The 55,111-nt window shown below is 72.1% G+C and carries 52 protein-coding genes and 1 riboswitch (1 of these 53 cut by a window edge); of the genes, 18 read left to right on the top strand and 34 right to left on the bottom strand.

Translation table 11 applies throughout. The features are described from left to right. A protein-coding gene (locus G407_RS0114330) for a CoA-binding protein (RefSeq protein WP_029031353.1) crosses the window boundary here: on the bottom strand, positions 1-193 show its start. The gene continues 368 nt to the left of window position 1, outside the view; only the first 193 of its 561 coding nucleotides appear in the window; the start codon lies at positions 191-193; its stop codon lies beyond the left edge, outside the window. Next, a complete protein-coding gene (locus G407_RS0114325; protein ID WP_029031352.1) occupies positions 190-1,002 on the bottom strand; it encodes an enoyl-CoA hydratase in 813 nt (270 codons plus the stop codon). Before G407_RS0114325 ends, G407_RS0114330 begins: the two co-directional genes overlap by 4 nt. 114 nt (positions 1,003-1,116) lie before the next feature. Between G407_RS0114325 and G407_RS0114320 the strand changes: the two genes are divergently transcribed. After that, entirely contained in the window at positions 1,117-1,572 is a 456-nt protein-coding gene (locus tag G407_RS0114320) for a PaaI family thioesterase (protein ID WP_052341389.1), read from the top strand. A 52-nt stretch (positions 1,573-1,624) separates the two neighbouring features. Here G407_RS0114320 and pncA read toward each other — a convergent pair whose 3' ends face one another. The 3 genes from pncA to G407_RS0114305 form a co-directional block, all read right to left on the bottom strand. Beyond that, a complete protein-coding gene (gene pncA / locus G407_RS0114315; protein WP_029031350.1) occupies positions 1,625-2,275 on the bottom strand; it encodes a bifunctional nicotinamidase/pyrazinamidase in 651 nt (216 codons plus the stop codon). A gap of 99 nt (positions 2,276-2,374) precedes the next feature. Then, positions 2,375-3,448 (bottom strand): BMP family ABC transporter substrate-binding protein, encoded by a 1,074-nt coding sequence (locus G407_RS0114310; protein WP_029031349.1) that lies wholly within the window; start codon positions 3,446-3,448, stop codon positions 2,375-2,377. A gap of 85 nt (positions 3,449-3,533) precedes the next feature. After that, positions 3,534-4,256 carry a 3-keto-5-aminohexanoate cleavage protein gene (locus G407_RS0114305; RefSeq protein WP_029031348.1) on the bottom strand — a complete coding sequence of 241 codons (723 nt, stop codon included), beginning with the start codon at positions 4,254-4,256 and terminating at the stop codon, positions 3,534-3,536. Positions 4,257-4,469: 213 nt separating this feature from the next. Here G407_RS0114305 and G407_RS31220 point away from each other — a divergent pair, with 213 nt between their 5' ends. Next, on the top strand, positions 4,470-6,140 hold the full coding sequence (locus tag G407_RS31220) for a retron Ec67 family RNA-directed DNA polymerase/endonuclease (RefSeq protein WP_169728790.1): 1,671 nt from the start codon (positions 4,470-4,472) through the stop codon (positions 6,138-6,140). A gap of 8 nt (positions 6,141-6,148) precedes the next feature. Here G407_RS31220 and G407_RS0114300 read toward each other — a convergent pair whose 3' ends face one another. The 4 genes from G407_RS0114300 to G407_RS0114285 are packed head-to-tail and all read right to left on the bottom strand — an operon-like array spanning position 6,149 to position 10,713. Then, positions 6,149-7,066: an ABC transporter permease gene (locus tag G407_RS0114300; protein ID WP_029031347.1), complete on the bottom strand. Its 918-nt coding sequence runs from the start codon at positions 7,064-7,066 to the stop codon at positions 6,149-6,151. Then, positions 7,063-8,142, bottom strand: a complete 1,080-nt coding sequence (locus tag G407_RS0114295; protein ID WP_029031346.1) for an ABC transporter permease — start codon at positions 8,140-8,142, stop codon at positions 7,063-7,065. Before G407_RS0114295 ends, G407_RS0114300 begins: the two co-directional genes overlap by 4 nt. Continuing rightward, entirely contained in the window at positions 8,142-9,728 is a 1,587-nt protein-coding gene (locus G407_RS27835; protein ID WP_425337500.1) for an ABC transporter ATP-binding protein, read from the bottom strand. Before G407_RS27835 ends, G407_RS0114295 begins: the two co-directional genes overlap by 1 nt. A 13-nt stretch (positions 9,729-9,741) precedes the next feature. Further along, on the bottom strand, positions 9,742-10,713 hold the full coding sequence (locus G407_RS0114285; protein WP_029031345.1) for a quinone oxidoreductase family protein: 972 nt from the start codon (positions 10,711-10,713) through the stop codon (positions 9,742-9,744). Positions 10,714-10,850: 137 nt separating this feature from the next. Between G407_RS0114285 and G407_RS0114280 the strand changes: the two genes are divergently transcribed. Then, positions 10,851-12,557, top strand: a complete 1,707-nt coding sequence (locus tag G407_RS0114280) for a SulP family inorganic anion transporter (protein WP_029031344.1) — start codon at positions 10,851-10,853, stop codon at positions 12,555-12,557. Here G407_RS0114280 and G407_RS27830 read toward each other — a convergent pair. Both G407_RS27830 and G407_RS0114270 read right to left on the bottom strand, forming a co-directional pair. Beyond that, entirely contained in the window at positions 12,517-13,629 is a 1,113-nt protein-coding gene (locus G407_RS27830) for an AbrB family transcriptional regulator (protein ID WP_052341388.1), read from the bottom strand. The genes G407_RS0114280 and G407_RS27830 overlap by 41 nt on opposite strands. A gap of 124 nt (positions 13,630-13,753) precedes the next feature. Further along, positions 13,754-14,974 (bottom strand): urate hydroxylase PuuD, encoded by a 1,221-nt coding sequence (locus tag G407_RS0114270; RefSeq protein WP_043539845.1) that lies wholly within the window; start codon positions 14,972-14,974, stop codon positions 13,754-13,756. A gap of 369 nt (positions 14,975-15,343) precedes the next feature. Between G407_RS0114270 and G407_RS0114265 the strand changes: the two genes are divergently transcribed. The 3 genes from G407_RS0114265 to prfB all read left to right on the top strand — a co-directional run bounded on the left by G407_RS0114265 (position 15,344) and on the right by prfB (position 18,853). Then, positions 15,344-17,137 carry an ABC transporter ATP-binding protein gene (locus tag G407_RS0114265; protein ID WP_029031342.1) on the top strand — a complete coding sequence of 598 codons (1,794 nt, stop codon included), beginning with the start codon at positions 15,344-15,346 and terminating at the stop codon, positions 17,135-17,137. Between the two features lie 23 nt (positions 17,138-17,160). Next, positions 17,161-17,604, top strand: a complete 444-nt coding sequence (locus G407_RS0114260) for a GyrI-like domain-containing protein (protein WP_043539844.1) — start codon at positions 17,161-17,163, stop codon at positions 17,602-17,604. 120 nt (positions 17,605-17,724) lie between these two features. Then, positions 17,725-18,853, top strand: a protein-coding gene (prfB, locus tag G407_RS0114255; protein WP_156917593.1) for a peptide chain release factor 2 whose coding sequence is annotated in 2 segments (ribosomal slippage) — positions 17,725-17,793 and positions 17,795-18,853 — 1,128 coding nt in all. Because the reading frame shifts where the segments join, the coding sequence is not laid out codon by codon here. Between the two features lie 19 nt (positions 18,854-18,872). Here the strand turns inward: prfB and G407_RS30550 are convergent. Further along, positions 18,873-19,538 (bottom strand): UPF0149 family protein, encoded by a 666-nt coding sequence (locus G407_RS30550; protein ID WP_052341387.1) that lies wholly within the window; start codon positions 19,536-19,538, stop codon positions 18,873-18,875. 95 nt (positions 19,539-19,633) lie between these two features. Next, on the bottom strand, positions 19,634-20,224 hold the full coding sequence (locus G407_RS0114245; protein WP_029031339.1) for a hemerythrin domain-containing protein: 591 nt from the start codon (positions 20,222-20,224) through the stop codon (positions 19,634-19,636). A gap of 188 nt (positions 20,225-20,412) precedes the next feature. Here G407_RS0114245 and G407_RS0114240 point away from each other — a divergent pair, with 188 nt between their 5' ends. Together G407_RS0114240 and G407_RS0114235 are read left to right on the top strand one after the other, a co-directional pair. Continuing rightward, entirely contained in the window at positions 20,413-21,582 is a 1,170-nt protein-coding gene (locus tag G407_RS0114240) for a mandelate racemase/muconate lactonizing enzyme family protein (RefSeq protein WP_029031338.1), read from the top strand. A gap of 106 nt (positions 21,583-21,688) precedes the next feature. Further along, positions 21,689-22,669: an ATP-grasp domain-containing protein gene (locus G407_RS0114235; RefSeq protein ID WP_029031337.1), complete on the top strand. Its 981-nt coding sequence runs from the start codon at positions 21,689-21,691 to the stop codon at positions 22,667-22,669. Between the two features lie 16 nt (positions 22,670-22,685). On the opposite strand, the gene G407_RS0114230 is transcribed toward G407_RS0114235, so the two are convergent. Further along, positions 22,686-23,081 (bottom strand): VOC family protein, encoded by a 396-nt coding sequence (locus tag G407_RS0114230; protein ID WP_029031336.1) that lies wholly within the window; start codon positions 23,079-23,081, stop codon positions 22,686-22,688. A gap of 170 nt (positions 23,082-23,251) precedes the next feature. On the opposite strand from G407_RS0114230, the gene G407_RS27820 reads away from it, so the two are divergent. Further along, positions 23,252-25,108: a cation:proton antiporter gene (locus tag G407_RS27820; RefSeq protein WP_084327538.1), complete on the top strand. Its 1,857-nt coding sequence runs from the start codon at positions 23,252-23,254 to the stop codon at positions 25,106-25,108. Here G407_RS27820 and G407_RS0114220 read toward each other — a convergent pair. Together G407_RS0114220 and cobA are read right to left on the bottom strand one after the other, a co-directional pair. Continuing rightward, a complete protein-coding gene (locus G407_RS0114220) occupies positions 25,071-26,396 on the bottom strand; it encodes a cobyrinic acid a,c-diamide synthase CobB (protein WP_029031335.1) in 1,326 nt (441 codons plus the stop codon). The two genes, G407_RS27820 and G407_RS0114220, sit on opposite strands and share 38 nt — an antisense overlap. Then, on the bottom strand, positions 26,393-27,190 hold the full coding sequence (cobA, locus tag G407_RS0114215) for a uroporphyrinogen-III C-methyltransferase (protein ID WP_029031334.1): 798 nt from the start codon (positions 27,188-27,190) through the stop codon (positions 26,393-26,395). The genes G407_RS0114220 and cobA overlap by 4 nt, the downstream gene beginning before the upstream one ends. 74 nt (positions 27,191-27,264) lie before the next feature. Between cobA and G407_RS0114210 the strand changes: the two genes are divergently transcribed. After that, positions 27,265-28,449, top strand: a complete 1,185-nt coding sequence (locus G407_RS0114210; RefSeq protein WP_084327537.1) for a cobalt-precorrin-5B (C(1))-methyltransferase — start codon at positions 27,265-27,267, stop codon at positions 28,447-28,449. Between the two features lie 155 nt (positions 28,450-28,604). Here the strand turns inward: G407_RS0114210 and cobM are convergent, their stop codons facing one another. The 3 genes from cobM to G407_RS0114195 are packed head-to-tail and all read right to left on the bottom strand — an operon-like array spanning position 28,605 to position 30,981. Beyond that, positions 28,605-29,375 carry a precorrin-4 C(11)-methyltransferase gene (gene cobM, locus G407_RS0114205; protein WP_029031332.1) on the bottom strand — a complete coding sequence of 257 codons (771 nt, stop codon included), beginning with the start codon at positions 29,373-29,375 and terminating at the stop codon, positions 28,605-28,607. Then, a complete protein-coding gene (locus G407_RS0114200) occupies positions 29,372-29,755 on the bottom strand; it encodes a cobalamin biosynthesis protein (RefSeq protein ID WP_029031331.1) in 384 nt (127 codons plus the stop codon). Before G407_RS0114200 ends, cobM begins: the two co-directional genes overlap by 4 nt. Continuing rightward, positions 29,752-30,981, bottom strand: coding sequence for a bifunctional cobalt-precorrin-7 (C(5))-methyltransferase/cobalt-precorrin-6B (C(15))-methyltransferase (locus G407_RS0114195; RefSeq protein WP_029031330.1), 1,230 nt, complete (start codon positions 30,979-30,981; stop codon positions 29,752-29,754). The genes G407_RS0114200 and G407_RS0114195 overlap by 4 nt, the downstream gene beginning before the upstream one ends. On the opposite strand from G407_RS0114195, the gene G407_RS0114190 reads away from it, so the two are divergent. Next, positions 30,974-31,723, top strand: coding sequence for a cobalt-precorrin-6A reductase (locus G407_RS0114190; RefSeq protein WP_084327536.1), 750 nt, complete (start codon positions 30,974-30,976; stop codon positions 31,721-31,723). The two genes, G407_RS0114195 and G407_RS0114190, sit on opposite strands and share 8 nt — an antisense overlap. Here the strand turns inward: G407_RS0114190 and cobJ are convergent. From cobJ to G407_RS0114150, 8 genes are read right to left on the bottom strand one after another with little or no spacing between them, the layout of a single operon-like run. Further along, positions 31,705-32,469 carry a precorrin-3B C(17)-methyltransferase gene (gene cobJ, locus G407_RS0114185; RefSeq protein WP_029031329.1) on the bottom strand — a complete coding sequence of 255 codons (765 nt, stop codon included), beginning with the start codon at positions 32,467-32,469 and terminating at the stop codon, positions 31,705-31,707. The two genes, G407_RS0114190 and cobJ, sit on opposite strands and share 19 nt — an antisense overlap. After that, entirely contained in the window at positions 32,466-33,203 is a 738-nt protein-coding gene (locus G407_RS0114180) for a precorrin-2 C(20)-methyltransferase (RefSeq protein ID WP_029031328.1), read from the bottom strand. The genes cobJ and G407_RS0114180 overlap by 4 nt, the downstream gene beginning before the upstream one ends. After that, positions 33,200-33,829 carry a precorrin-8X methylmutase gene (locus tag G407_RS0114175; RefSeq protein WP_029031327.1) on the bottom strand — a complete coding sequence of 210 codons (630 nt, stop codon included), beginning with the start codon at positions 33,827-33,829 and terminating at the stop codon, positions 33,200-33,202. Before G407_RS0114175 ends, G407_RS0114180 begins: the two co-directional genes overlap by 4 nt. Continuing rightward, entirely contained in the window at positions 33,826-35,337 is a 1,512-nt protein-coding gene (gene cobG, locus G407_RS27815; protein ID WP_043539841.1) for a precorrin-3B synthase, read from the bottom strand. The genes G407_RS0114175 and cobG overlap by 4 nt, the downstream gene beginning before the upstream one ends. After that, complete coding sequence (gene cobN / locus G407_RS0114165) at positions 35,334-38,639, bottom strand: cobaltochelatase subunit CobN (protein ID WP_029031326.1); 3,306 nt, start codon at positions 38,637-38,639, stop codon at positions 35,334-35,336. The genes cobG and cobN overlap by 4 nt, the downstream gene beginning before the upstream one ends. An 18-nt stretch (positions 38,640-38,657) precedes the next feature. After that, positions 38,658-39,692: a cobalamin biosynthesis protein CobW gene (gene cobW / locus G407_RS0114160; RefSeq protein ID WP_029031325.1), complete on the bottom strand. Its 1,035-nt coding sequence runs from the start codon at positions 39,690-39,692 to the stop codon at positions 38,658-38,660. A gap of 9 nt (positions 39,693-39,701) precedes the next feature. Then, positions 39,702-40,118, bottom strand: a complete 417-nt coding sequence (locus G407_RS0114155) for a DUF1636 family protein (protein WP_029031324.1) — start codon at positions 40,116-40,118, stop codon at positions 39,702-39,704. 7 nt (positions 40,119-40,125) lie between these two features. Further along, complete coding sequence (locus G407_RS0114150; protein WP_052341385.1) at positions 40,126-40,755, bottom strand: HupE/UreJ family protein; 630 nt, start codon at positions 40,753-40,755, stop codon at positions 40,126-40,128. Positions 40,756-40,869: 114 nt separating this feature from the next. Continuing rightward, positions 40,870-41,058, bottom strand: a riboswitch (cobalamin riboswitch). 32 nt (positions 41,059-41,090) lie between these two features. Between G407_RS0114150 and cobU the strand changes: the two genes are divergently transcribed. After that, the gene (gene cobU, locus G407_RS0114145; RefSeq protein ID WP_052341384.1) at positions 41,091-41,627 is read left to right on the top strand and encodes a bifunctional adenosylcobinamide kinase/adenosylcobinamide-phosphate guanylyltransferase; all 537 of its coding nucleotides are present in this window, start codon (positions 41,091-41,093) and stop codon (positions 41,625-41,627) included. A gap of 452 nt (positions 41,628-42,079) precedes the next feature. Here cobU and groL read toward each other — a convergent pair whose 3' ends face one another. The 4 genes from groL to G407_RS0114125 all read right to left on the bottom strand — a co-directional run bounded on the left by groL (position 42,080) and on the right by G407_RS0114125 (position 46,127). Next, positions 42,080-43,732 (bottom strand): chaperonin GroEL, encoded by a 1,653-nt coding sequence (gene groL / locus G407_RS0114140; protein ID WP_029031321.1) that lies wholly within the window; start codon positions 43,730-43,732, stop codon positions 42,080-42,082. Positions 43,733-43,823: 91 nt separating this feature from the next. After that, positions 43,824-44,114, bottom strand: a complete 291-nt coding sequence (gene groES, locus G407_RS0114135; RefSeq protein ID WP_029031320.1) for a co-chaperone GroES — start codon at positions 44,112-44,114, stop codon at positions 43,824-43,826. Positions 44,115-44,288: 174 nt separating this feature from the next. Further along, entirely contained in the window at positions 44,289-45,197 is a 909-nt protein-coding gene (locus G407_RS0114130; protein ID WP_029031319.1) for a DMT family transporter, read from the bottom strand. A gap of 72 nt (positions 45,198-45,269) precedes the next feature. Beyond that, positions 45,270-46,127 carry an AraC family transcriptional regulator gene (locus G407_RS0114125; protein WP_029031318.1) on the bottom strand — a complete coding sequence of 286 codons (858 nt, stop codon included), beginning with the start codon at positions 46,125-46,127 and terminating at the stop codon, positions 45,270-45,272. Positions 46,128-46,220: 93 nt separating this feature from the next. Between G407_RS0114125 and G407_RS31215 the strand changes: the two genes are divergently transcribed. Beyond that, positions 46,221-47,147: a DMT family transporter gene (locus G407_RS31215; protein ID WP_029031317.1), complete on the top strand. Its 927-nt coding sequence runs from the start codon at positions 46,221-46,223 to the stop codon at positions 47,145-47,147. A gap of 16 nt (positions 47,148-47,163) precedes the next feature. Here the strand turns inward: G407_RS31215 and G407_RS0114115 are convergent, their stop codons facing one another. The 3 genes from G407_RS0114115 to G407_RS0114105 form a co-directional block, all read right to left on the bottom strand. Further along, positions 47,164-47,481 (bottom strand): hypothetical protein, encoded by a 318-nt coding sequence (locus tag G407_RS0114115; protein ID WP_029031316.1) that lies wholly within the window; start codon positions 47,479-47,481, stop codon positions 47,164-47,166. A 112-nt stretch (positions 47,482-47,593) separates the two neighbouring features. Next, positions 47,594-48,484 (bottom strand): ATP-binding protein, encoded by an 891-nt coding sequence (locus G407_RS0114110; RefSeq protein WP_029031315.1) that lies wholly within the window; start codon positions 48,482-48,484, stop codon positions 47,594-47,596. 91 nt (positions 48,485-48,575) lie between these two features. Beyond that, on the bottom strand, positions 48,576-50,279 hold the full coding sequence (locus G407_RS0114105) for a glycine/sarcosine N-methyltransferase (protein WP_245259091.1): 1,704 nt from the start codon (positions 50,277-50,279) through the stop codon (positions 48,576-48,578). Between the two features lie 738 nt (positions 50,280-51,017). Here G407_RS0114105 and yajC point away from each other — a divergent pair. The 5 genes from yajC to G407_RS27810 form a co-directional block, all read left to right on the top strand. After that, positions 51,018-51,314, top strand: a complete 297-nt coding sequence (yajC, locus tag G407_RS0114100) for a preprotein translocase subunit YajC (protein ID WP_052341383.1) — start codon at positions 51,018-51,020, stop codon at positions 51,312-51,314. A 111-nt stretch (positions 51,315-51,425) separates the two neighbouring features. After that, entirely contained in the window at positions 51,426-53,030 is a 1,605-nt protein-coding gene (gene secD / locus G407_RS0114095; protein ID WP_029031312.1) for a protein translocase subunit SecD, read from the top strand. A gap of 15 nt (positions 53,031-53,045) precedes the next feature. Next, positions 53,046-54,005: a protein translocase subunit SecF gene (gene secF / locus G407_RS0114090; RefSeq protein ID WP_029031311.1), complete on the top strand. Its 960-nt coding sequence runs from the start codon at positions 53,046-53,048 to the stop codon at positions 54,003-54,005. A gap of 13 nt (positions 54,006-54,018) precedes the next feature. Further along, positions 54,019-54,420, top strand: a complete 402-nt coding sequence (locus G407_RS0114085) for an Mth938-like domain-containing protein (RefSeq protein ID WP_029031310.1) — start codon at positions 54,019-54,021, stop codon at positions 54,418-54,420. 22 nt (positions 54,421-54,442) lie between these two features. Then, positions 54,443-55,111 (top strand): phytoene/squalene synthase family protein (locus G407_RS27810; protein ID WP_043539857.1); only part of this gene is annotated, 669 nt, incomplete at its 3' end.

Below are 55,111 nucleotides of genomic sequence, written 5' to 3'. Positions count from 1 at the left end.
CGGGGTTGATCGGGATCACCTCGAAGCCGCGGCCGAGCAGATACTTCATCACGATGAAGCTCGGCCGCGCCGGGTTGCCGGACGCGCCGACGAGGGCGATCGATTTCGTCGTGGTGAGGACGTCGCGGATCAGGGCATCGGGATAGGCGAGGGGGGTGGCTGCTGTTCCGGAGGCGGAGGCTTCGTGGCTCATCGGTCTTCCCAGGCGGGCGGGCGCTTCTCGACGAAGGCGTTGATACCTTCTTCCGCATCGCGCGCCATCATGTTCTGCGCCATCACCCGCGCGGCGTAGTCGTAGGCCTCGGAGAGGCCCATCTCCGCCTGACGGTAGAACGCGCGCTTGCCGGTGGCGACGGTGAGCGTCGAGCGCCCGGCGATCGAGCGGGCGAGGGCGTCGGCCGTCGCGAGCGCCTCGCCGGCGGGGACGACGCGGTTGACGAGGCTGAGCCGGTAGGCCTCGCGGGCGTCGACCGGCTCGGCCAGCAGGAGCATCTCCATCGCGTGCTTGGGCGCGAGGTTGCGCGAGAGCGCCACCATCGGGGTCGAGCAGAACAGCCCGATATGGACGCCGGGCGTGGCGAACCGCGCGCCCTCGCCGGCCACCGCGAGATCGCAGGTGGCGACGAGCTGGCAGCCGGCGGCGGTGGCGACGCCCTCCACCGCCGCGATCACCGGCTGGGGCAGCGCCACGATCGCCTGCATCATCGCCGAGCAGCGCCGCATCAGGTCCTCGAAATAGGCCCGCCCGCGGTCGGCGTCGGCGCGCCGGGCGGTCATCTCCTTGAGATCGTGCCCCGCGCAGAAGGCCGGACCCTCGGCCGCGAGCACGACGCAGCGCACGGAGCGGTCGGCGGCGACCGCGCCGAGCGTCTCGTGGAGCAGCGCGATCGTGGCGTCCGAGAGCGCATTGCGGGCGCGCGGGCGGTCGAGGACGAGGGTGCACACGCCGTCGGCGTCGCTGCGGCGGAGCGGGGGCGCGTCGAGGCCGGTATGGGCGTTCATGCTCTCCTCCGCTGCGGACGGTGGGAAGGCGGGCGCGCTTGATCTCGCGGGGCGCGCGGGCTTGGATGCGTCGAGCGGGCGCGAGACCCGTGTCGTGCGAGGGGAGAGTGCCCGATGAGCGAGCGTCCGGCAATGCGCGAGAGCGCGACCCGGCCGGTGATGAGCGCGCCCGAGGTCGAGGCCTTCCTCGAGCGCGAGTTCCCGGAGATCTATCTCGACGGCCGGATCTGGCACGTGGAGGCGGTGGGGCCGCTCACGGCGCGGATGCGGCTCGACTTCCACCCGCGCCATGTCCGCCCGGGCGGCACGCTGTCGGGCCCGTCGATGATGACGCTCGCCGATCTCGCGCTCTACGTCGCGGTTCTCGCCAACGTCGGACCGGTCGCGCTCGCGGTGACGACGAACCTCTCCTTCAACTTCCTGCGCAAGCCGCCCCAGGCCGCCCTCGTCGCCGACACCCGCCTCCTCAAGCTCGGCCGCCGGCTCGCGGTGGGCGAGGTTACGATCCGCTCCGAGGGCGCGGACGAGCCGGTCTGCCACGCGACGGGGACCTACGCGCTGCCGGGGTGAGGCGGGCGCCGTCGGCGCTCGGCCGCCGGGACGAGGCGATGGGCGATGCCCCTCAGGCGAGGAGGTCGCCGGTCTCGCAGATCACCACGCCGGCGCGCTCGAGGTCGGCGAGCGCCTTGGCGAGCGACCCGTCCTGGTCGATCGCCCGGCAGGCGTCGATCACGACGACCGTCTCGAAGCCTTCCGCCCGCGCGTCGAGCGCGGTCCAGGCGACGCAGAAGTCCGTCGCCAGCCCGGCGCAGAAGACGCGCTTCAGCCCGCGCTCACGCAGGTAGCCGGCGAGGCCCGTGTGGGTGTGCCGGTCCGCCTCGCGGAAGGCGGAATAGCTGTCCACGTCCTTGTGGAAGCCCTTGCGGATGACGAGCTCGGCGGCGCTCGCGCAGTCGAGCCCACGCGAGATCTCCGCGCCGCGGGAGCCCTGGACGCAATGGTCCGGCCACAGGACCTGCGGCCCGTAGGGCATCTGGATCGTCTCGAACGCCGCCTTGCCCGGATGGCTCGAGGCGAAGGAGGCGTGGTGCGGCGGGTGCCAGTCCTGCGTCAGGACGAGGTGGCCGCGATGGCTGGCGAAGCGCCGGGCGAGCGCGTCGATCGGGGCGATCACGCCGTCGCCGTCCGCCACCGCCAGCGCCCCGCCGGGCAGGAAGTCGTATTGCACGTCGATCGCGAGGAGGACGTCCTCCTCGCCGAGCGTCGGGTCCATCTGGCGCTCCCTCGGCGTTTTCGTCGGCGTAGTCGGTGCCCGGGAGCGCGCGCGGCGTCCGAACGCCGCGCGCGCCGAGGCAGGGACGCGCGAGGCGCGTCAGTTCGGCAGCTGGGCCTCGATCCCCTGGACATAGAAGTTCATGCCGAGGATCTGCGCGTCGGAGAGGGCGCCGTCGCCTTCGCAGGGCACTTCCGACCCGTCCTGCGCGAAGACCGGGCAGGTGAAGGGGTGCAGCTCGCCGGACGCGATGGCGGCCTCGGTGGCGCGGGCCATCTCGGCGACCTCCTCGGGCATGTTCTTGTACTCGGCCATCTCCACCATGCCGGAATCGATACCGCCCCAGACGTCCTGCGACTCCCAGGTGCCGTCGAGCACGGCCTGGACCCGCTCGACGTAGTAGTCGTTCCAGTTGTCGACGATGGCGGTGAGCTGCGCCTCGGGCGCGAACCGCTCCATGTCGGAAGCCTGGCCGAAGCCGAGCGCGCCGCGGTCCGCGGCGGCCTGGAGCGGGGCCGGGCTGTCGGTGTGCTGGGTGATGACGTCGACGCCCTGGTCGAGCAGCGCCGTCGCGGCGTCCGCCTCGCGGGCGGGGTCGTACCAGGAGTTCACCCACACGACGCGCAGCTCGATGTCGGGGTCGATCGACTGCGCGCCGAGCATGAAGGCGTTGATGCCGGCGATGACCTCCGGGATCGGGAAGGCGCCGACGTAGCCGATGACGCCGCTCTCGGACATGCGCGCGGCGATCTGGCCGATGATGTAGCGGCCCTCGTGGAACTTCGCCGCATAGGTGGCGAGGTTGTCCGCGCGCTTGTAGCCGGTCGCGTGCTCGAACTTCACGTCGGGATAGCGCTGCGCGACCGCGAGCGTCGGCTCCATGAAGCCGAACGAGGTCGTGAAGACGATGTCGTGGCCCGTGCGGGCGAGCTGCTCGATGGCGCGCTCGGCGTCGGACTCCGGCACGCTCTCGACGAAGGTCGTCTCGACCTTGTCGCCGAAGGCGGCCTCGACGGCCTGGCGGCCCTGGTCGTGCTGGTAGGACCAGCCGTGGTCGCCCACCGGGCCGACGTAGATGAAGCCAACCTTGGCGGTGTCCTGCTGCGCGACGGCAGCCGTCGCACCGATGGCGAGCGCCGCGACGGCGGCGATCAGCGAAGTCCCTGTCTTCATGACGACCTCTTGTTCTGGAGAACCACGACTGTGACACTCATCCCCGACCCGTGCAACGGCGCGCGCGGGGTCGGCGCGTCCGACGTCAGCGCCCGCCCGCGACCCGCGCCGCCGCGGCGGCGAGCGCCGCGTTCCCGGCCGCGGGCGACCCGTCCGGCAGGACGAGCACGTCCTCGAGCCCGATGCGAAGATCATGCCCGGCGCGCAGCGCGGCCGGCAGCACCGGCCAGAACCCCGTGTCGAGCCCGTGGCTCAGGACGGGGCCCGCCCAGCCGCCCTCGTCGAGCTCGGCCACGACGGCCTCGAAGGCGCCGAGCGCCTCGCTCTCGCCCTGCTCGACGATCTCGACGAGGACGCGCAGCACGCGATCCGCCCACGGCTCGCGCAGGAAGCGGGCGACGTCGCCGCGCGACCACAGCCCGGCCTCGACGCCGATGCCCATTTCGAGAGCAAGTGCCACGACTTCGGGCGCATCGTCCTCGCAGAGGTTGATGGAGACGTAGTCCGGCTCGACCCGCCAGCCGCGCATCGCCTCGCGCCGCGCGGCGCCCCCGGGCGCGATCCAGGCGCCGGTGGACACGCCGACGGGGATGCCGGGGCAGGCGGCGCGGATCGCGTCCAGCGCGGTGGCGACGGCGTCCGCCTCGAGCGTCTCCGCGCCGGAGGCGTCGCGCGGATGCACGTGCAGCGCCCCGACCCCCGCCGCCACGACAGCGGCGGCATCGGCGGCGAGCTCGTCCGGCGTGAGCGGAACGGCAGGGTGCTCCGCGCGGGTGCGGGCGCCGTTGAGGGCGGCCTGGAGGAGCATGGCGGTTCCTTTTCAGTTGCATCCAGCTCGGAGTTCTGCCATCCATCCGTTCAAGGGTTGGCAGGTAGTTTCGTTGCCGCGTTTCGTGGCATGAGAAAAAATGGCCAGGGTTCGTCTGCTTCCTTGGCTTCTTTATGCATCTCGGCTTACTCGATTTGAGATGCGGACTACATCGCATAAGAGTACCTGCCAACCCCCCAGGGGGGGCGCGGCGTGACATCGAAACTGACTTCACTAAGAAGCGCGAAAACCGTTTACGACCTGGCGAGCCTATTAGGGTTTAGTCCCAGTAGCATAACGTTTATACTATATAATCTTCCACCTGCAACCAAATACAAGACGTTCTCGATAGCTAAGCGTTCGGGCGGGACGAGATTGATAAGCGCGCCAGAGCCTCGTCTCAAATCGCTGCAACGCCGGTTAGCGGATCTTCTTCAAGAATGTCGCGATGAAATCAATGCTCTTCCAGAAAATAAAAAAAGCCGTTCCCACGGTTTCGAACGACAGCGTTCGATTTTAACAAATGCCAACATTCATAAACGCAAGCGATACGTCTTCAACATAGATTTGGAGAATTTCTTCCCCTCGTTCAATTTCGGACGAGTGAGGGGGTTTTTTATTAAGAACAAGAAATTTCAGCTGGAGCCGAAGATCGCCACTTTAATTGCGCAGATTGCCATTCACAATAATGAGCTTCCGCAGGGATCCCCATGTTCCCCTGTGATTTCCAACTTGGTGGCGGATGCGCTCGATCGACGGCTTGATAGATTGGCAAGGCAGAATAGATGCAGGTACTCTCGCTATGCAGACGATATTACTTTCTCAGCTCGTGTGAGGGACTTTCCGGCTGATATTGCAGTTCCAACTGGGGCAAACTTCGATCCGTCGGCTGTCTTGCAGTCCATCATCGCGTCTTCTGGCTTTGCTATCAACCCGAATAAAACGCGTATGCAGTATAGTATGAGCAGGCAGATCGTTACCGGTCTGGTAGTCAACGAGAAGCCAAACATAAGAAAAGAGTATAGGCGAACTCTGCGTGCGCAGGTCGATTCATACGCAAAAACCGGCTCGTTTACCTATGTTGATAGTAGTGGAACTCCAATTCCTGGCCGCGCACGACAGCTCGAAGGAAAAATCTCTCATGCTTGTGCGGTGAAAATGCACAATGCCGGTCCTCTCAACGACAGCATGCGGGTAGGGGAGATTTTCAAGATTGCAAGAAAATTTTGGCTCTCTCACTTGTTTGCTAGGCGGCTCAAACCCGTCATTCTTTGTGAGGGCAAGACGGATAATGCTTATTTGCGTGCCGCCTTAAAGAGCTTGGCATTACAGTACCCATCTATGGTTGATTCGTCGGCGAGAAATGCTACCTTTAAAGTCGAATTCGTCAACTTGAATTCTCTGGCAGCTGAAGTAATCGGTCTTGGAGGTACTGCAAATTTGTGTAAACTAATTCATAATTATGACAAAGAAGTATTAAAATTTTCCCGGTCACGGCCGCTTCATCCGCTCATCATTGTTGTTGATAATGACTCTGGTGCGAAAGGAGTTTTTGGTAAAATCAAAGAGGCCACTGGGAAAACTGTCGATATAAACACAAAAGAGCACTTCTACCGCATCAAAGACAATATGTACGTGGTGAAAGTTCCTGAAGGACGCCTTAACGAAGAGAGGGCGATTGAGCACTTGTTCGATCCGCCCGTTCTCAACACACCACTGCACGGCAAGATATTCCATCCAGGAGATAAAAATTTCGATCCGACAAAACACTATGGGAAAGAGGCTTTCGCCCAAAATGTGGTAAGACCGCAGGCAAACACGCTGAATTTTCGTGGTTTCGTGCCTCTCCTGGACAGGATTGAAGAAGTACTCAAAGATTACTGATCCGGCTTCTACCGATCCGGCACGAACGGCGTCCCCAGCGACCCCGGCGCCCCCACGGCCCTCCCGCGGCGGATCGACAGCAGGACCAGCGCGAGGATCGTCGCGATGTAGGGCGCGGCCGCCAGAAGCTGGGACGGCAGCGGCACCTGCGCCGCCTGGGCGTGGAGCTGGAGCACCGTCGCCGTGCCGAAGACGAGCGCGCCGACGAGCGCCCACATCGGCCGCCAGGCGGCGAAGACGACGAGCGCGACCGCGATCCAGCCGCGCCCCGCCGTCATGTTCGGCGACCAGAAGCGGGTGTAGACGAGGGAGAGGTAGGCGCCCGCGAGGCCGGCGCAGAGGCCGCCGAAGATCACCGCATAGACGCGCATCTTCAGGACCGGCAGGCCGAGCGCGTGCGCGGAGACGTGGTTCTCGCCGATCGAGCGCAGCCGCAGGCCCGTGCGGGTGCGCGCGAGGAAGAAGGCGACCCCCGCGACGAGGCCGAAGGCGACGTAGACGAGCGGGTCCTGCGAGAACAGCGCGTGGCCGACGAGCGGGATCTCCGACAGGATCGGGATCGGCCATTCCTCGACGCGCGGGCGCGTCTGCCCGACGAAGGGTGCGCCGATCAGGCCCGACAGGCCGAGCCCGAAGATCGTCAGCGCGAGCCCCGCGCCGACCTGGTTCGCCGCGAAGCCGAGCACGGCGAGCGCGAAGAGGGCGGCCATCAGCCCGCCGGCCGTCATGCCCAGCAGGATGCCGGCGAGGGTCGAATCGAAGGTGAAGGCGGCGGCGAAGGCGCAGACCGCGCCCATCGACATCATGCCCTCGACGCCGAGGTTGAGCACGCCCGCGCGCTCGGCCACGAGCTCGCCGATGGCGGCGATCAGGAGCGGCGTCGAGGCTGCGACGATGGTGAAGAGGATGGCTTCGAACGTCGTCATGCGCGCGCCCCCGCTCGAGTCACGAGTCTCGGCCGATAGCTCACGAGCGCGTCCGCCGTGAGCACGCACAGCAGGACGAGGCCCTGGAAGGCGACCGTGAGGTCGAAGGGCAGGCGCAGAAGGATCTGCGCGTTCTCGCCGCCGATGAAGGTGAGCGCCAGCACGAGCCCCGCGGCGAGGATCCCCCAGGGGTTCAGCCGGCCGAGGAAGGCGACCGTGATCGCCGTGAAGCCGTAGCCCGGCGAGATGTCCGGCAGCACGCGCGCGATCTGGCCCGACACCTCGGCGATGCCCGCGAGACCGGCGAGGCCTCCCGAGATCAGGAAGACGATCAGCGTCGTGCGCTTGGCGTCGAAGCCCGCGAAGCGCGCGGCGCGCGGCGCGTCGCCGGTGAGCTTGAGGCGGTAGCCGAAGAGCGTCCGGCCCAGCACCACGGCCGTGACCAGGACCGCGATCACGGCGAAGACGACGCCGACATGCACCCGGTCGAGCCCGGGGATCTCGGGCAGGCGTGCGGCGCTTTCGAAGACGACTGACTGTGGGAAGTTGAAGCCGGCGGGGTCGCGCCAGGGGCCGCGGGCGAGCCAGTCGAGGAAGAGCTCGGCGACGTAGACGAGGAAGAGTGAGGTGAGGATCTCGCTCACGCCGAAGCGCACCTTCAGGAAGGCGGGGATCGCCCCCCAGGCCGCGCCGCCGAGCATGCCGGCGAGCATCATCGCCGGCAGGAGCCAGGGGCCGGGATCGCTGCCGTGCGTGGCGAGCGCCAGCGCCGAGCCGGCGATGCCGCCCATGACGAATTGCCCCTCCGCGCCGATGTTCCACAGCCCGGCGCGGAAGCAGTAGGACAGGCCGATCGCGATCAGGATCAGCGGCGTCGCCTTCACCAGCATGGCGCGCAGGGACCACGGGTCGGTCAGCGGCTGGAGGATGTAGACCTCGAAGGCCGAGACTGGCGACTTGCCCAGCAGCGCGACGACGAGCCCCGCCACCAGGAAGGCGACGACGAGGGCCGCCAGCGGCGCCAGCGCCCGGGCGACGGGCGAGGGATCGGGGCGGGGGATCAGCTCGATGCGCATCAGGCGGGCTCCCGCGCCAGCGCCGCGCCGGCTTCGTCGTGCGCGCCGATCATCTCGAGGCCGATCGCCTCGCGCGTCCAGGCGGAGGCGGGGCGCAGCGGCGAGAGCCGGCCGTCGGAGATCACGGCCATGCGGTCGGCGATCTCGAAGAGCTCGTCGAGGTCCTGGCTGATCACGAGCACGGCGGCGCCCTTCGCGGCGAGGTCGACCAGCGCCTGACGGATCAGGCGCGCGGCACCCGCGTCCACGCCCCAGGTGGGCTGGTCGACGACGAGGAGCTTTGGCCCGCGCAGGATCTCGCGGCCGACGACGAACTTCTGCAGGTTCCCGCCCGACAGCTTGCGCGCCGCGGGATCGTCCGAGGGCGTGCGCACGTCGAAATGCCCGACCACGGAGCGCGCGATCCGCGCCGCCTCCGCGAAGGCGACGAAGCCGGCCTTGACGAGCCCGCTCGTCGCGTGATGCGAGAGCACCGTGTTGTCGGACAGGCCGTGGCTCGGTGCGGCGGCGTGGCCGAGCCGCTCCTCGGGCACGAAGGCCGCGCCCAGCCGCCTGCGCGCGTCGATCCCGAGCCGCCCCGCGCCCGTGCCCGCGACGACGACATCCCCCGCGTACGATGCGAGCCGCTCGCCGGAGAGCGCCGCGAACAGCTCGCTCTGGCCGTTGCCGGCGACGCCGGCGATGCCGACGACCTCACCCGCGCGGACCGACAGCGCGACGTCGACGAGCGGCTTGCCGTGCAGCGCCTCGGGCGGGAGCGACAGGCCCTCGACCCGCAGCACCTCCTCGCCCGTCCCCTTGGAGAGGTGGGCGCGCACCTCGCCGACCTCGCTGCCGACCATCAGCGCGGCGATCTCGCGGGCGCTGCTCGCCCGCGGGTCGAGCGTGGCGACCACCTTGCCGCCGCGCAGGATCGTCGCCGCACGGCACAGCCGGCGCACCTCCTCGAGCTTGTGGGAGATGTAGAGGATCGCCGTGCCCGCCTCCGACAGGCGGGTCAGCGTCTCGAACAGCCGCTCGCTTTCCTGGGGGGTGAGCACCGAGGTCGGCTCGTCGAGCACGATCAGGCGCGGCTTCTGCATCAGGCAGCGCACGATCTCGATGCGCTGGCGCTCGCCCGCCGACAAGGTCCACACCGCCCGGTCCGGCTCCAGCGCGAGGCCCCAGCCGCGGGAGATCTCCGCCAGCTCGGTGCGTACCGCGTCGAAGGCGCGCTCGGGGAGCGCGACGGCGACGTTCTCGGCCACCGTCATCTCCTCGAACAGCGAGAAGTGCTGGAACACCATGCCGATGCCCAGCCCCCGCGCCGCGACCGGGGAGGGGATCGAGACGGGGCGTCCCTCCCACAGGATCTCGCCCGCGGTCGGCTCGATCACCCCGTAGAGGATCTTCACGAGCGTCGACTTGCCGGCGCCGTTCTCGCCGAGCAGCGCGTGGATCTCGCCCGGCGCGAGCGCGAGGTCGACGCCGTCGTTGGCGAGGAGGTCGCCGTAGCGCTTCGAGACCCCGCGCAGGGAGACCAGCGCCGGCGTGCCGTCGGCGGTCGGGACGGAGGCGGCGGGGGAGGCGGGAGCGACGTCGGCCAAGGTCGTGGCGATCTCAGGGCGTGAGCACGGTGGCGCCGGTGGTCCGGCGACCCTCGAGCGCGCGATGCACGTCGCCGACGTCGGCGAGCGCCGCGCGCGCGTGGACCGGGATCTCGACGGCGCCACTCGCGACGACGGCGAACAGGTCCTGCGCGCTCGCGACGAGGTCCTCGCGCTTGGCGACGTAGGTGAACAGCGTCGGGCGCGTGGCGAAGAGCGAGCCCTTCTGCGCGAGGAGCCCGATGTCGAAGGCCTCGATCTTTCCCGAGGCCGAGCCGTAGCTCGCGAACATGCCCAGCGGTGCCAGGCAGTCGAGCGAGCCGGGGAAGGTCGCCTTGCCCACGCCGTCGTAGACGACCTGGCACTTGGCGCCCTTGGTGATCTCGGCGACGCGCTCGGGGAAGCTCTCCCTGGAGTAGTCGATGACGTGGTCGCAGCCCTTCGAGCGGGCGAGCTCGCCCTTCTCGGGCGACCCGACCGTGCCGATCACGGTGGCGCCGAGGTGCTTGGCCCATTGCACCAGGATCAGCCCGACGCCGCCGGCGGCGGCGTGGACGAGGACCGTGTCGCCGGCCTTCACGCGGTAGGTGCGCCGCAGCAGGTATTGCGCCGTCATGCCCTTGAGCATCATCGCGGCGGCCTGCTCGTCCGAGATCCCGTCGGGGATCTTCACGAGCCGGTCGGCGTCGATGAGCCGCGCCTGCGCGTAGGCGCCGAGCCCGGCGGCGTAGGCCACGCGGTCGCCGGGCGCGAGGTCGCTCACGCCCGCGCCGACGGCGTCGACCACGCCCGCGCCCTCGTTGCCGGGCGTGAAGGGAAGGGGAGCGGGGTAGGCGCCGGTGCGGAAGTAGACGTCGATGAAGTTGACGCCGATCGCCGTGTGCCGCACGCGCACCTGGCCCGGGCCGGGGGCGCCGATCTCGACGTCCTCGAGCGCCATCACCTCCGGCCCGCCCACGGCATGGATCCGAATCGCCTTTACCATCGCACAAGCCTCCTCGTTCGCCCGCGATCATAGGGAGGGGGCGGGCCGCGCGGCAATGCCGAAGCGGACGTGCCGCACGACGCACCTGCGAAAAGGCGAATCCCGTGCCATGATGCCCGCACGGGGGAGCTTGGCCGATGCGCACGAGCGGGCCGGAGAACACGGGTCCTCGATCCTGGCCGCGGGATTTCACGCCCAAGCTCGTGACGGTGCTGCGCGAGGGCTACGGGCGCGCTGCGCTCGGGCGCGACGCGCTGGCCGGGCTGACGGTGGCGATCGTCGCGCTGCCGCTGTCGATGGCGATCGCCATCGCGTCCGGCGCGAGCCCGGAGAGCGGGCTCTACGCCGCGATCGTCGGGGGCGCGATCGTCTCGCTGCTGGGCGGCTCGCGCTACCAGATCGGCGGGCCGGCGGGCGCCTTCATCGTGCTCGTCGCGGCCATCATCGCCCGCCACGGCTTCGACGGCTTCCTGCTGGCGACGATGATCGCGGGGGCGATCCTCGTCGCGCTCGGCGCGCTCAGGCTCGGCACCTACATCCGCTACATCCCCCATCCGGTGATCGTCGGCTTCACCGCCGGAATCGCGGCGATCATCGTCGTGAGCCAGCTGAAGGATCTCCTCGGCATCACCCTCGCGGGACCGGAGCCCGGGCCGGTGCTCGACAAGCTCGCCGCGCTCGCGGCGGCGGCGGGGAGCGCGAGCCCGCTCGCGATCGCGCTCTCGGCGGCGACGATCGCGGTCGTCGTCGGCGTGAAGCGCCTGGCGCCCACCGCGCCGGGCATGCTGATCGCGGTGGCGCTCGCTGCGGCGGCGACGGCGGCGCTCGACCTGCCGGTCGTGACGATCGGCACGCGCTTCGGCGGCATCCCGGGCGGCCTGCCGGCGCCTTCGCTGCCGGCGATCTCGTGGGAGCGGGTGATCGAGGTCCTGCCCGACGCCTTCGCCATCGCGCTGCTCGGCGGCATCGAATCGCTGCTCTCGGCGGTGGTGGCCGACGGGATGAGCGGGCGGCGCCATCGCTCGAACATGGAGCTCGTGGCGCAGGGCGTGGCCAATATCGGCTCGGCGCTGTTCGGGGGGCTGTGCGTCACGGGCACGATCGCGCGCACGGCGACGAACGTGCGCTCCGGCGCGGTCGGCCCGGTGGCGGGCATCCTGCACGCGGCTTTCCTGCTCGGCTTCATGCTGGTCGCGGCGCCGCTCGCGTCGTGGGTGCCGCTCGCCGCGCTCGCGGGCGTGCTCGTCCTCGTCGCCTGGAACATGGCGGAGAAGCACGAGTTCGCGGCGATCCTGCGCCGCTCGCGCTCGGAGGCCGTGGTGCTGCTCGCGACCTTCCTGATCGTCGTGTTGCGGGACCTCACCGAGGGCATCCTCGTCGGCGTCGTGCTCGGCGCCTTCGTGTTCATGCATCGCATGGCGACGATGGTCGGCGTCGAGGGCGGCGAGCCGGGACCGGTGCCCGACGAGAGCGAGACCGCGAGCGGGCGCGACGTGATGGTCTACCGCTTCACCGGGCCACTCTTCTTCGCGGCCTCCTCGACGGTCGCCGCCGCGCTCGAGCGGATCGGGCGGGTGCCGCCGGCCGTGGTGCTCGATCTCTCCGCGGTCTCGCTCGTCGATTCGTCCGCGGCGCACGAGCTCGAGAGCTTCGTCGCGCGGGTGCGCGGGCGCGGCGCGCTCGTGATCGTCGCCGGCGCGCGCCCGGAGCTGCGGCGCTTCCTCGCCCGCGCCGGGCTCAAGCCGCCGGTCGTGCGCTACGCCGCGAGCGTCGCGGCTGCGCGGGCGGACGCGGAGCGCGCGCTCAAGGCTTCGTCGGCGTCCCCGGCGGCTTCCGGTTCATGAGCGCGAAGACCGGTGCCGCGCCGGCCATGACGAGGACGATGCGGATGATGTGATGCGCCGCGACGAACGCCACCTCCGTCTGCACGGCAATGGCGACGAGGCTCATCTCGGCCAGCCCGCCCGGCGAGTAGGCGAGGATCAGCGGCACGGTCCCGAGCCCCATGATTCGGCCCACCACGCTCGCGAAGGCCAGCGTCAGCGAAAGCAGGATGATCGTGGAGCCGACCGAGAGGAGGAGGATGCGCAGGATCTCGCGCGGCGGCGTGCCGAGGAAGCGCGCCCCGATCGTCACGCCGAGCACGACCTGCGCCCCGGCGACGATCTCCACCGGCGGCTGGAAGTCGCTCACGCCCGTCACGTGCACGGCGGCGCTGACCAGCATCGGCCCGAGCAGCACCTTCGCCGGCAGGCGCAGGACGTGCCCGAGGAAGGTTCCGACGATGCCGCAGACGAGGATCCACGCCTCCGCCGAGAGCGGCGCGTCGAGGATCGAGGGACCTGCGGCGGGCCGCGCGCCGAGCGCCACGCCCTCGACCCACTGCACCATGAAGGGCAGCGTCATGACGACGAGCAGGATGCGCGCGGAATGGATCAGCGCGATGGTGCGCCCGTCCCCGCCCTTCGCCTCGCCGACGATGACCATCTCGACGAGGCCGCCGGGCATGCCGGAGAAGTAGGCCGTCACCGGGTCGAAGCGCGCGACCTTGCGGAAGTAGACCACCACGACGAAGCCCGAGACGGCGACGAAGCCGGCGAGCCCGATCGTGGAGATCACCCACTCGTCGAGCCGCCCGATCACGTCGGGCGTGAAGGCGGCGCCGAGCAGGACGCCGATGACCGCGCTCATCGGCGGGCGCACCACCGACGGCGCGGCGATCGGCGCGCGGACGAGGGCCGCGAGCGTGCACACCGTCATCGGCCCCAGCATCCAGGGCAGCGGCAGGCCGGCGCGCCAGAACAGCCAGCCGCCGATCAGGCCGAGCACGAGGGCCGCGAGGAAGCGCAGGTAGGGGAAGCGGGAGGGCGCCATCTCCGCGAGCCCGCCGCGAAGCTCGGCTATGAAGCTGCCCACCCGTCGGTCCTCCTCGTGCGTTCGAACGTGCCATCCTGTAGCGGAGCCGGCAGGGAAACGCACGCACGGGACTACGGAGTCGGCTTTGGTATGCGCTCCGTGCAGGGCTTGCGGCCGCCCGCGCTCAGCGTGCGTCGCGCTCGGCGAGCCAGGTGGCGACGATGCGGCGTTCGTCGGGCGTCATCTCGGTGATGTTGTTGGGCGGCATCGCGTCGGTGAGGACCGATTGCGCGCGGATCGCGCCCGCATGGCGGATGACGTCGTCGGGGCTCTCGAAGCGCACGCCCTTGGGCGCCGAGGCGAGGCCCGGCCAGCCGGGCTCGGTGGCGTGGCACATGGCGCAGCGTCCCTGGACGACGAGCATCGCCTCCTGGAAGGCCGCCGTTTGCGCCTCCGGACGATCGGCGCCGGCGTTCCAGTCGACGGTCTCGAAGCTCGGCCGCCCGGCGACCGAGAGGAAGGCCGCCAGCGCGAGGGCCGCCGCCGCGCCGCCCCAGGTCCACCAGACGTAGCCCTTGCCGGCATGCATCGTGTTGAAGAAATGGCGCACCAGCGCACCCGCCACGATCACCATGGCGACGATCGCCGGCGCGTAGGCGCTCGTCCAGGCCAGCGGGTAGTGCGTGCCGAGCATCAGGAACAGCACGGGAAGCGTGAGGTAGTTGTTGTGCAGCGAGCGCTGCTTGGCCTGCCTGCCGAGCTTCGGATCCGGCTCACGGCCCGCCTTCAGGTCGGCGACGACGATCTTCTGGTTGGGGATGATGACGAGGAAGACCGAGGCCGACATCCAGGTCGCGATCATCGCGCCCGTGTGCAGGAAGGCGGCCCGGTCCGAGAACACCTGCAGGAAGGCGACGTTCATTGCGATGATGAACCCGAACAGCACCGCGCCGAGCGCGACGTCGTTCTTCCCCAGCGGCGACTTGCACAGCCCGTCGTAGACGAGCCACGAGAGCGCCAGCGCGCCGATGCCGACGAGCGCCGCCTGCCAGGGTGCGAGCGCGAGCTTCGCCGGGTCGACGGTGTAGAGGTCCGCCTGGACGTAGTAGATCCACACGATCAGGAAGAAGCCCGTCAGCCAGGTGGCGTAGCTCTCCCACCTGAACCAGGTCAGCTCGCTCGGCAGCTCCGGCGGCGCGACGAGGTACTTCTGCATGCGGTAGAAACCGCCGCCGTGCACCTGCCAAGTCTCGCCGCCGACACCCTTCGGCAGCCCCTCGCGCTTCCTCAGCGAGAGGTCGAGCGCGATGAAGTAGAAGGACGATCCGATCCAGGCCACGGCGGCGATGACGTGGATCCAGCGGCCGAGCTGGCTCGCCCATTCGGTGGTGACGGCGTCGATCATGGTGCGTGCTGCGCTGCGGTCGGGAGACGGGAGCCTAGAGAAGCGGCGCGCGCGGGGGAAGTGGGCGTTTTCGCGCGCGAGTGTCGTTCTGCAGCAACATAGGTGTCTTGACCCTCGCCCCCGGCGTCGTGTACGACCGCCTCCATTGAAACCTGACGGATCGGGAGGTGCGCATGGACATGTGCAAGATCATCCTCCCGGCGCTGCCCGCGACGGACCGGCTCTTCCGAGACCGAATCCCCCGCTGAGCCCGCGCCGGACCGCGGACCACGCGTCCGGCCAAACCCTCGCAGCACGAATCCCATTCCGGGCGGCGCGCCTCGCGCCCGCCTCGTCCGTCAGGAGCCGGCCCCGCGGCCGGATGCATCGATGTCCCTCTTCACCCAACGTCGCGGCGACCCGCTGCGCGACATCGTCCGTTTCGTCGTCTCCCATTGGCGCCGGCGCCTCGGCGCCACGCTGGTCATCGTCGTCGGCATGATCCTCTCGACGCTCGCCGAGATCGCCGTGCCGTACTTCGCCGGACGGATGATCGAGGCCGTGTCGCTCGGGCCGCAGGCGCCGGGCGCCGGGCGTGCGGCGCTCCTGGCGCTGGTGGCGACCGTCGCGCTCGGCATCGTCTCCGTCGCCTTCCGGCACAAGGCCTTCCGCGGGCTCGAGAAGCTGACGATCTTCGTGATGAGCGACGTGGCGCGCGAGAGCTTCGCGCGCGTCCAGCGCTTCTCGTCGGACTGGCACGCGAGCAACTTCGCGGGCTCGACCGTGCGCAAGATCACCCGCGGCATCTGGGCGATCGACACGTTCAGCGACACGGTGCTCGTGGCGCTGCTGCCGTCGGCGGTCGTTCTGGTGGGCACGATCCTCCTCATGAGCGTGCAGTGGCCGATCATGGGCGCGGTCGTGCTCGTGGGCGCGATCGCCTACGTCACGGCCGTCGCGCTCCTGTCGAGCCGCTGGGTCGCCCCGCGCGCGCGCCTCGCCAACGCCCAGGACACCCGCATGGGCGGGCTCTTGGCCGACGCGATCGGCTGCAACGCCGTGGTCAAGGCCTTCGGCGCCGAGGCGCGCGAGGACGTGCGGCTCGAGCGGCTCCTCGACAAGTGGCGGGAGCGCACCCGCGGCGCCTGGATGCGCTACTCGAGCACCTGGAGCGCGCAGCTCGTGATCCTCGTCGTGCTGCGCGCGGCGGTGCTCGGTATCGCGCTATGGCTGTGGTGGCGCGGGCAGGCGAGCGCAGGCGACATCGCCTACGTGCTCACCGCCTTCCTGGTCGTGAACGGGTACCTGCGCGAGGTCGGCATGCACCTCAACAACCTGCGCCAGTCCGTGAACGAGATGGAGGAGCTCGTCGCGATCATGGAGGCGCCGCTGGGCGTCGTCGACCGGCCGGACGCCAGGCCGATCGCGATCACGCGCGGCGAGATCGCCTTCGAGCGCGTCACCTTCCACTACAAGGGCCACGACACGCCGCTGTTCCGGGACCTCGACGTGCGCATCGCGCCCGGCGAGCGGGTGGGCCTCGTCGGGCGCTCGGGCTCGGGCAAGTCGACCTTCGTCAAGCTGATCCAGCGCCTGCACGACATCGAGTCCGGGCGGGTCGCCATCGACGGGCAGGACGTGGCGGCGGCGACGCAGGCGTCGCTGCGCGGGCAGATCGCCATCGTCCCGCAGGAGCCGATCCTGTTCCACCGCTCGCTCGCCGAGAACATCGCCTACGCCCGCCCCGGCGCGCGGCCGGACGAGATCGTGGCGGCGGCGCGGCTCGCCAACGCCCACGACTTCATCGCCCGCCTGCCCAAGGGCTACGAGACCCATGTGGGCGAGCGCGGCGTGAAGCTCTCGGGCGGCGAGCGCCAGCGCGTGGCGCTCGCCCGCGCCTTCCTGGCGGACGCGCCGATCCTGATCCTCGACGAGGCCACGTCGAGCCTCGATTCGGAATCGGAGCGGCTGATCCAGGAGGCGATGGAGCGGCTGATGGCCGGGCGCACGGCGATCGTCATCGCCCACCGGCTCTCGACCGTGCGCACCCTCGACCGGATCCTCGTGTTCGATCGCGGGTGCATCGTCGAGGAGGGGCCGCACGCGGCGCTCCTCGCCGTGCCGGACGGGGCGTATCGCCGGCTCTTCGAGGCGCAGGCCGAGGACATGACGCGGGCGGCCTGAGCGGCGCAGAAAGGACACGAAGGATGCGAGTCGAGGTCAAGGAAATCGAGGCGTTGCCCGTGCTGATTCGGCGCCGGCGCCTGACGCTGCCCGAGGTCGGGGCGGCGGCCGCGGAGGAATGCCCGCGGCTCGAGGACGAGGCCGCCGCCCGCGGCCTCGCGGTCTCGGGGCGGTTCGTCTTCTCGGCGGCCGGGCTGCCGATGGACGCGGCGACGCCGTTCGATCTCGCCTTCTGCCTTCCGGTCGCGGCCGGTGCGGATTGCGAGCGCCTTCCCCCGTTCCGCTGCGCCGCGATCGACTATCGCGGGCCGCTCGCGGATCTGTTCGCGCAGGGCTACCGGCCGCTGCTGGAGGCGATCGCGGCGGCGGGTCACGTCCCGTCGGGTTCGAGCCGTGAGGTCTATCACCGCTGGGCCGGGCCCGGGGACACGCACAACCACGTCGAGATCCAGATCGGCCTCCGCTGAGCGGCGGCGCGGGTTTACACCCCGGGGCCGATCCTTATATCACCGTGCGGCGCGGCCCCCGCGGGCCGCGCCGCAGCGACACGTTCCATTCACCCCGCCACAGTCGAGTTTCGAGAGCCCATGCGCGCCGAGATCGAACAGCTGGTCGAGACCGCCAAGCAGTCCATAGGGCTGCTGAGGAGGCATCTTTGACTGGGATACCGCACAACGCCGTCTCGCCGAGCTGAACGCGGCCTCGGAGAACCCCGAGCTCTGGAACGACCCCGACGCCGCGCAGAAGCTGATGCGCGAGCGCACGTCGCTCGAGGACTCGATCGCCGCCATTACCCGCCTCGAGCAGGAGCTCGACGACGCGGTCACGCTCATCGAGCTCGGTGACGCCGAGGACGACGAGGCGACGATCCAGGAGGGCGAGGCCGCCATCCGCGGCATCGAGGCCGAGGCGCAGCGCCGGCAGGTCGAGAGCCTGCTCTCGGGCGAGGCGGATTCGAACGACACCTACCTCGAGGTCCATTCCGGCGCCGGCGGCACCGAGAGCCAGGACTGGGCGCAGATGCTCCAGCGCATGTACATGCGCTGGGCCGACAAGCACGGCTTCAAGGTCGAGGTGATGGAGATCGCCGACGGGGAGGAGGCCGGCATCAAGGGCGCCACCGTCATGATCAAGGGCCACAACGCCTACGGCTGGCTCAAGACCGAGTCGGGCGTGCACCGGCTGGTGCGCATCTCGCCCTACGATTCCGCCGCGCGGCGGCACACGTCCTTCGCCTCGGTCTGGGTCTACCCGGTCGTCGACGACAAGATCGACATCCAGGTGAACGAGAGCGACTGCCGCATCGACACGTACCGCGCCTCGGGCGCCGGCGGGCAGCACGTCAACACGACCGATTCGGCCGTGCGCATCACGCACCTCCCCACCGGCATCGTGGTGGCCTGCCAGCAGGAGCGCTCGCAGCACAAGAACCGGGCCAAGGCCTGGGACATGCTGCGCGCACGCCTCTACGAGGCCGAGCTGAAGAAGCGCGAGGAGAAGGCCAACGCCGAGACCGCGTCCAAGTCGGACATCGGCTGGGGCCACCAGATCCGCTCCTACGTGCTCCAGCCCTACCAGCTGGTGAAGGACCTGCGCACCGGCACCCAGTCGACGAGCCCGAGCGACGTGCTCGACGGTGATCTCGACCCGTTCATGGAGGCGGCGCTGGCGCAGCGGGTGTACGGCACGACGGCGGACGTCGAGGACGTGGATTGAGGAGAGCGAGCGCGGCCGCTCAGGCTGCTCCGCAGCACTTCTTGTACTTCTTGCCCGAGCCGCAGGGACACGGATCGTTGCGGCCGGGCGGTCCCTTGGACGCTGCGCGCTGGGCGATCGCAGCGGCGAGGGTGCGGACGCTCGCGGTGATCATGTCTGGCGCCTGCCCGTCGAGTTCGGCTCCCATCCGGAGGTCGAGGTCGCCCGCAGATTCGCTCGCTCTGCGCTCACGTTCCTCGGCGATCGAGGCGAGTCCCGCCAGCGTCTTCAACGCGGAGAGCGCTTCGGGACCGTAGCCGCCGACGGCGTCCCAAGCGTCGGGTCGCAGCTTCAGGGCCGTCGCGAAGCCGTTCGCCCAGACCTCCCAGATTATCTCGTCGGTGTCGTCGGTGCGCGGGAGCAGCGGCTCGTGGCGCCCTGGGCGCGACAGGAGCGACCTGCCGGTGCGCTTGAAGAACCAGAGGACGTCGGCAATCAGGATCTCCGGGACGTTCTCCGCGAAGGAAATCGGATCGGCGCCATCGTGATCGAGGACGTGGGGCAGCCATTCGGCCACGGGAATGTCGACGCCGCACAGGTGGAGCCCGGTTGCGAAGCCGTCCAACGTTTCCAGGAGCATCGTGGATTCGGAGAACCGTGCGAGCCCGGATGCGAGCCAAGCCTCGCGGGTGGATTCGTGTCTCATGTCGTGCCCAGCTCGACCGCATCGTTCAGATCGGCGCAGGAAAGCGACATGCGTCACTCGAGGCAAGCGGCGAGCACGAGGTTCTCCCGCCTGCCTCAGATCCCCAGCCCGCCCTCCGTCCGGTCGAGGATCATCGGAATGATCAGGTCCTCCTCGTCGTCGAGGTGCCGCAGGAGGCTCGCGAGCAGCCGGTCGGCCTGATCGGCATAGCCGTCCGCGGCCCGGCGCAGGGCGTCCTGGTCCGCTTCCGGTGCCACCAGGAGGGCGCGGGCGCGCTCGGCGGTGACCTCGAGCGCGTGGTGGATCGCCTCGTGGTCGCCCTCCAGCACGTCAAAGCCGCGCACGAGCCGGGCGTCCGCCGCGCGGAAGAGCGGGAAGTAGGCGTGATCCTCGATCTGGTGGTGTCCCTCCAGCTCGCCGAGGAAGAGCCGCAGCCGCGGCGCGAACCAGCCCCGGAACGGCCCCGCCGCCACCTCGCCCTCGCGCATCGCCCGCGTCGCGCCCTGGAGCGCGGCGCCCAGCTCGCGGAACATGTCGTGCTTGGCGATCCAGAACCGCGCGGTGGCGCCCAGGTTCGGATGCGCGGGCCAGACCGTGCGCGGGTAGCGGTCGAGCAGGACGCGCAGGTCGGACGGCCAGCCGAGCCGGGTGTCGAGGTCGAGGGCGTCTTGCCGGTGGTCTCGCATGGCGTCTCCCGTGGCCGCCATCGGGCCCCTGCCAAAGAGCTATGATCTCGGCCGGGCAAGGGAAAGCCCCGGGCTGCAAGCGGCGCCTTGCACGCGAGCCCACCCGGCCTCGCCGCCCACGGGCCTTCCGTGGCGATCCCCGTCGGCCTAACCTCCCGCACCCATCCCCCGCCCCGGAGCCCGCCGCCATGAAGATCACCGCCATCCGCGACATCGTCGCGCCCATCAAGTCGCAGATCGCCAACGCCTACATCGACTTCTCGCTGATGACGGCCTCGGTGGTGGCGATCGAGACCGATCTCGTGGTCGAGGGGAGGCGGGTCGTCGGCTACGGGTTCAACTCGAACGGCCGCTATGCGCCGCAGGGCCTTCTGCGCGAGCGCTTCATCCCGCGCCTGCTCGAGGCGGCGCCGGACGCCTACCAGGGGGCGGACGGGTTCCTCGACCCGTCGAAGGCCTGGGACCTGATGATGAAGAACGAGAAGCCGGGCGGGCACGGGGAGCGCTCGGTGGCGGTGGGCGTGCTCGACATGGCGCTGTGGGACGCGCTGGCCAAGGCGCACCGGGTGCCGCTGTGGCGGCTCCTCGCCGATCGCTACAACGGCGGGCGTGCCGACGAGACCGCCTGGGTCTATGCGGCGGGCGGCTACTACCATCCCGGCAAGGGACTCGACGCCCTGCGCGACGAGATGCGCTCCTATCTCGACCGGGGCTATTCCACCGTGAAGATGAAGGTCGGGCTCGTGCCGCTCGAGGACGATCTCGCCCGTATCGAGGCGGTGCTCGACGTGCTCGGCGGGGACGGGTCGCGGCTCTGCGTCGACGTCAACGGCCGCTTCGGGCTCGAGGAGGCGATCCGCTTCGGGCACGCCGTCGCGCCCTACGGCCTGCGCTGGTACGAGGAGCCGCTCGATCCGCTCGACTACCTGGAGCACGCCGCGCTCGCCACGCTCTACGCGCCGACCCTGGCCACGGGCGAGAACCTGTTCTCGCACCAGGACGCGCGCAACCTGATCCGCCACGGCGGCCTGAGGCCGGACCGGGACATCCTGCAGTTCGACCCGGCGCTCTCCTACGGGCTCGTGGAGTACCTGCGCACGCTCGACGTGCTGTCCGCCCACGGCTGGTTGCGCCGGCGCTGCGTGCCCCACGGCGGGCACCAGTTCGCGCTCAACATCGCGGTGGGGCTCGGGCTCGGCGGCAACGAGAGCTACCCGGACGTGTTCGCCCCCTTCGGCGGCTTCGCCGACGGCACCCCCGTGCGCGACAGCCGGATCGCCATGCCGGACGTGCCGGGCGTCGGCTTCGAGGCGAAGAGCGCACTCTGGGAGGTGATGCGGCCGCTCGGGGAGAGGTGAAACACGTGTCAGAATGTAAAATAAGATAAAACACGCTTGTGAACGGATTGGCTCTTCATTTCCGTCCGCTCACGGGTTATCTCCTCGTGTCCAGAGGAGAGACGCCATGCCCGCCGTCGACGCCCCGAAGGTCCACGTCATCCACGAGAACGACGCCTGGGTCGTGCCGCTGCGCGCGGCCTTCGCCGAGCTGGGCACGCCCACCGAGGAGTGGTTCCTCGACCGCGGCGTGCTCGACCTGCGGGCCGAGCCGCCGCAGGGCGTGTTCTACAACCGCATGAGCGCCTCCTCGCACACCCGAGGTCACCGCTACGCGGCGGAATATACCGGCGCGGTGCTCGCCTGGCTCGAGCGCCACGGCCGCACGGTGGTGAACGACAGCCGCGCACTTCGGCTCGAGGTCTCCAAGGTGGCGCAGTACGAGGCGCTCGCCGCGCACGGCGTGGCGACGCCGGACACGCTCGCCGTCGTCGGGCGCGAGGACATCGCGGGCGCGGCCGAGCGGCTCGGCTTCCCCCTCATCCTCAAGCACAATCGCGGCGGCAAGGGGCTCGGCGTGCGTCTGTTCCTCTCGGCGGCGGCGCTCGCGGAGCACCTCGCCTCGGAGGAGTTCGAGGAGCCGCTCGACGGCATCACGCTGGTGCAACGCTACGTGCAGGCGCCGGCACCCTTCGTCACGCGGCTCGAGTTCGTCGGCGGGCGCTTCCTCTACGCGGTGCGGGTCGACACGTCGGAGGGCTTCGAGCTCTGCCCGGCGGACGCCTGCACGGTCGAGGCCGCCCGCGAGGCGGCGGCGATCGGGGACGCCGCCTGCCCGGCGGTCGCGCCCGCGGACAAGTTCACCGTCGTGCCGGGCTACGAGAACCCGGACATCCCCGCGCTCGAGCGGATGCTCGCCGACAACGGCGTCGGCATCGCCGGCATCGAGGTGATCGAGGACGCGGCCGGCCGGCGCTTCGCCTACGACGTGAACACCAACACGAACTACAATCCACAGGCGGAGGCGGAGGCCGGCGTCTCCGGCATGCGCGCCATCGCCCGCCACCTCGACGGGCTGCTCGCCCGCCAGCGCCGCGCGGCGGCCTGAGCCTCCCGCCGGCCGCTCAGCGGTAGCGGCCGTGCCGCTGGAGGACCTCGATCTGGTAGCCGTCGGGGTCCGCGACGAAGAAGAAGCGCGCCATCGGCGCGCCGTCGCGCTCGAACGCCACGATCCTGCGCGGCGAGAGGCCCAGCGCCTCGAAACGTGCGTGCTCGGCGTCGAGGTCGTCCACCGCGAAGGCGATGTGACCGTAGCCGTCGCCGAGCTGGTAGGGCTCGGTGCGGCCGTGGTTGACCGTCAGCTCGACCTCGAAGTCGGCTTCCCCGTTTCGCAGGTAGACCAGCGTGAAGTCGTCGAAGGGGAAGCGGTCCGCGACCTCGAGCCCGAAGGCCTTGCCGTAGAAATCGACCGAGCGTGCCTCGTCCAGCACGCGGATCATCGCGTGTATCGCCTTCGCCATCGTGTCCCTCCACGTCGCGGTCCGGGCGCCGCGCCGGGAGAGAACCGCCGCGCGCCGGGCGCCGCCATGCGTCGCGAGGTCGCGCATCGGCATCCGGCGCCGTCGAACCGCAGCGCCGCACGCGGCGTTCATACCGCTCGCCGAAGAGACGGAAGGAGCGGTATCGAGGCATGGAGCAGGACGTCGCGCTCGCCGTGGTCGTTCTGGTGGCCGGGGGCGTGGCGGCGCAGTGGCTCGCCTTCCGCTTCGCGCTGCCGGCGATCGTGCTCCTCTTCGCCGCCGGGCTGGCCGTCGGGCCCGGCCTCGGGCTGATCGACCCGTCCGAGGCGATGGGGCACAACCTCCACACCTTCGTCGGGCTCGCGGTCGCGCTGATCGTCTTCGAGGGCGGGCTCGCGCTCAACTTCAAGGAGCTGCGCGCCGCGGGGCAGGGGGTCGTGCGCCTCACCGTCTTCGCCCTGCCGCTGAACTGGCTCCTCGGGGCGCTTGCGGCGCGCTTCATCGGCGGGCTGGACTGGGCGCCCGCGATCCTGTTCGGGGCGATCATGGTGGTGACCGGCCCGACCGTGATCCTGCCGCTCCTGCGCCAGGCGCGGCTGAAACGCCGCCCCGCCTCCTTCCTCAAGTGGGAGGCGATCGTCAACGACCCCGTCGGCGCGATCCTCGCCGCCGCGGTGCTCGAGCTCGTCCTGCTGCTGCGCTGGGGCGACGACGAGGCGCTGTTCGAGGTGGGGCTTCGGCTCGGCGTCGGGCTCGGCCTCGGGGTCGCGCTCGGCGTCGGCGCCGCCTTCCTCGTGCGCCGTCTCTTCGTCGCGGACCTCACGCCCGAGATCCTGAAGACGCCGATGCTGCTCGCGCTGGCGCTCAGCGTCTACGCGATCGCCAACGTCGCCATCAGCGAGGCGGGCCTCGTGGCGGCGACCGTGTTCGGCGTCACGCTCGCCAACATCGACGTGCCCGGCCTCTCCGAGCTCAGGCGCTTCAAGGAGGGGCTCGTCGTCCTCATCGTTTCGACGCTGTTCATCGTGCTGGTGGCGGACCTCGATCCCGAGGTGTTCCGCGCGCTGTCCTGGCCGATCTTCGGGCTCACCCTCGCCATGCTGCTCGTCGTGCGCCCGCTCGCGATCGCGCTCGCGACGCTCGGCAGCGACCTCGACTGGCGCGAGCGGGTGCTCGTCGGCGCGATCGCCCCGCGCGGCATCGTCGCCGCCGCGGTCGCGGGCCTCGCCGGCCTGCGCCTCGCCGAGGTGGGATACTTCGAGGCGACCGTCATCCTGCCGATGGTCTTCGCGGTGATCGCGACGACCGTGGTCGTCCACGGCTTCGCGCTGCCGCCGCTGGCGCGCGCGCTCGGCCTCTCCACCGGCGACGAGCCGGCGGTCGCGATGATCGGCGCCTCGCCCTGGGCGGTCGACCTCTCCCGGGCACTGACGGAGGCGGGCGTGCGCGTCGTCCTCCTCGACACGTTCAGCGGCGCCACCCGGCGGGCGCGCCGCGCGGGGCTCTCCGCCATCACCACCCAGATCCTCTCCGAGGAAGCGGAGGAGCGCCTGGCCGAGAGCCCGATCGACTACGCCCTCGTCGCCACCAGGGACGACCTCTACAACGCCCTCGTCTGCGCGCGGCTCGGCCCCGACCTCGGCCGCGAGCGGGTCTATCAGCTCCCCGCCTCGGGCAGCCTCGACCTCGCCAGCGAGCTCGATCGCGACTGGCGCGGCAAGCTCTTCGGCCGCATGCCCTTCGCCGAGTACGAGCGCCGCTGGGAAGACGGCTGGCGCTTCGCCGCCGAGCCCGCCGCCCGCGCCCTCGCCCCGGAGACGGACGAGGCGGGCCTCGTCTTCGTGCGCGGCGGGCGCGTCCTCTTCGACAGCCGCGAGGAGGAGGACGGATCCGGCCTCGAGGACGGGATCGCGGTAGTGTTCCTGCCGCCGGGAACGGTTGCACGCGCCGAGGCCGGCGGCGGGGAGCCCGTCGGCACAACGGAGCCCGTCAACGCCGTGCGATCGCGTGGAAGAACGTCCCGCTGACGGCGCCGACCCGGTGCCCCGCGGCTCCGAGATCCGTGCCCTCGGCGTCCACCATGTCCGCGAACGCGGCCTCGCGCGCCTCGTCGCGGGCGACGATCGAGGCGTAGTGGAACTCGTGGCCGACGAGACGCGTGCCGGCGCGCCCGAGGGGGCCGTCCCGCAGCAGCGTCGCGACGCGGTAGCCGAGATTGAACCTGCGCTTCGCGAAGCTCGTCTCCACGGGCAGGAGGCCGAGCATCGGGTGGGCGACGCCGTCGGCGTCGGTGAGCGCGCGGCCGAGCGTCATGTAGCCGCCGCACTCGCCGTGGACCGGCTTCGTCCGCGCGAAGGCCCGCACCCCGGCCTGGAAGCGCGTCGCCGCGGCGAGGCGGCCGGCGTGGAGCTCGGGGTAGCCGCCCGGAAGCCAGCAGACATCGCAGTCCGCCGGCGGCGGCTCGTCGGCGAGCGGCGAGAACGGCACGATCTCGGCGCCCGCCGCCCGCCAGGCGGCGAGATGGTGCGGGTAGACGAAGGAGAAGGCGGCGTCGCGCCCGAGCGCGATGCGCTGGCCGGGCGGGGGCAGGGCGGCGCGATCCTCCGCGTCGGCGAGCCCGCGGGTCGGCGCGGCGGCGGCGAGGACGGCGTCGAGATCGACGCTCGCCGCCACCGTCTCCGCCAGCGCGTCGAGCCGCGCCTCGAGATCCGCCGTCTCGTGGGCCTGGACGAGGCCGAGGTGGCGCTCCGGCAGGACGAGACCGGCGTCGCGGGCGAGCGCGCCCAGCACCGGCATGCCGATGCGCGCGAGCCCGTCCTCGACGAGCCGCCGATGCCGCGGGCTCGCGACCTGGTTGAGGACCACGCCGGCGATGGTGATCCGCGGGTCGAGCCGCGCGCAGCCGAGCGCGACCGCCGCGGCGGATTGGGCGTGGCCCGAGACGTCGAGGACGAGGACGACCGGCCAGCCGAACAGCGCGGCGAGGTCCGCGCTCGCGCCGGTGCGGCCAGTCTCCCCGCGCACGCCGTCGAACAGGCCCATGGAGCCCTCGGCGATCACGATCTCGGCGCCGTCGAGCGCGCGCGCCGCGATCGCGGCCATGGTCGCGTCGGCCATGGCGAACGTGTCGAGGTTGACGCTCGGCGCGCCCGTCGCGGCGGCGTGGAAGGCGGGGTCGATGTAGTCCGGCCCGTTCTTGACGCCGCGCACGGCGTGCCCGCGGCGCGCCAGCGCCCGCTGCAGGCCGAGCGTGACGGTCGTCTTGCCCGAGCCCGAGCGCGGGGCGGCGACGAGAAGGCCGCGGGGCGCGGTCATCCCGCCGCCGCCGTGCGGAACGCCTCGACATGCCCCGCGATCGCCTGCCGGAAGGCCGCGATCGCGCCGATCGCGACGATCGCCGGCGAGGCGACGGCACCCGTCTCGGCCAGCGCCGGGAGCTGCGCGAGCGGGGCCTCGAGCAGCGTCTCGCGCGGGGTCGTCGCGCCGTGGACGACGAGGGTCGGCGTCGTCGGCGAGAGCCCGCCGCGGATCAGCGCGTGGGCGATCGGGGCGAGGTTGGCGACCGCCATGTAGAGCACGATCGGCACGCCGGCGCGGGCGAGCGCGGCCCAGTCGACGCTCTCGTCGTCCTCCGCGCAATGGCCGGTCGCGAGGATCACGGCGTGGTTCGTGTCGCGCGTCGTCGCGGGCACGCCGTGCTGCGCCAGCGCCGCGAGGCCCGAGGAGACGCCCGGGACAATCCGGAAGGAGATGCCGGCCTGCGCCAGCGCGAGCGCCTCCTCGCCGCCGCGCCCGAAGACGAAGGGGTCGCCCCCCTTCAGGCGCAGGACCCGCTTGCCGGAGCGGGCGAGCGCGATCAGGCGCTCGCAGATCGCGTCCTGGCGCGCCGAGGGCCTGCCGCCGCGCTTGCCGGCATACTCGAGCACCGCGCCCTCGCGGGCGAGGCCGAGCACGCCCTCGCCGATGAGCGCGTCGTGGACGACGACGTCGGCCAGGGCGAGCGCGTTGAGCGCGTGCACCGTGAGCAGGCCCGGATCGCCCGGCCCCGCGCCGACGAGCCAGACGGTCCCGGGCGAGAAGACGGGGGAGAGGCGCGAGAGGTCTGTCATGCGGGCCTCCGGGCTCGGTGCGTGCGCTGATTTCGGCGGTGAAGTCCCGCCTCGCTTCGTGTACAGGACCGCGCATGAGCGATCCATCCCGCCAGAGCGGGGAGACGACTGCGCAGAGCCCTTCCGATCCCGACGCGGCCCTCGACGCGCCGCCGCCGGGGCCGCTGCGGCGCGGCTGGACGACGGGCGCCTGTGCCACGGCGGCGGCGAAGGCGGCCTTCGTCGCGCTGCGCACGGGGGCGTTTCCCGATCCCGTGGAAATCGTCCTGCCGCAGGGCGCCCGGCCCGCCTTCGCGCTGGCGCGGCACGAGACGGGGCAGGGGTCCGCGCGCGCGGGCGTGATCAAGGACGCCGGGGACGATCCCGACGTCACCCACGGGGTCGAGGTGCGCGTCACGGTACGCCCGGGCGCGCCGGGCAGCGGCGTGACCTTCCGCGCGGGGGAGGGCGTGGGCACCGTGACCCGCGCCGGCCTGCCGATCCCGGCGGGCGAGCCCGCCATCAACCCGGTGCCCCGGCAGATGATCCGCGACAACCTCGCCGAGGCGGCAGCGGCGCTGGGCGAGGACACGACGGGGGGCGGCGCGCCGGACGTCGAGGTCGAGATCGCCATTCCCGGCGGGGAGGCGATCGCGCTGAAGACGCTCAACCCGCGGCTCGGCGTGATCGGCGGGCTCTCGGTGCTCGGCACCACGGGGATCGTCGTGCCCTATTCCTGCGCGGCCTGGATCCACTCGATCCACCGCGGCATCGACGTCGCCCGCGCCGGCGGCCTCGTCCACGTCGCGGGCGCGACGGGCTCGACCTCCGAGGAGGCCGTGAAGCGGCTGCACGGCCTGCCGGACCAGGCGCTGATCGACATGGGCGACTTCGCCGGCGGCATGCTGAAGTACCTCCGCAAGAACCCCGTGCCGCGGGTGACGATCGCCGGCGGCATCGCCAAGCTGGTGAAGCTCGGGCAGGGCATGCTCGACCTGCATTCCCGCGCCGGCCCGGTGGATCTCGCCTGGCTGGCCGAGCGCCTCGCCGAGGCGGGCGCCCCGGCGGACGTCGTCACGCGCGCGGGAGAGGCGAACACCGCGCTCGAGGTGCTGCGCACGGCGCAGGGGCTCGGCCTGCCGCTCGGCGACATCGTCGCGGCGCACGCCTGGCGCACCGCCGCCAAGGCCCTGCGGGGCGCGCCGATCGCGCTCGAGGTCGTGGTCTTCGACCGCGACGGCGCGCTCGTGGGGCGCATGCCGTTCCACCCGGTCGTGTAGGACGAGCGCCTCCTCCCCGCAGGGGAGGACGGAGGCCGAAGGCCGGAGGGTGGGGAGGGCGGCGATACCGTTCGCCTGGACATCGCAACGGCCCCACCGCCCGCGCTGCGCGCGGACTCCTCCCCTCCGGGGAGGATGCGGGAGCGGCATGCGCCTCATTCGCCGCCCTCCCATCCCGGCCGGAAGCGCCGGTCGTAGTCCGCCGCGTAGAGGCGCGAGCGGGCCTCGCCTGCGCCGGCGAGCGCCGGGCCGACGAGGATCAGCGCCGTGCGCTCCAGCCGCGCCGCGCGCACCGCGGCGGCGAGCCCCGAGAGCGGCGCGCGGATCACCCGCTCGTCGGGCCACGACGCGCGCCAGACGACGGCCGCGGGGCAATCCGGGCCGTAGGCGGGCAGCAGGTCGTCGACGACGTCCTCGATGCGGTGGATGGAGAGATGGATCGCCAGCGTCGCACGCGTCTGCGCGAAGGTCGTGAGTCGCTCGGTCTCCGGCATCCGCGAGGCGCGGCCGGGCGTGCGGGTGAGCACGACGGACTGCGCCACCTCCGGCACCGTCAGCTCGCGCCCGAGCGCAGCGGCGGCGGCGGCGAAGGCGGGGACGCCGGGGGTGACCGTCCAGGGGATGCCGCGGGCGTCCAGCGCCGCGATCTGCTCGCCCATGGCGCTCCACACCGAGAGATCCCCGGAATGCAGCCGCGCCACGTCCTCGCCGGCCGCATGCGCAGCCTCGATCTCGGCGAGGATGGCGTCGAGATCGAGCGGCGCGGTGTCGACGATGCGCGCGCCCGGCGGGCACCAGGCCAGGATCTCGGGCGGAACGATCGAGCCGGCGAAGAGGCAGACCGGGCAGCGTTCGACGAGCGCGCGCCCGCGCACGGTGATCAGGTCCGCCGCGCCGGGGCCGGCGCCGATGAAGTGCACCGTCATCGCGGCACCTCCTCCGCGGATCGCGCCAGCGCGCAGGTGACCCGCGCGCCGGAGATGCGGGCGAGGACGATCGTCGCGCCCGCACCCGCCGCGGCGAGCGCCGCCGCCTCGGCGACGGAGCCGACGTCGTGGGCGGCCTGTGCCCGCGTCGAGCAGGAGACGACCCCGCCGGACGCCCCGCGCAGGACCTCGGGCGGCACCGCCTCGATCGGCAGGCGAAGGCGCGCCGCCGCCTGCGCGAAGGCGGGGAGCGCCGCGCGGGCCTGTGCGGTGGCGAGGCGGTCGACGCGCGCATCGGCGCGCGCCTGCGCCTCGCGGACGATCTCTGCGATCTCGGCCGCGCTCGCGGCGGAGGAGAAGCCGACGCCCGCGACGATCACGGCTTCACCCCGATCCACTGCGTCACCGGCATCGCCGCGCGCCAGCCGTGCATGCCGCCGACCGGCTCCAGCCGCGAGACCGCGAGCCGGCGCATCGTGCCGCCGTGCTCCGCATGGAGCGCGGCGAGGCGCGCCTCGGTCTCGAGCGTCACGGCGTTGATCACGAGCCGCCCGCCGGAGGCGAGCGCCGCCCAGGCGGCCTCGACGACGCCGGGAACGGTCGCGCCGCCGCCGATGAAGACCGCGTCCGGCGCGGGCAGGGCGGCCAACGCGTCCGGCGCGGGGCCGTCGACGATGCGAAGGTCGGGCGCGCCCAGCCGCGCCGCGTTGCGGGCGATCCGCGCCGCCCGGTCCGGCCGCGCCTCGACCGCGATGGCGCGGTTCGCCGGATGCGCGAGCATCCATTCGATGCCGATCGAGCCCGAGCCCGCGCCGATGTCCCACAGCAGCCCGCCCGCGCGCGGCGCGAGCGCCGACAGGGTGACGGCGCGGATCTCGGCCTTGGTGAGCTGGCCGTCGCTCTCGTACCAGGCGTCGTCGCGTCCCGGGGCGAGGGGCACGACCTGCGCGTCCGGTCCGGCGGCGACGCGGATCGCCACCGTGTTGAGCGGGTCGATGCCCTCGAGCGCGAAGTCCTCCGCACGGGCGAGGCGCATCCGCTCGCGCCGCCCGCCCATCGCCTCGAGGACGACGATCTCCGAGCCGCCCATGCCGCGCTCGGCCAGGAGCGCCGCGAGCCGGCCGGGCGTGGTCTCGTCCCAGGAGAGCGCGAGGATGCGCGCGCCGGGCTGGAGATGCGGCACGATCCGCTCGAAGCTGCGACCGTGCAGGCTCACGCACGCCGTCTCCGGCAGCGACCAGCCGAGCCGCGCCGCCGCCAGCGAGAAGGCGGAGGGCTGCGGATAGGCGGCGATCTCGTCGGCGGGGATGCGGCGCGCCAGCTCCGCGCCGACGCCGTAATGGAACGGATCGCCAGTGGCGAGCACGCAGGTCGGGCGCCCGCGGCGGGCCTCGACCACCGCGTAGCCCTCGGTGATGGGGCTCGGCCAGGTCAGGGTCTCGGCCGCGAGCGGCGCGGCGAGCGCCAGGTGGCGCGCGCCGCCGACGACGAGCGAGGCCCCGTCGAGTGCGGCCGCGGCGGCGGGGGAGAGGCCGGCGCGGCCGTCCTCGCCGATCCCCACGATGGACAGCCAGCGTCCGTCAGAGGATATGTCGGGCATGACCATCCTCCTTCTCGGCGGCACCACGGAAGCGACCGGGCTCGCGCATCTGCTGGCGGGGCGCCCGGACCTGCCCGCGATCCTCTCCCTCGCCGGCCGCACCAGCGCCCCACGCGCCGCGCCGCTGCCGACGCGCATCGGCGGCTTCGGCGGCGTGGAGGGGCTCGTGGCCCACCTGCGGAGCGAGGGCATCCGCGCCGTGGTGGACGCGACGCACCCGTTCGCCGCGCGGATGTCGCGCAACGCGGCCGAGGCCTGCCGCATCGCCGGCGTCCCGCTCCTCGCGCTCGTGCGCCCGGAATGGACGCCCGGCCCCGGCGACCGCTGGACGACCGTGGCGGACATGGCCGGGGCCGTCGCCGCGCTGGGCGAGGCGCCGCGACGCGTATTCCTCACGGTGGGGCGCCTGGAGCTCGCCGGATTCGAGGCCGCGCCGCAGCACGCCTATCTCGTGCGCACGATCGATCCCATCGGGGAGGTCGCCCTGCCGAATCTCGTCGAGATCCGCCACCGCCCGCCCTTCGACGATGCCGCCGAGCGGGCGCTGATGGAGACCGAGCGCATCGACGTGCTCGTCACCAAGAATTCCGGCGCCGCCGCCACCCGCCCGAAGCTCGACGCCGCCCGCACGCTCGGCCTGCCGGTGATCGTGGTCGACCGCCCGCCGCGCCCGGAGGGCGTCCAGGCGGTGGCGACCCCGGAGCAGGCGCTCGAGTGGCTGGAGTGGGTTCATGCCGGCGCTCCGTAGCTGCGCGGCGTGAGCACCCAGGGGCGCTCCCCGTCGGGGCGCGCGATCAGCCGCGTCGTCGAGGCGCCGATGATCACGAGCGTCGCCATGTCGGCCTCCTCCGCCCGCACCTCGCCGACCGTGCGGATGGTGAGCCGCTCGTCCGGGCGACCGACGGCGCGGGCGAGGAGTATGAAGTGCTCCGGCGCACGGATCTCGCGGACGATCTCGAAGGCGCGACCGAGTTGCCAGGGGCGGGCCTTGGAGATCGGGTTGTAGAGGCAGACGGCGAGATCCGCCTCGAGCGCGAGGCGAAGCCGCTTCTCGACGACCTCCCACGGCTTGAGATTGTCGGAGAGGGACATCGCGCAGAAATCGCCACCGAGCGGCGCGCCGAGCCGGGCGGCGGCCGCGAGCATCGCCGAGATGCCGGGCTCCACCCGGATGTCGAGCGCCCGCCAGGCCTGATCGCCCGCCTCCAGCGCCTCGAACACCGCCGCCGCCATGGCGAAGACGCCCGGATCGCCGCCGGAGACCACGGCGACCCGCCGGCCCTCGGCCGCCAGGGTCAGCGCGTGCCGCGAGCGGTCGAGCTCGACGCGGTTGTCGGAGGCGTGCTTGGTCCGGCCGGGGCGGTCCGGCAGGCGGTCGACGTAGGGGCCGTAGCCGACGACATCCGTGGCCTCGTCGAGCGCGCGCGTGGCAGCGGGCGTGATCCAGTCGGGACCGCCCGGGCCGAGGCCGATGATCGTGAGCCGTCCGGTCACGGCCGCCTCCCTTCGCCGGGGACGATCACGAGGGAGAAATACGGTGCGACGTGATCGTCGGGAACCTCCGCCACGGGGATCATCCGCTCGCCGTCCATCGTGGCGCGCTCGACGTAGACCGCCCGGCCCGTGAGCCCGGCCTCGGCGAGCGCACCGCGGACCTTCGGCCAGTTGCGGCCGAGCTTCATGATCACGGCGGCGTCGGTGTCCTCGAGGCGCCGCGCCAGCTCGGCGGCGGGGAGCGTGCCGGGCAGCACGGTGAGAACGTCGTCGCCCCAGGTGATCGGCGCGCCGGCGGCGGTCCAGGCGCCGGACATGGCGGTGATCGCGGGGATGGTCTCCACCGACAGGCGCTCCCGCAGGCGCCGCCAGAGATGCATCCAGGAGCCGTAGAAGAACGGATCGCCTTCGCACAGCACGCCGACGCTGCGCCCTGCGGCGACCTCGTCGAGGAGGCGCGCGACGCAGTCCTCGTAGAAGGCGGCGAGCGCCTCGGCATAGGCGGGATCCTCGATGGGAATCTCGGTCGTCACCGGATAGACCATCGCGATCTCCCGCGCCGGGTCCGCCCCGACCACGGCGTCGGCGATGGTGCGGGCGTTGCCGCGTCGGCCGGCCTTGCAGAAGTGCGCGAGCCGATCCGCGCCCTCCAGCGCCGCGCGGGCGCGCACGCTCATCAGGTCCGGGTCGCCCGGCCCGAGGCCGATGCCGACGATGGCGGCGCGCGCGCTCATTCGACGGCGCTCGCCAGCGCGTTGATCGCCGCGGCCGTCATGGCCGAGCCGCCGCGCCGTCCGTGGACCACGACGAAGGGCACACGGCCGTCCCTCGCCAGCGCCTCCTTCGATTCCGCCGCGCCGACGAAGCCGACGGGGATGCCGATCACCGCCGCCGGCCGCGGCCAGCCGGCGTCGAGGAGCTCCAGCAGCCGGAACAGCGCGGTCGGCGCGTTGCCGATGGCGACGACGGCGCCTTCGATGTGATCGCGCCACAGCTCCATGGCGCCGGCCGAGCGGGTGTTGCCGATGGCCTCGGCGAGGTCCGGCGTGCGCGGGTCGTCGAGGGTGCAGACCACCGCGTTGCCGGCGGGCAGCCGCGCGCGGGTGACGCCGTTCGCGACCATCTTGGCGTCGCACAGGATCGGCGCGCCGCGGGCGAGGGCGGCGACCCCGGCCTCCGCGAAATCCGGCGACATTTCCACGTCCTTCGGCAGGTCGGTCATGCCGCAGGCGTGGATCATGCGCACGACGACCCGCTCGGCCGCGCCCTCGAACCGGGCGAGATCGGCCTCGGCGCGGATGATCGCGAAGGAGCGCGCGTAGATCGCGCCGCCGTCGCGGATGTAGTCATACGCACTCACGTCTCGTGGTCTCCGAAGGCGGCGGCGAGGCCGCGCGGGTCGCTCGTGCGCCGCAGGATCGCGGCGATGGTGGGCAGGGGGAGGGCGGCGACGGGTGCCTCGCCCGCCGTGCCGCCGGGGATCACGTCGTAGCGCCCGTCGGCGCGTCCGACCAGGGTGAGATCCGCCGTGCGGGGATGCGCGCAGCCCTTCGGGCAGGCGGAGACGTGGATGCGTGCGCCCGCGTCCGCGAGAGGACGGACGGCCTCCGCTAGCGCGAGGGCGTCCTGCGGCGCGGCGGAGTGCGCGCGCCCGCAGGCCGGCGCGCCGGGGCAGGCGACGAGGGCGAGGCGCGGGTCGGCGGGGTCGGTGACGAAGCCGAGGGCTCGTGCCTCCGCGATGATGCTGTCGGCGGCGGCAGGTGTCAGATGCGGGATCAGCACGCCGCGGGTGAAGGACAGGCGCAGCTCGCCGGCGCCGTGCGCCACGCTCCACCCCGCCGCCGCGCGCAATTGTTTTGCCGTCGCGCGCCCGAAGGGAAGAGCGAGCAGAAGGGCGCCCTTTGCGATGAAACCCGCGGCGCGGTCAAGGCCGAACGCGTGTTCCGCTTCCCCTCGGAGACGAGTCGATGGGACAGGAGGACCGACGCTGACGTTCTCCTTCCCTGTAGGGGAAGATGGCGCGCCGCCGTAGGCGGCGTGACGGATGGGGCGCGGCGCGAAGCGACGCTTTCCGCGAAGCGGAAGCCCCGGCGGCAGCCCGTCTCGCCCGTCGATTTCGGCTTCGCCGAACGCGCGTCCCGCGCGCCCCATCCGTCTCGGCTTCGCCGAGCCTCCTTCCCCTACAGGGAAGGAGGAGGACGGCGTCCGCGCCGTCGCAGTCGCGATCGCCTCGGCGGCCTCGGGCGGCGTGTTCCGCATGCGCCGCGCGTCGCCGCGATGGCGGATGAAGCCCTCGACGGCGCGTGCGACCCTGTTCGCCGCCTCGGCCAGCGGTACGGGGGCCACCCAGGCATAGCCGTCCCCCTCGGCGAGCCCGATCGCCACGCCGCCCTCCGCCGGGGCGATCCACACGTCCGCCCCCGGCTCCAGCGGCAGCGCCCCTCCGCCGTCGACCGCCACGTGGAACTTCGCCGGCAGGCCAGAAGCCGCGTTCCCGACCAGCTCCTCGATCTCGGCGGCCAGGGCCGCGGCGTCGAACGCCTCCGCCGGGTCGATGCCCGCGAGCGGCGAGACGAGCGTCAGGCGATAGGGTCCCTCGGCCTCCCCCTCCAGCAGGCCGGTCGCCGAAAGTCGTTCCAGCACAGCGGGATGCGTCGCTTCGCTCACGCCGCGGATCTGCAGGTTGCCGCGCGCCGTGACGTCGAGGAGGCCGTTGCCGCAGGCCTCCGCCGCGTCCGCGAGGGCGCGCGCCTGCGCCGCCGAGAGGATCCCCCGCGGCGGGTGGACGCGCACGAGGAGGCCGTCGCCCGTCTCCATCGGGCGGCGCGCCCCGGGGCACCATCCGCGTCGCAGCGAGGGCGCGCTCATTCCGCCGCCTCCCGGGTTCCGTCGGCTGCGAGCGCTGTGGCGACCGAGTTCGACCGCGTCACCCACAGGCCCCGCCGCAGCGCGTCCGACAGGCGGTCGCGGATCGCGGCCTCCGCCGGCGCGTTCGCCTCGCGCAGCCGCGCGTTGACCGCTTCGTCCGCGACCAGCGCCGCGAACACCGCCTCGAAGGCGTGGCTCGAGACGACATCCGTCGTCGCGGCGAAGGCGTAGAGCGCGTCGACCCCCTGCGCCAGCTCCGCCGCCCCGCGCCAGCCGTGGCGCAGGCAGCCGTCGATGAAGCGGCCGTTTGTCAGGCGCCCGCGCACGATCCGGTCGATGTCCTCGGCGAGCGTGCGCGCCTTCGGGGCGGCGCGGGTGGTGTCGAGGCTGTAGAGGACGGGCGCGGCGCCGAGCGTCTCGGCGGCGGCCGCGAAGCCGCCGACGCTGTCGGGAATGGCGTCGCCGTCGAGGAGGTCGCGCTCGGCCACGTCGGTCGTGTGGACGAAGGCGTCGGCGGCCGCGACGCGCGCGTCGAACGACGCTTCCGCCGTGCCCGCGCCGCCCGCCCCGTAGGCGTGGGAGGTGTTGGCGAGGTAGGCGCGGCCGAGATCGGCGCGGGTCTCCCAGCTGCCGTCGAGCGCCAGGCTCGCGACGCCGGCTCCGTTGTCTCCCGGCGCCGGGCCGAAGACGCGGGCGAGAGATGCGCCGGCGCGGCGTGCGGCGGCGAGCGCGTTCCAGTCGTCCGCCTCCTCGAGCGCCGCGACCGCGCGGGCGGCCTGGTCGATCAGCGCGAGCTGGTCGGGGAAGGTGTCGCGGAAGGCGCCGGAGACGCGCACGGTGACGTCGGCGCGCGGATGGTCGAGCTTCGCGATGGGCACGATCTCGAAGCCGCCGACCCGGGTCGTGGCGTGGTCCCAGACGGGCACGACGCCCATCAGCGCCAACGCCTGGGCGATGTCCTCGCCCCCCGTGCGCAGCGTCGGCGAGGCCCAGAGGTCCATGACGATGCGCCGCGGATGGTCGCCCTCCTCCTGCAGATGCCGGCGCACGATCTCGGCGGCGGCGCGCGCGCCGAGCTCGGCGGCGGCACGGGTGGGGATGGCGCGGGGGTCGAGGGTGGTGAGGTTGCGCCCCGTCGGCATCACGTCGAGGCGCCCGCGCGAGGGCGAGCCCGCGGGCCCGGGCGCGACGAAGCGGCCGTCGAGGGCGGCGAGCAGCCCCGCCCGCTCGCCGGCGGCGCTCGCGGGATCGCCCGAGACGCCGAAGACGTGCAGCCCGTCGCGGAAGGCCGCCTCGCCGATGTCGCACAGATGCGCGTCGAGCCGGGTCAGCGCCTCGTCCATCGGCGTGTCCGCATCGACGCCGCAGGCCTCCGCGAGGCCGTTCGCGCGGGCGCGCTCGAGGATGTCGGCGGCGACGAGGGCGGCGCGGCGCGGGTCGAGCACCTGGGCGGAGGAGAACTCCTCCACCCGCTCCTTGAGCCCCGTATGCTCGCCGTCGATCCCGGACTCGGCGACGTCCGGCGTCAGGTGCCCGATCGTCACCGCCCCGATCCGCCGCTTGGCGGGCGCCGCCTCGCCGGGATCGTCGACGACGAAGGGATAGACGACGGGCGTCGCGCCGGCGAGGAGCCGCGGCCAGTCGTCGGGCGCGAGCGCCACGGCCTTGCCGGGGAGCCATTCGGTGGTGCCGTGGGTGCCGAGATGGACGAGCGCGTCGATCCGCTCGATCTCGCGCAGCGCCGCGTAGAAGGCGTGGTAGGCGTGGGTCGGGGGCAGGTTCGGGTCGTGGTAGGACGCCTTGCGGTCGCCGCGCCCGCGATCGGGCTGGAGGGCGATCACCACGTTGCCGGCGCGGACCACGCGGAACACGAAGGCGTCGCCGTCGCAGGCCGGATCGTCCTCCGGCGCGCCCCAGGTCTCGGCGAGTTCCGCGCGGCGGGCCGCGGGGAGCTCGGTGAGCCGGGCCTCGTACCAGGGGAGGGGGATGCGCAGCGTCTCCGCGCCGGAAAGAAGGTGCGGAATCAGCGTGTTGGCGTCCACGGCTCGCGCCGCGTCGTAGCCGGCCTCGCGCAGCAGATCGAGGATCGCGACCGCGCTCGCGGGCGTGTCGAGACCCACCGCGAACCCGGTCCGCCCGCCGCGGGCGGGGTAGTCGGACAGGATCAGCGCCAGCCGCCGCTGCGCCCGCGGCGTCGCCGCGAGCCGCGCCCAGGCGGCGGCCTGATCCGCCCCCGAGGCGATCCCGGCCGGATCGGGCGCGCTCTCGCGGCGCGCGAAGGCCAGCGCCGGGTCGGGTTCGGCGTCCGCCTTGAAGGAGATCGGGCCCGCTACGATGCGGCCGTCGAACTCGGGCAGGGCGATCTGCATGGCGAGATCGGCGGCGGACAGCCCCCGCTCGGAGCCGGCCCAGGCCTCGCGCGTGGTGCCGACGGGGATCGCCTGCAGGACCGGGCAATCGGCGGCGTCGAGCACGAAGCCGGCGCCGTCGCGCGCGGAGAAGGCGGTGGTCGCCAGGATCACGGCGGGCTTGCGTGCGGCGAGCGCCCGGCGCACGACGGCGACGGGCTCCGGGTCCTTCAGGCTCGCCACGGCGAGCACCAGCGGCGCGAGCCCGCGATCCGCCAGCGCCTCCGACAGCGCCCGGGCCGGCCCGGTCTCGCCGGCGAGGATCGCGGACCGGTAGACCAGGATCGGCGCGAGCGGCCGGTCCGCCGGCAGCCGGGCGAGGGCGGCCTCCGGCTCTTCCGGCCCGTGCTCGGGCGACCAGGCGAAGCCCCGCGGCGTCGGGATCGGGGGCGCGATCGCATCGCGCCGGCCGGTCAGCCAGGCGTCGATGCCGCTCAGCAGCCGGCCCATGTTCTCGACCCCGCCGGCCGTGAAGTACGCCTCCAGCGCATCGCAGCAGGCCGCCGGCACCGTGGAGAGGTCCGCCAGCCGCGGGTCCGGCCGGTCGTCGCCGGGGATCACCGCGAGCGCGATGCCGTTCGCCCGCGCCGCCTCGGCGAGCCGCTCCACCCCGTAGCGCCAGTAGTCGAGCCCGCCGAGGCAGCGCACCAGCACGAAGCGCGCCTTCGCCGCGGTGTTGTCCACGTAGAGATCCACCGAGAGCGGGTGCTTCAGGCGCCTGAGCGAGGCGAGCCGGACGGAGACCCCGTCCGGCGCTCCCGCCCGCGCGGCCGCGAGCGCGGAGAGGTCCGAGTCGGCGAAGGAGAGCACGACGACGTCCCCCGGCGGCTGAGCCAGGTCGACGGCGGCCTCGCCGTCGTCGAGGGAGATCGTGCTCGCCGGGAGGAGGTGCATGGCGCGGCGCCCGCGCCCTCAGCCGGCGAGCGCGCGTTCGACCGCGGCGCGGTCGAAGTCGTGCAGGCCGATGACGACGAGGGAGCCGCCGCGCGCCTCGCCCGGCTTCCAGGGCCGGTCGTAGCTCTGCGACACGCGGGTGCCGACGCCCTGGACGACGAGGCGCATCGGCTTGCCCGTCACCTCGGCGAAGCCCTTGATGCGCAGCACGCCCGCGACCTCGGCGGCCTTCGCCACACGACGCAGCAGGTCGTCGGGGCTCTCCACCGCTGCGATGGGAATGGCGACGCTCTCGAAGTCGTCGTGGTCGTGCTCGCCCGCGTCGTCGTGGTGCGAGGGGCGCGCCGCGAGGTCGCTCTCCGCGGCCGCGCCGAGGCCGATCAGCGCCGCCGGCTCGGCCTTGCCGTGGGCGACCTCGAGGATCTCGACGGCGCGCGGCAGGTGCTCGCGGATGTCGGCGACGACGCGGCGGCGCTCGTCGACGGACATGGCGTCGACCTTGTTGAGGACGACGACGTCGGCGCAGAGCAGCTGGTCCTCGAACACCTCCTCGAGCGGGTTGTCGTGGTCGACGGAGGCGTCGTCGGCGCGCTGGGCGGCGAGCTTCGCGGGATCGTGCGCGAAGAGCCCGGCCGCCACCGCCGGCCCGTCCACTACCGCGACGACGCCGTCGACCGTCACCCGCGAGCGGATGGCGGGCCAGTTGAAGGCGTTGACCAGCGGCTTCGGCAGCGCGAGGCCCGACGTCTCGATCAGGATGTGCTCGGGCGGGTTCGCGCGGTCCAGGAGCTTCGTCAGGGCGGGCACGAAATCGTCGGCGACCGTGCAGCAGATGCAGCCGTTGGGCAGCTCGACGATGTCGTCGGCGGTGCAGCCCTCGATGCCGCAGCCCTCGAGGAACGAGCCGTCGAAGCCGAGATCGCCGAACTCGTTGACGAGCACGGCGAGGCGGCGCCCCCCGGCGTTCTCGACGAGATGGCGCACGAGGGTGGTCTTGCCGGCGCCGAGGAAGCCGGTGAGGACCGTGCAGGGTATCTTCGACAGGTTCGCCATGGCTGGCTCCTACTCGGCGGCCGCGGTGCGGGGCGCCGGAAACGGGGGAATGCGGGCGACGACGCCCTTCTTGAAGATCTGCGGGCGCTCGCGCCAGGGCACGATGCCATCGGCCGTCTCGGCGTAGCGCGCGAGCCCGTCGAGGATCTCCTCGACGTGCGCCGCCGGGTCGAGATCGCCCCAGACGTAGGTCCAGCGGCCCGGCGCCGTCACGGCGACCGTGCACGGTCGCTTGCAGACGGAGAGGCACGCCACGGCCTCGACCCGCACCGGCAGGGGTGCGCCCGCCGTCGCGCGGGCGGCGAGCGCATCCTCCAGCCCGCGCTGGAGGATCGAGCCCGGCCGATCCTCGGTCGCGTCGGGGCCACCCTGGGGGCGGCAGGTGGCGCAGACGTGCAGGACGATGTCTTCGGGGGAAACGGTCATGGGGCGCTCAGGCGAGGCCGGTGACGAGGAAGCCGGCCCCGACGACGGCCACCGCCACGCCGGCCATGCGCAGCTGCGTGGGGGCGGCCAGCGTCACGCCGGCCCACAGGGGCTGGGCGACGAGCGACACGCCGACCATGATCGCGCCCTGGACGGCGACGAGCCCGGCGAGGTAGGCGGCGAGCGGGGTCGTCTCCGCGCCGATGATCATCTCCGCCAGCGCATGGCCGTGGATCAGGCCGGCGAGGGCGAACAGCGAGGCGGCGGCGGCCAGTGGCAGGGTCGGGCGCAGGGCCGCGACGACGCCGAGCCCCACGACCGAGAGCGCCACCAGCACCTCGCCGAGCGGCAGGTCGACGGCGGCCACGTGGAGGCCCACGCCCGCGACCATCGCCAGCAGCCAGGCGCCCGGCAGCGTGAAGGCCCGCCCGAAGCGCGCCGAGATCAGGCCGACTGCGAGCAGCGCGGCGAGGTGGTCGACGCCGATGATCGGATGACCGAAGCCGGAGAGCAGGCCCTCCGTGAAGGTCGACGGCGTCGTGCCGCCCATCGGGTGGTGGGCGAGCGCCGGCGTCGCGGCGAGGAGGCCCGCGGCGATCAGGAGGATACGGGTCTCGAAAGTGCTTCGTCCGGTCATGTCGCTCTCCGTCGGCGCCCGCGGCGCTCGTGCTTCTCGCTTCCACGGAGAGACGCGGCCGGCGGCGGATGCCGATCGGCCGGCGAACTCCCCGGCGCACCCCGGCCGGAAAGCCCATGAAAGCTGGTGACGGCAGGTCTCCTGGCTCGCGGGTCGCGGCCTCGTCGCTCAGCCTTCCCGGGGCGAACCCAGTGGACTATGAGAGCGACGGGCTCTCCGCTCACAGTTGCGGGGGCAGCTGCGGTGTCTCACCGCATTCCCTTTTCACCCCGTCTCCGGGGCACCGTCGCAATCATGATTAGCCGTCGCGCCCTCGAACTTCAACGGCCTCGCGCATGACCTCGGAGAAGCCCGTACGCAAGCCCTTGCCCCGCCTCTCGTTCGTGCTGGGCGGCGCACGCTCCGGCAAGAGCCGGCATGCGGAGGCGCTGGTCGAGGCGTGCCCTCCGCCGTGGGTCTACGTGGCGACCGCCCAGGCCTTCGATTCGGAGATGGAGGCGCGCATAGCCGAGCACCGCGCCCGCCGCCCGGAAGGCTGGATCACGCGCGACGCCCCGCTCGCGCTGCCCGAGGCGATCCGCGAGGGGCCGTCGCGTGCGCCGATCCTGGTCGATTGCCTGACGCTGTGGGTGACGAACCTGATTCTGGCGGAGCGCGACCCGGCGGCGGCCGGTGCCGCGCTCGAGGCGGCGTGCCGGGACGCGCCCGGGCCGGTAGTGCTCGTCTCGAACGAGGTCGGGCTCGGCATCGTGCCCGACAACGCCCTCGCACGGCGCTTCCGGGACGAGGCGGGGAGGCTGCATCAGCGGCTCGCCGCGCAGGCGGACGCCGTGACGTTCATGGTCGCGGGGCTGCCGATGCGGGTGAAGTGAGGGGCGCGCGCCCGTCTGCGCGCGGAGTTCGCGGCATCGAAGAACGCGCTAGTGCGCGACGCGAATGCCTGCGTCGTCCTTCCCTGTAGGGGAAGGTGGCGCGCAGCCGATGGCTGCGTGACGGATGGGGCGCGGAGCGGAGCGACGCGTTCCGCGAAGCGGAAAAACACCGTGTCCGCTGCCGCCGTCGCCCTTCGGCTGCGCCGAACGCGCGTCCCGCGCGCCCCATCCGTCTCGCCGCTTCGCGGCGATCCACCTTCCCCTACAGGGAAGGACGAGCATCCTGGACGACGTCGACTCCCATCGCTACCGCGCGCTTCTTTCGGCCCCGGAACTGCACGGCCGTCCCGGGGAGATCCTGTCCGGACGACGCCGGCACGAGAAAGGCCCCCGGGTCTCCCCGGGGGCCTCCTCGCAGGCTCGTTCCGCGACGTGCGGGACGGGCGCCGGGCTCAGAAGCCCATGTCGCCCATGCCGCCCATGCCACCCATGCCGCCGCCGCCACCGCCGCCGGCGGACTCGCGCTTGGGAGCCTCGGCGATCATCGCCTCGGTGGTGATCAGCAGGCCCGCCACGGAGGAGGCGTCCTGCAGCGCCGTGCGCACGACCTTGGCGGGGTCGACGATGCCGGCCTGCAGCATGTCGACGTACTCCTCGGTCTGGGCGTTGAAGCCGAAGGTCTCGGAGGCGTTCTCCTGGATCTTCCCGACCACGATCGAGCCCTCGACGCCGGAGTTCTCGGCGATCTGGCGGATCGGCTGCTCGAGCGCGCGCAGCACGATCTTGATGCCGGCGCGGATGTCCGGGTTGTCGGACGTCAGCTTGGCGACCGCGGTCTTGGCGCGCAGAAGCGCGACGCCGCCGCCGGGGACGATGCCTTCCTCGACCGCCGCGCGGGTGGCGTTGAGCGCGTCGTCGACGCGGTCCTTCTTCTCCTTGACCTCGACCTCGGTCGCGCCGCCGACGCGGATCACCGCGACGCCGCCGGCGAGCTTGGCCAGGCGCTCCTGGAGCTTCTCGCGGTCGTAGTCCGAGGTGGTCTCCTCGACCTGCGCCTTGATCTGGGCGACGCGGGCCTCGATGTCGTCCTTCGAGCCGGCACCGTCGATGATCGTGGTGTTCTCCTTCTCGATGCGCACCCGCTTGGCGCGGCCGAGCATCTCGAGGGTCACGTTCTCGAGCTTGATGCCGAGGTCCTCGGAGACGGCGGTGCCGCCGGTGAGGATGGCGATGTCCTCGAGCATGGCCTTGCGGCGATCGCCGAAGCCCGGAGCCTTGACGGCCGCGACCTTCAGGCCGCCGCGCAGCTTGTTGACGACGAGCGTGGCGAGCGCCTCGCCCTCGATGTCCTCGGCGACGATCAGCAGCGGCTTGCCCGACTGCACGACCGACTCGAGGATCGGCAGCATCGCCTGCAGCGAGGAGAGCTTCTTCTCGTGGATGAGGATGTAGGGATCGTCGAGCTCGGCGATCATCTTCTCCGCATTCGTGATGAAGTACGGGGAGAGATAGCCGCGGTCGAACTGCATGCCCTCGACGATGTCGACCTCGGTCTCGGCGGTCTTCGCCTCCTCGACCGTGATGACGCCCTCGTTGCCGACCTTCTGCATCGCGTTGGCGATCATCTCGCCGATCAGCGCGTCGCCGTTGGCGGAGATGGTGCCGACCTGGGCGACCTCGCCCGTCGAGGCGACCTTGCGGGCGCGCGACTGGATGTCGGCGACCGCCGCGGCGGTGGCCATGTCGACACCGCGCTTGAGGTCCATCGGGTTCATGCCCGCGGCCACGGCCTTGGCGCCTTCCTTGACGATCGACTGGGCGAGCACCGTCGCGGTGGTCGTGCCGTCGCCGGCGAGGTCGTTCGTCTTCGAGGCCACTTCGCGCACCATCTGCGCGCCCATGTTCTCGAACTTGTCGGAGAGCTCGATCTCCTTGGCGACGGTGACGCCGTCCTTGGTGATGCGCGGCGCGCCGAACGACTTCTCGATGACGACGTTGCGGCCCTTCGGGCCCAGCGTCACCTTCACCGCGTCGGCGAGGATGTCGACGCCGCGCAGCATGCGCTCGCGGGCGTCGGCCGAGAACTTCACTTCCTTGGCTGCCATGTGCTCAAATCCTTGGGTTTGCGGCCCCGGGGCGGCTCGGTGGAGCCGGCGCGCGCGGGACCCTGTGATCGGACGATGCGGCGGGAGCGCGTTACGCGGCGACGACGCCCATGATGTCGCTCTCCTTCATGATGAGGAGATCCTGGCCGTCGATGCGGACCTCGGTGCCGGACCACTTGCCGAACAGCACGCGGTCGCCGGCCTTGACGTCGAGCGGCTGGACCTTGCCGGTCTCGTCGCGGGCGCCGGGGCCGACGGCGACGATCTCGCCCTCCTGGGGCTTCTCCTTGGCGGTGTCCGGGATGATGATCCCGCCCTTCGTCTTCTCCTCCGCCTCGATACGGCGGACGACGACGCGGTCGTGCAGGGGACGGAAGTTCATGGGTGGCGTCCTCTATGCAGGCGGAACGTGCTCGTCTAGAACACGCCCGCTGTCCGGGTTGCTCGGGGCTGTTAGCACTCGCGCGAAGGGAGTGCCAAAGCGTGCTCGCGAGATAGGCGGGATGCGGCGTGTTGTCAAGGACGGGGGTCGGTCGACGCGCGGCCGTCGCGCGCCTCACCGCCGCGAGGCCACCACCGCCCCCGCGACGATCAGCACCGCGCCGGCGAGCGTCGCGAGGCCGGGCACCTCCCCGAAGAGCACGAGCCCCAGCGCCGCCGCCCAGACCAGCGCCGTGTAGTCGATCGGCGCGATGCGTGCGGCCTCGGCCGAGCGGAAGGCGCGGGCGAGCAGCAGGTGGCCGCCGACGCCGAGCGTGCCCACGAGGCCGAACAGCCAGACGAGATCGCCGGTCAGGGGCTGCCAGACGAAGGCCGCCGGGCCGGCGAGCACGAGGGCCGGGAACAGGTGCTGGAGCGCCACGATGGTGACGACGCCGTCGATCCGGGCGCGGGCGCGCACCAGCACCATGGCGAGCGCGTAGAACACCGCCGCCGCGAGCCCCGCGACGACGCCCAGCGGATCGAGCCCTACGCCCGAAGCGGATCCGCCCGGAAGCTCGCCTTGCCCGAAGCCGCCTTGCCCGAAGACGATGACCAGCATGCCGGCGAAGCCGATGGCGAGCGCCGCCAGCGCGCGGCCGCCGACACGCTCTTTCAGGAAGATCGCGCCGAACAGCGCCATGAAGCTCGGCGCGAGGAAGGAGAGCGCCGTCGCCTCGGCGAGCGGCAGGCGGGAGAGCGCAGTGAAGAAGCTGAGGCCCGTCGCGACGACGAGGAGCCCGCGCACGAAGTTGATCCGCAGCGCCTCGAGGGTCGGGACTCGCGGGCGCGTCCAGGCGACCGCCACCGCGATCGCCATAGCTCCGAAGGCGAAGCGCAGGAACGTCACCTGCACGACCGGCAGGCTCGCGGTCGCGAGCTTCACGGCGGCGTCCATCGCGGAGAGAAGGCCGATGCCGAGCACGGCGTCGCGGATCGCACGCGGGAGGGAGGCGGGGGCCGCGTCGAGGGTGGGTGGGGGCATGGGGCCGGGTCCGGTCGAGGGAAGCGATCTTCTCGCATGCACCGGGGCGACGCGTAAGGCCTCTGCGGCCGCTCACGCGGAGATCATCCGCCGCCACCGCTCCGGCGTGATCCCGTAGGCCTTCTTGAACTGCCGGGTCAGGTGGCTCTGGTCGGCGAATCCGGCGTCGAGCGCGGCCTCGGCCAGCGGCGTGCCGGCGCGGATCGCCGTGCGGGCGTGCCCGAGACGACGCAGGACGAGGTAGCGGTACGGGCTCGTGCCGTAGCGGCGGCGGAACTGACGGGCGAGCGTGTAGCGGTCGAGCCCGGTGAGCGCCTCGAGCGCCTGCGAGCGGACGGGCGCCGCCGCCTCCCTCGCACGAGCGGCGAGGTGGTCGCGCGCCCGCTCCACCGCGGCCGCGATGCCGGGCGGCGTCGGGCGGCGAGCCGCGGAGGGGTCGAGGGCGACGAGCGCGTCCGCGAGCGCCGCCAGCGCGGCGTCGGCGGCGAGCGGCTCGAGCGGCGCGTCGAGGTCGTCGAGGAGGCCGCGCACGGCCGCGACGAGGCGCGGGTCGCGCGAGACGGGATCGCGCAGGAAGGGCAGGGCGCCGAGCCGTCCCCCGGCGGCCGCGAGCACGAGCCGTGGCTCGACGTAGGCCATGCGGTAGACGAAGCCGCCAGCGTCGCCCGCGCGCCCGTCGTGGCGCTCGTCGGGATGGATCACGAGGGCGCAGCCCGCGAGGCCGTCCGCCCGTGTCCCGCGGTAGTCGAAGCTCTGGACGCCGCCGAGCGTGAGCCCGATCGCGTAGGAATCGTGCCGATGCGGCTCGTAGGCCCGGCCGGCGAAGCGGGCGGCTATGCGCTCGACGCCCGGCGTGCCGGTGCCGAGGCGGATCGCGTCGCCCGCCGTCGCGCACGATCGTTCAAGACCGGGCAGGGCCGTCTCGTGCATGTCCTCTCTCCGCGGATGGTCCGGCGCGGGACGCGGGGCGAGCATGCCCCAGCCGCCGCCGGCAGCAAAGTCGATCGCGCACGGGAGGCGGGCATGACGGGCGGGAACGCACGAGACGCGAGCCCGGCGGCGCCGGGCGCGCCGCTCGCCACCTACGCACGGCTCGCCCTCGCGACGCTGCTCTGGGCGGGCGTGTTCGTGGCGGGCAAGATCTCGCTCGAGGTGCTCGATCCGGTCTTCCTCGCGGCGGCGCGGTTCGCGGTGGGTGCGGTGGCGGTCGGCGTGGTGGTGGCGGCGACGCGGCGCTTCGCGCGGGCGAGCGGCGCGGACCTCGTGCTCTTCGCCGGGATCGGCTTCCTCGGCGTGTTCGCCTACAACATCCTGTTCACGATCGCGCTCGACCTCTCGACGCCGCTGCACGGGCTCGTGATCATCGCGACGACGCCGGCCTGGACGGCGGCGCTCTCGTTCGCGCTGCTGCGCCTGCCGGTCCGGCGCGGGCACGCGCTCGGTTTCGCCTGCGCCTTCGCGGCGGTGCTCGTCGTGGTCGGGCCGGAGGCGCGGGAGGCGGGCTGGCGCTTCGCCGCCGGGACGCTGCCGGGCGATCTCCTCTTCGTCGCCGCCGCGATCGTGTGGGCACTCTACACGATCGCGGTGAAGCGGGCGCTGGCCAGGCATGCCGCGTCCGTGCTGACCGGCTGGAGCCTGGTGCTCGGCGCGCTGATGCTGGCGCCGGCGGCGGCGATCGTCTCGGATGTCCCGGGCGAGATCGCCGCGATGCGGCCCTTCGACGTCGCCGCCGTGCTCTACATGGGCGTGCTCGCGACCCTCGTCGCCTTCTGGCTCTGGTCGCGCGGGGTCGCCGCCGTCGGGCCGGCCCGCGCGGCGGTGTTCCTCAACCTCGTGCCGATCTGGGGTGCGGGACTCACCGCGATCGCCTTCGCGACTGTGCCCTCGCCGGCGATCCTCGCGGCGATGGGGCTCGCGCTCGTCGGCGTCGTGCTGGTGCAGCGGGGCTGACGCCCGTCCGAGCGCCTCACCCCGCCCGCGTCAGCCGCCGGCGATTGGCGCGCACGCGCCGGCGGTAGAGCCGCACCACGTCCTCGGCGGTGGCGGGACCGCGGCCGGTGAGGGCGGCGCGGGCGACGAGGTACTGCGCGTCGGCGAGAGCGCCGAGCTTCTCGGGCACCATCAGCCCCGCCTCGCGGGCGGCGGGCAGCGCGCCCGTCGCCATGCCGAAGAGCCGCAGGCCGACGACCGCCTGCGATTCGAGCCCGAGGCGCGCGGAGGCGAGCCAGAGGTCGAGCCAGGGGCGCTGGAGGCGCGCGAAGGAGGAGAGGGCGGTGCGGGTCATCGTGCTGGCCTCGGGGAAGCGCGCCGTCGGGCACGCGGCCTCTCCCAACCCGCGAGCGCGGGCCGGGTTCGGGTCGCGCGAGCTTAGCCGTTCGCGTGCCGGTGCGCGAGGCTCATCCGAGCCGATGCCCCATGCGCCCTGCGAGGTCCTGGATGTACTGCCAGGCGGTGCGTCCCGAGCGCGCGCCGCGCGTCGTCGCCCATTCCAGCGCCTCGCGCCGCACCGCGTCGCGATCGACGCCGGGCAGCCCGAGCGCGTCGCAATAGCCGAAGACCATGGCGAGGTACTCGTCCTGCGAGCACTTGTGGAAGCCGAGCCAGAGCCCGAACCGGTCCGACAGCGAGACCTTCTCCTCCACCGCCTCCCCGGGGTTGATGGCGGTGGCGCGCTCGTTGTCGACCATGTCGCGGGGCATCAGATGGCGGCGGTTCGAGGTCGCGTAGAACAGCACGTTCTCGGGCCTGCCCTCGACGCCGCCCTCGAGCACGGCCTTGAGCGCCTTGTAGGAGGTATCGTCGGCGTCGAAGGAGAGATCGTCGCAGAAGACGAGGAAGCGGTGGGCGTCCGGGCGCACCAGGTTCATCAAGTCGGGCAGGCTCTCGATGTCCTCGCGGTGGATCTCGACGAGCTTGAGGGGCGCCCGCCCGGTGCCCGGGCCCGCCGCGGCATTCACCTCGGCGTGCACCGCCTTGACGAGCGACGACTTGCCCATGCCGCGCGCGCCCCACAGGAGCGCGTTGTTCGCCGGCAGGCCGTCGGCGAAGCGCCGCGTGTTGTCCATCAGCGTGTCGCGCACCCGGTCGATGCCGTGGAGCAGCGCGAGCGCAACGCGGTTGACCTTCGCCACCGGCGCGAGGCGCCCGCCGTCCGGCTTCCAGACGAAGGCGTCCGCGGCCGTCGGGTCGAACGGCGCGGGCGCCGGCGGAGCGATGCGCTCCAGCGCCTCGGCGATGCGACGGGCGAGGCCTGCGAGCTCGGATAGGTCTGGCGTGTCGGCGGTCATCCGGATGCGCTCCCCTGGCGCGATGCGCGTCCGGTGCTTAGCCGAGCCGGCAGGCGGGGGCAATTCGCCCGCCCCCGCCGCGGCGGGCGCGTCAGCGCTTGCGGAAGTGCAGGACGCCCCAGGCGAGCCAGCCCGAATCGGCCGCTTTCACCCAATTGTCGAGCCCGACCAGCATGCGGTCGACGAAGGCGGCCGAGGAGACCGCGACGATCTCGTCGTAGCGTGCCCGCAGCTCCTCGCCCACCCGCTCGTAGTGCCGGCGCAGGTTCGGCGTGCGATCGTCGAGCGAGAGCGTCTCGAAGCCGAGCCGCTCCGCGAGCGCCCGATAATAGCCGAAGGAGCCGAGGCTCCGCAGGTGGATGCGGTCGTAGACCGGCTGCAGCACGCCGTCCGGCACGTCGTCGGCCTGCATCGGGTCGGTGAAGACGAACTCGCCACCCGGGCGCAGCACGCGCCTCACCTCCTCGAACACCTTCTCGCGGTCGCCCGAGTGCAGGATCGCGTCCTGCGACCAGACCACGTCGCAGGAGGAATCCGGGCGCGGGATGTCCTCGAACGAGCCGTGCACCACGTTCACCAGGCGGGCGAGGCCCTGGCGCCGGTTGAGGAAGCGGTTGGTGTCGTTCTGAGCCTCCGAGATGTTGAGGCAGACGACGTCGCAGCCGTGGGTCTTCGCGAGCCAGCGCGCCGAGCCGCCGTAGCCGGCGCCGATGTCGAGGACGCGGGTGCGCTCGGAGAGGTTCGTCAGCCGCTCGGCCATCGTCTCGACGGTGCGACGGCTGGCGGTCCGGATGTCCGGCGTGTCCTCGTACATCCCGACATGGATGTCCTCGCCGCCCCAAATGTTGAAGTAGAAATTGTCCGCCTCGGGGCTGTCGTAATAGTCCTCCGTGATGCGGCTCACCGATTTCTCGCCCCCCGTCGCGATCGCGGGCGGCGTCGAGGGCGTGTCGGCGCGCACGAAGGCCTTCTCGGCGACGTGGATGAGGAAGTCGGGCTCGGTGTCCTCGAACGTCTCCTGGAAGTCGCCGTAGGTGCGGATGCGCTGGAAGCCTGCTTCCTCCATCAGCCGGCGGGTGTAGGCCTTGCGCAGCGGGAACATGTTGAGCGTGTACTCGGACGCATCCGGGAAGGTGTACTTGAAGCGCGCCAGGCCCTCGTCGACGTATTCCGGCTCGGCGCTCACGCGGTCGCCGCAATAGTAGAACTTGTGCTTCGTCGAGAAGCCCTGATCGAGGATGACGTCGTAGTTGCGCTGGTCGAGGATCAGGATGCCGTCGTGCTTGAGCGCGGCGTAGAACTCAGCCAGCGCCCGGCGTCGGTCGGCCTCGTCGTGGATGTGGGTGAACGAGTTGCCGAGGCAGATGATGGCGTCGTACTTGCCCTGGATGTCCCGGTTGAGCCAGCGCCAGTCGGCCTGGACGAGCTTGGGGATCATGTTGCGGGCCTTGGCGTTCTCGAACGCCTGCGCCAGCATCGCGGCCGAGCCGTCGACGGAGGTGACGTCGAAGCCCGCCTGGGTGAGGCGCACGGAGTGGAAGCCGGTGCCGCAGGCGACGTCGAGGATCTTGTGCTTGCCGCGCGAGCGCAGCACGTCGATGAAGAAGTCGCCCTCGCTCTCGGCGCGCGCCTCCCAGTCGATCAGCTCGTCCCACTTCTCGACGAAGCTCTTCACGTACTCGGCCTTGTAGTGGCCGGTCTCGCGCTTGGCGAGCGGGTCGTCGCCGTACAGCTGCTCCTGCGGCACGATCTCCGCGTTCCCGAGCCTGCGCGCGGTCGTCATGCGGGCGGTCATGGCGTCTTCCTTCCGTCGTCGTTCTTCGAGCGGCCGGGCCCCCCCGCGCCCACGGGTGCGGGCGCGGCCGGGCGGCCGTTGCGGAACGCGGCAGCTGCCGCGCATCGGCTGGTGCGCGTGGCGACCGGACGGTGCCGGTCGGGCGGGCGGTGGAACCGCGGCGAGGCCGCAGTGCCCCGAGGCGAGCCGCGGGGAGCCGCCGGTGGGGCGGGCTCGAACGGGCGGCGAGATCCACGCGCTGGACGGATAGGACACTACGCCGCTGTGCAGGAATTGTCAGGCTTACATCTCGAATTTCTTTGTGCTATGAGGGACGATCACACAGAATTTGGGGCGATGCAGCGAAGTCGAGCGCTGAGCGCGGCTCGTCGGCGTCCCGCTCGCTTGTAAACCACTACGCTGCAAGCGCTTCAGGAGACTTCGCCGACCCTCTGCGGATAGCCTCGGTGCCCGACGGGAAGCCGCCGAAATCGCTGGCGCGGCGCGGCTCTTCTGTGTCACGCGAACCACGCTCTCCGGCCCTCGCTGCGGTGCGGGCCGCGCTCGCCTCTCGTCCCCTGCGACGCGCGCGCGCGTCGCGCGGCCCGTCCACCGCCGCGCGAAGCGCGCGAATTGCTTTCGCGCGCTTCGCCGTTATAGTCCGCGCCGCTTTCCGACCTCCTCGAGCGGATGCGTGCCCTCCGATCAGCGCCGCCGGCGCGGGCCGCGCCGCGCGCTTCCGAATGGAGCCTGCGTGCCATGAGTGATCCCAACGTCTTCCTGCAGCTCGTCCCCTTCATCCTCATTTTCGTCATCATGTGGTTCCTGATCATTCGCCCGCAGCAGAGGCGGGTGAAGGCGCATCAGGAGATGGTGAAGGCGCTGCGCCGCGGGGACCAGGTGGTCACGTCCGGCGGCATCGTCGGCAAGATCTCCAAGGTGGTCGACGACGCCGAGATCGAGGTCGAGATCGCCGAGGGCGTACGGGTGCGCGTCATTCGCGGGATGGTCACCGAGGTCCGCTCGAAGAGCGAGCCGGTGAAGATCGACAAGTGAGCGGCGATTCGGCCGGCTGAGGCCGGGTGCTCGGGCCGTGCGCCCGGGACCGCGCCGAGCCCATATGCGCCGGCGCCGGGCCTCGGGCGCGAGAGGAAGGTTCGTTCGGGAATGTTGCGCTTCAAGACCTCGACCACGATCGCCATCCTGGCGGCGGTCGCCTTCGGCATGCTGCTGGCCATGCCGAACCTGCTGTCGCAGAGCCAGCGGGACGCGCTCGCGGCCGCGACGCCGAGCTTCGTGCCCTCCTTCCTGGTTCCGACCCAGGGCATCGTGCTCGGGCTCGACCTCCAGGGCGGCTCGCACGTCCTGCTCGAGGTGGATGTCGAGGAGCTGATGCGCCGCGAGGCGCAGAACCTGCGCGACGAGGTGCGCCAGGCCCTGCGCGAGACCCGCACGCCGCTCGAGGGCGGCATCCAGACGACCGTCCAGGGCGTCCAGCTGCGGGTTCCGGACGAGGCGGCACGCGCGCAGCTGCTGCCGCTGCTCGACGCGCTCGAGGTCCCGCTCGAGAACGCCGCCATCGGCCAGGCGGGCACGGCCGTCGTCGTGACCGAGGGCCCCGGCGGGCTGATCAGCGCGACCTTCACGGAGGCCGGCGTCACCGAGCGGGTGTCGCGCGCGATCACCCAGGCGATCGAGGTCCTGCGTCAGCGCGTCGACGCGCTCGGTACGACCGAGCCCAACATCCAGCGCCAGGGCGAGGACCGCATCCTGGTGCAGGTCCCGGGCCTGCAGGATCCGGAGCGGCTCAAGACCATCCTCGGCGAGACGGCGCAGCTCGAGTTCCGCTTCCTCGCCAATCCCGGCGACAGCGACGTCGAGATGCTGCCGTCGGAGGACCTCGGCGGCGAGCCGGTCGCGGTGGAGCGCCAGATCATCGTCGGCGGCGAGGACCTGATCGACGCCCAGCCGGCCTTCGACCAGCAGACCAACGAGCCCATCGTCAACTTCCGCTTCAACGTCTCGGGCGCGCAGCGCTTCGGCGACGCCACGACGCGCAACGTCGGCCGCCAGCTCGCCATCGTGCTCGACGATCGCGTGATCTCGGCGCCGCGCGTGCAGTCGCCCATCACCGGCGGCTCGGGCCAGATCTCGGGGCAGTTCTCCGTCCAGGAGGCGAACGATCTCTCGGTGCTGCTGCGCGCCGGCGCGCTGCCGGCGCGGCTGACGATCGTCGAGGAGCGGACGGTCGGACCGGGGCTCGGCGCCGATTCGATCCGCGCGGGCGTCACCGCGGCGATCGTCGGCTCGCTCCTCGTCGTGCTCTTCATGGTCGCGTCCTACGGCTTCTTCGGCGTGCTCGCCACGATCTCGCTGACGGTCAACGTCGTGCTCATCCTCGGCCTGCTGTCCGCGCTGGGCGCGACGCTGACCTTGCCCGGCATCGCCGGCATCGTGCTCACGATCGGCATGGCGGTCGATTCGAACGTGCTGATCTTCGAGCGCGTGCGCGAGGAGGAGCGGCTCGGCCGCTCCGCGGTGTCGTCCCTCGACACCGGCTTCTCGCGGGCTCTCGGCACCATCCTCGACGCCAACATCACCACGCTGATCGCCGCCGCGGTGCTGTTCTTCCTCGGCACCGGCCCGGTGCGGGGCTTCGCCGTGACGCTGTCGCTCGGCATCATCACGACCGTCTTCACCGCCTACACCCTCACCCGCCTGATGGTCGCGACCTGGTTCCGGGTCCGTCGGCCCAAGTCGCTCGCGGCCTGAGGAGGAGCACCGGCCATGTGGCTCGTCCGTTACATTCCCGTCGAGACGAAGTACTCCTTCATGCACTGGCGGCGCTGGAGCTTCCCGTTCTCGGCGGCGCTCTCGATCCTCTGTGTCGTGGCCTTCTTCGGGCTGGGCATGAACTTCGGCATCGACTTCCGCGGCGGCACGCTCGTCGAGCTGCAGTCGCGCGAGGGGCCGGCGAACATCGCCGAGATCCGCGACGAGGCGAACGCGCTCGGCTTCGGCCAGGTGGAGGTGCAGGAGTTCGGCACGCCGCGGGACGTGTCGCTGCGCGTGCAGGTGCAGGAGGCACGAGACGACCTCACCGAGGAGGAGGTGCAGCAGCAGGTCGTGGCCGACCTGCGCGCGGCCTTCGAGGACGACTACACCTTCCGCCGCGTCGAGGTGGTGGGGCCGCGCGTCTCCGGCGAGCTCGTCCAGTCCGGGACGCTCGGCGTCGTGTTCGCGATCTTCGGCGTGCTCGTCTATCTCTGGTTCCGGTTCGAGTGGCACTTCGCGGTGGGCGCCGTCATCGCCACGCTGCACGACCTCGTGCTGACGATCGGCTTCTTCGCCATCACGCAGATCGAGTTCAACATGACCTCGATCGCCGCGATCCTGACGATCCTCGGCTACTCGCTCAACGACACGGTGGTGGTCTACGACCGCATCCGCGAGACCCTGCGCAAGTACAAGCGCCTCACGGTCCACCAGGTCCTCGACGTCGCCATCAACGCCACGCTCTCGCGCACGATCCTCACGGGCGTGACGACGTTCCTCGCCCTCGTCGCGCTCGCGATCCTGGGCGGCGAGGTGATCAAGGGCTTCGCCTATGCGATGATCTTCGGCCTCGTCGTCGGCACCTACTCGTCCGTGTTCATCGCCGCGCCGATCCTGATCTATCTCGGCGTGCGCCCGGCGAGCGAGATCGCCGAGGCGGAGGCGGCGGCGCGGGCTCAGCCCGCGGAGTAGGAGGCGCGACGCCATGCCCGCGGACGATCCCCGAGGCGGCCGCCTCCACGACGGCTTCGTCCCCGGTCGCTGGACGATCGACGCCTACGGCGCGGGCGGCTTCCGCTTCGCCGACATGTCGCACCGCGGCTCGATCCTGGCGCTGCCGTCGGGCATCCACGCCTGGGACGCGGCGACGCCCGGGGATTTGACCCTCGCCGCGTTCGCCCCAGCTCTCCGGGAGGCGGAGGCGATGGAGCTCCTGCTCGTCGGCGTCGGGGCGGACCTCGTGCTGCTGCCGGAGGAGGTGATGTGGGGACTGCGCGAGAAGGGCCTGCGGGTCGAGGTGATGCAGACGGGCGCGGCGGCGCGCACGTTCACGATCCTGCTCGGCGAGAATCGCCGCGTCGGCGCGGCGCTCCTCGCGGTCGGCTGATCCGGACGCCGCGGTGGCCGCGATGAGCGAGGACGCCGCCGCCCCGCGAGGCAGCGCGCTCCCGGCGGACGCGCCGGCGCACGCCCGCGAGTGCGAGCGCATAGTGCGGCGCGACGATCACGATCGCTGGCTCGCCACGCTCTTCGCCCCCGCCGAGGCGCGCCCCGCGCTTCTGGCGTTGTACGCCTTCGCGGCCGAGGTCGCGCGCGTGCCCGAGCGCGTGCGCGAGCCCCTGCCGGGCGAGATCCGCCTGCAATGGTGGCGCGACGCGCTGGAGGGGACGCGGGCCGAGGAAGCGCGCGCCAACCCGGTCTTCGTGGCGCTGGAGGACACGATCGCGCGCCATCGCCTGCCGCGTGCGCCCCTGGTCGCCCTCGTCGAGGCGCGCGTCCACGATCTCTACGAGGACCCGATCGCGACGGTGAACGATCTCGAAGGCTATGCTGGCGAGACCTCCTCCGTGCTGATGCGCCTCGCGAGCCTGGTCCTCGCCGGCGGCGCCGATCCAGGCCACGCGGACGCGGCGGGGCACGGCGGCGTCGCCTATGCGATCGCGGGGCTGATGCGGTCCTTCCCCTGGCACGTCCGCAGCGGCCGGCTCTACGTGCCCCCGGTCGAGACGCTCGCGCGCCACGGCCTGACGCGGGACCGTGTCGTGGCGGGGGAGGGCGGCCTGCCGCTCCAGGCGGCG

It is taken from the genome of Salinarimonas rosea DSM 21201, assembly GCF_000429045.1.
GTDB lineage: Bacteria > Pseudomonadota > Alphaproteobacteria > Rhizobiales > Beijerinckiaceae > Salinarimonas > Salinarimonas rosea.
Note: the sequence above shows the minus strand (reverse complement) of the source record. Positions and strands in the feature narration are given on the sequence as shown.

Coding starts and splice junctions, on each gene's coding strand:
- G407_RS0114270 (WP_043539845.1), bottom strand. CDS start 14,974: ATGATCGACGCCGTCACCACCGAATGGGCGAGCCAGCTCGGCCGCTGG.
- cobN (WP_029031326.1), bottom strand. CDS start 38,639: ATGCACCTCCTCCCGGCGAGCACGATCTCCCTCGACGACGGCGAGGCC.
- groES (WP_029031320.1), bottom strand. CDS start 44,114: ATGAACTTCCGTCCCCTGCACGACCGCGTCGTCGTCCGCCGTATCGAG.
- G407_RS27820 (WP_084327538.1), top strand. CDS start 23,252: ATGGAGCAGGACGTCGCGCTCGCCGTGGTCGTTCTGGTGGCCGGGGGC.
- G407_RS0114280 (WP_029031344.1), top strand. CDS start 10,851: ATGCGCACGAGCGGGCCGGAGAACACGGGTCCTCGATCCTGGCCGCGG.
- G407_RS0114195 (WP_029031330.1), bottom strand. CDS start 30,981: ATGGTCATGCCCGACATATCCTCTGACGGACGCTGGCTGTCCATCGTG.
- G407_RS0114150 (WP_052341385.1), bottom strand. CDS start 40,755: ATGACCGGACGAAGCACTTTCGAGACCCGTATCCTCCTGATCGCCGCG.
- secD (WP_029031312.1), top strand. CDS start 51,426: ATGTTGCGCTTCAAGACCTCGACCACGATCGCCATCCTGGCGGCGGTC.
- G407_RS0114155 (WP_029031324.1), bottom strand. CDS start 40,118: ATGACCGTTTCCCCCGAAGACATCGTCCTGCACGTCTGCGCCACCTGC.
- G407_RS0114190 (WP_084327536.1), top strand. CDS start 30,974: ATGACCATCCTCCTTCTCGGCGGCACCACGGAAGCGACCGGGCTCGCG.
- G407_RS0114285 (WP_029031345.1), bottom strand. CDS start 10,713: ATGGTAAAGGCGATTCGGATCCATGCCGTGGGCGGGCCGGAGGTGATG.
- G407_RS0114305 (WP_029031348.1), bottom strand. CDS start 4,256: ATGCTCCTCCAGGCCGCCCTCAACGGCGCCCGCACCCGCGCGGAGCAC.
- G407_RS0114085 (WP_029031310.1), top strand. CDS start 54,019: ATGCCCGCGGACGATCCCCGAGGCGGCCGCCTCCACGACGGCTTCGTC.
- G407_RS0114180 (WP_029031328.1), bottom strand. CDS start 33,203: ATGAGCGCGCGCGCCGCCATCGTCGGCATCGGCCTCGGGCCGGGCGAC.
- G407_RS0114130 (WP_029031319.1), bottom strand. CDS start 45,197: ATGCCCCCACCCACCCTCGACGCGGCCCCCGCCTCCCTCCCGCGTGCG.
- G407_RS0114110 (WP_029031315.1), bottom strand. CDS start 48,484: ATGACCGCCGACACGCCAGACCTATCCGAGCTCGCAGGCCTCGCCCGT.
- G407_RS0114300 (WP_029031347.1), bottom strand. CDS start 7,066: ATGACGACGTTCGAAGCCATCCTCTTCACCATCGTCGCAGCCTCGACG.
- G407_RS0114265 (WP_029031342.1), top strand. CDS start 15,344: ATGTCCCTCTTCACCCAACGTCGCGGCGACCCGCTGCGCGACATCGTC.
- G407_RS0114240 (WP_029031338.1), top strand. CDS start 20,413: ATGAAGATCACCGCCATCCGCGACATCGTCGCGCCCATCAAGTCGCAG.
- G407_RS0114115 (WP_029031316.1), bottom strand. CDS start 47,481: ATGACCCGCACCGCCCTCTCCTCCTTCGCGCGCCTCCAGCGCCCCTGG.
- G407_RS0114235 (WP_029031337.1), top strand. CDS start 21,689: ATGCCCGCCGTCGACGCCCCGAAGGTCCACGTCATCCACGAGAACGAC.
- G407_RS0114220 (WP_029031335.1), bottom strand. CDS start 26,396: ATGACCGCGCCCCGCGGCCTTCTCGTCGCCGCCCCGCGCTCGGGCTCG.
- G407_RS0114310 (WP_029031349.1), bottom strand. CDS start 3,448: ATGAAGACAGGGACTTCGCTGATCGCCGCCGTCGCGGCGCTCGCCATC.
- G407_RS30550 (WP_052341387.1), bottom strand. CDS start 19,538: ATGAGACACGAATCCACCCGCGAGGCTTGGCTCGCATCCGGGCTCGCA.
- cobG (WP_043539841.1), bottom strand. CDS start 35,337: ATGAGCGCGCCCTCGCTGCGACGCGGATGGTGCCCCGGGGCGCGCCGC.
- G407_RS0114230 (WP_029031336.1), bottom strand. CDS start 23,081: ATGGCGAAGGCGATACACGCGATGATCCGCGTGCTGGACGAGGCACGC.
- G407_RS0114320 (WP_052341389.1), top strand. CDS start 1,117: ATGAGCGAGCGTCCGGCAATGCGCGAGAGCGCGACCCGGCCGGTGATG.
- cobW (WP_029031325.1), bottom strand. CDS start 39,692: ATGGCGAACCTGTCGAAGATACCCTGCACGGTCCTCACCGGCTTCCTC.
- G407_RS0114295 (WP_029031346.1), bottom strand. CDS start 8,142: ATGCGCATCGAGCTGATCCCCCGCCCCGATCCCTCGCCCGTCGCCCGG.
- G407_RS0114325 (WP_029031352.1), bottom strand. CDS start 1,002: ATGAACGCCCATACCGGCCTCGACGCGCCCCCGCTCCGCCGCAGCGAC.
- G407_RS0114125 (WP_029031318.1), bottom strand. CDS start 46,127: ATGCACGAGACGGCCCTGCCCGGTCTTGAACGATCGTGCGCGACGGCG.
- cobA (WP_029031334.1), bottom strand. CDS start 27,190: ATGACAGACCTCTCGCGCCTCTCCCCCGTCTTCTCGCCCGGGACCGTC.
- G407_RS0114260 (WP_043539844.1), top strand. CDS start 17,161: ATGCGAGTCGAGGTCAAGGAAATCGAGGCGTTGCCCGTGCTGATTCGG.
- yajC (WP_052341383.1), top strand. CDS start 51,018: ATGAGTGATCCCAACGTCTTCCTGCAGCTCGTCCCCTTCATCCTCATT.
- secF (WP_029031311.1), top strand. CDS start 53,046: ATGTGGCTCGTCCGTTACATTCCCGTCGAGACGAAGTACTCCTTCATG.
- G407_RS31215 (WP_029031317.1), top strand. CDS start 46,221: ATGACGGGCGGGAACGCACGAGACGCGAGCCCGGCGGCGCCGGGCGCG.
- groL (WP_029031321.1), bottom strand. CDS start 43,732: ATGGCAGCCAAGGAAGTGAAGTTCTCGGCCGACGCCCGCGAGCGCATG.
- cobM (WP_029031332.1), bottom strand. CDS start 29,375: ATGACGGTGCACTTCATCGGCGCCGGCCCCGGCGCGGCGGACCTGATC.
- cobU (WP_052341384.1), top strand. CDS start 41,091: ATGACCTCGGAGAAGCCCGTACGCAAGCCCTTGCCCCGCCTCTCGTTC.
- pncA (WP_029031350.1), bottom strand. CDS start 2,275: ATGGACCCGACGCTCGGCGAGGAGGACGTCCTCCTCGCGATCGACGTG.
- G407_RS0114105 (WP_245259091.1), bottom strand. CDS start 50,279: ATGACCGCCCGCATGACGACCGCGCGCAGGCTCGGGAACGCGGAGATC.
- G407_RS0114245 (WP_029031339.1), bottom strand. CDS start 20,224: ATGCGAGACCACCGGCAAGACGCCCTCGACCTCGACACCCGGCTCGGC.
- G407_RS0114210 (WP_084327537.1), top strand. CDS start 27,265: ATGAGCGATCCATCCCGCCAGAGCGGGGAGACGACTGCGCAGAGCCCT.